The organism is Janibacter hoylei PVAS-1, assembly GCF_000297495.1.
GTDB classification, from domain to species: Bacteria; Actinomycetota; Actinomycetes; order Actinomycetales; family Dermatophilaceae; genus Janibacter; species Janibacter hoylei.
The window spans coordinates 114,086-165,596 of sequence record NZ_ALWX01000014.1 but is presented as its reverse complement, the minus strand read 5'-3'; the positions used below and the strand labels follow the sequence as shown (position 1 = coordinate 165,596).

The window sequence follows — 51,511 nt, the reverse complement described above, 5'->3', positions numbered from 1 at the left end:
CAGCGGCGTCAGTCCTCGGCCCGCACACAGGCCTGTGGAGTGAAGACGGTGGGACAACGGGCGGGTAGCACTGGGGGCGCATGCTGAGCACTCTTGCCTCCCTCGCCGCCCGAGGCCGAGCCACCACACCGAGCTCCCGGTCCCGCCCGTCGTCTACGGTCTCTTCGCGCTCCTGATCTTCGCGATGATGCTGGGCGTCCTCTTCGCCTTCCGCCAGGCGGCGACCAAGATCCCGTCCGCGCACAACACCGTGGCCCACGACGACCACGAGACGGCCGCCGGGGAGCACCACTGAGCAAGCGGCTCGGCGTGATGGGTGGGACCTTCGACCCCATCCACCACGGTCACCTCGTCGCTGCGAGCGAGGCCGCCTCCCGCTTCGGTCTCGACGAGGTCGTCTTCGTGCCGACCGGCGAGCCGTGGCAGAAGGCGGACACGCAGGTCAGCCCCGCCGAGCACCGCTACCTCATGACGGTCGTCGCGACCGCGTCCAACCCGAGCTTCACCGTGAGCCGGGTCGACGTCGAGCGCGACGGGCCGACCTACACCATCGACACGCTGCGCGACCTGCACCGGCTGCGCCCCGATGACGAGCTCTTCTTCATCACCGGCGCCGACGCGCTCGCGCAGATCCTGTCGTGGAAGGACGTCGACGAGCTGTGGGACCTCGCCCACTTCATCGGCGTCACGCGCCCCGGGTACACCCTGAGCGAGTCGGGCCTGCCCGAGGACAAGGTGACCCTCCAGGAGGTGCCGGCCATGGCGATCTCCTCCACCGACTGCCGCCAGCGCGTCAGCGACGGCGAACCGGTCTGGTACCTCGTGCCGGACGGCGTCGTGCAGTACATCAACAAGTACGAGCTCTACACCGACGACCGGGAGTGACCCAGACCGTGGCAGCAACCCAGCAGGCCATCGACCTCGCGACCATCGCCGCACGCGCGGCGGCCGACAAGCACGCGAGCACCATCACCGGGCTCGACGTGTCCGGCCAGATGCCCCTCACCGACATCTTCCTCGTCGTCTCCGCGGACAACGAGCGCCAGGTCCAGGCGATGTCCGAGGCGATCGAGGACACCCTGCGCGAGGAGGCCGGCGTCAAGACGCTGCGCCGCGAGGGCCACGGCCCCGGCCGCTGGGTCCTGCTCGACTTCGGTGACATCGTCGTGCACGCGCAGCACGACGAGGAAAAGGACTTCTACGACCTCGAGCGCCTGTGGCGCGACTGCCCGCACCTCGACCTCGGGGTCGTGGGCTCGCGCCAGGACGAGTCCGGGGCGTGACCGAGACGACCCGACGGCTGTCCGCCGAGGCCGACGCCGGGTCGAAGGGGGAGCCCCGTCGCCTCATCGTGCTCCGGCACGGCCAGACCGGATCCAACCTCAAGGGCATCTGGCAGGGGCAGCTCGACCACGAGCTCACCGACCTCGGGCGGGAGCAGGCGCGGGCCGCGGCGGCGGCCATCGCCTCCCTCCGGCCCACCCGGGTCGTCTCGTCCGACCTCGTGCGGGCCCGGGACACGGCGGAGGAGGTCGCCGCGGCGAGCGGTGGCCTCTCCGTGGCGCTCGACGAGCGTTGGCGCGAGATCCACGCGGGCGGCTGGCAGGGCCTCACAGCCGCGCAGGTGTACTCGCAGTACCCGCAGGACGCCGACAAGCTGATCAGCGGCGAGGACTTCAAGCGCGGCGGCCACGGCGAGTCCCTGGCGGACGTCGCCCGACGCACCCGGAGCGCTCTCGACGAGCTCGTCGCCTCGATGGACCCGGGGGAGTGCGTCGTCATCGCCACCCACGGCGTCACCGGCCGCTCGCTCGTCGCCGAGCTCGTCGGCCTCGACCAGACGACGGCCTGGCGGGTCCTCGGCGGCTTCGGCAACTGCCACTGGGCGAGCCTCGAGGAGGGGCGCGCAGGGTGGCGGATCACCCAGTGGAATGCCTCCGCGGAAGGCCTATGAGCGTAGTGCCGTCGCCGATTTGGTGATGGAGGGGGGCATGTGGGTATGCTTCCGCAGTCCCCTTCACGGGGAACCCACTCGGGGCTGTAGCGCAGTTGGTAGCGCACCTCCATGGCATGGAGGGGGTCAGGGGTTCGAATCCCCTCAGCTCCACCAGTGGTCGACGAAGGCCCGGACCAGTAGGTCCGGGCCTTCGTCGCACCGTCTAGCGTGTGCGCATGCCGCAGGAGAGCAGCCGCCCGGTCGCGGCCGGAGTCGTCACGGCCCTCGTCGGCTTCACCAGCGCCTTCGTCGTCGTCCTGCAGGGCCTGACCGCCGTCGGTGCCACCCCCGCCCAGGCCGCCAGCGGGTTGCTGGCCGTCACGATCCTCATGGGGCTGGGCTCGATCGTGCTGTCCGTGACGACCCGCATGCCGATCACCGTCGCCTGGTCCACACCGGGCGCCGCGCTGCTCGCCTCGAGCGGCGCCGTCGACGGCGGGTGGCCGGCCGCCGTGGGTGCTTTCGTCGTCACCGGCGCGCTCGTCGTCGCCACCGGGCTCGTCCCCGCCCTCGGCGCGCTCATCACCCGGATCCCGGCCTCTGTGGCGCAGGCGATGCTCGCCGGCATCGTGCTGCAGCTGTGCCTCGGTCCGGTGACCGGCATGGCCGCCAACCCGTGGGCGGTCGGGCCCGTCGTGCTCGTGTGGGTCCTCGCGCTGCGCTTCCTGCCCCGGTGGGCCTCACCCCTCGCCTTCGTCGCTGCAGCCGTCGTCATCGTCGTCCACCTCACGTCGATGGGAACGCCCATGGACGCCGCGGCCCTCGTGCCGCGACTGGAGCTGACCGCGCCCGCCTTCACCATCGGGGGACTGGTGGGCATCGCCCTCCCGCTCTACCTCGTGACGATGGCCTCGCAGAATGTCCCGGGCATGGCGGTGATGCGCGGCTTCGGCTACGAGGTGCCGTGGCAGCGCTCGATGCTCGTCACCGGTGTCGGCACGATCGTCGGCGCACCGGCAGGCGGTCACGGCATCAACCTCGCGGCGATCAGTGCTGCTCTCGCGGCCGGTCCGGAGGCCGGGGAGGACACCTCGCGTCGCTGGATCGCCAGCGTGACCTCTGGCGTGCTCCTCGTCCCGATCGGCATCGCCTCCGCGGCCTTCGCCACCCTTGTCTCCCTGGCCCCCGAGGGTGTCGTCCCGGCCGTCGCCGGGCTGGCTCTCGTGGGGACGCTCGCGGTCTCGCTCAGGGCAGCCCTCGCCGAGCCCGCGGACCACGTCCCGGCTGTCACCACCTTCGTCATGGCCGCCTCGGGGATTGCCATCGCCGGCATCAGCGCCGCCTTCTGGGCCATCGTCGCGGGCCTGGTCGTCAGGGGTGTCTTGCGCTCGCACCGCGCGCGTGCATGATGAGGGGGTGAGCACCGTCCACACGATCGGTCACTCGACCCGCCCCATCGACGAGTTCATCGCGCGGCTGCGCGGGCTCGGCATCACGCGTGTCGTGGACATCCGCACCGTGCCCAAGTCGCGGCACAACCCGCAGTACTGGCACGACGCGCTCGAGGCGTCCCTGGCGCAGGCGGGTCTCGGCTACACGTACGTCAAGGAGCTGGGCGGACTGCGCAAGCGCCGACCGGACTCGGTCAACACGCAGTGGCGCAACGCATCCTTCCAGGGCTACGCCGACCACATGGGCACCGAGGAGTTCGAGCGGGGTCTGACCCGGCTGCTGGAGATCGCCGAGGAGGAGTCGCCGGTCATCATGTGTGCCGAGGCAGTGCCGTGGCGCTGCCACCGCTCGCTCGTCGGTGACGCGCTGCTCGTGCGGGGCGTCACCGTCCTGGACATCATCGGGGACGGCGCGCCCAAGGAGCACACGCTGACCTCCTTCGCCGTCGTCGACGGCACCCGTCTGACCTACCCGGGCACCGCCGACGAAGGAGTGAGCCTCGACGAGGAGTGAGGCTCAGCGGGCCTGCGAGTGGTACTCGTGGTTGGGGACCATGCCCAGAGCGCTCGAGACGCGGTTGGTCATGTTGAACATCCCGATCACCTGGACCGCCTCGAGGATCTCGTGGTCGTCCAGACAGGCCTCGCGCATCGGCTCCAGGTCGGCGGCCTCGGGGACACGGAGGAAGGAGATCGCACGCTGTTGTTGACCCATGACGGCAACGTACCGGCTCCGTGAGGGTGCACGATGGGAGGGCACATCCCCCGTCGAAGGAGTCGTCGTGGAATCGCTGTCGTTGACCGAGCTGGCGCAGGAGCACCTGGGCAAGGCGCGAGAGGGGTCCGCGGGGCGCAGCGCCGTGACGGTCCACGGGCACCATGACTTCGTGCTGCGCCAGACGCTCATCGCCCTGCTGCAGGACAAGGCCCTCGCCGAGCACGACAGTCCGCGGGAGGCGACGCTGCAGGTCCTGCAGGGTCGGGTGCGGCTGACCGCCGGGGAGGAGACCTGGGAGGGCGGCGCGGGCGAGCTGCTCATCATCCCGCCAGCCCGTCACGACCTGCTGGCACTGGAGGACGCCGTCGTGCTGCTGAGCGTCGGCACCGGGGCGTGACTCCTGCTCGCACGCTCGTCGCCCTCGGCGCGCTGGGTGTCGTCCTCGGTGGACTCGTCGCGGCCGTCACCGGGCCGATGGACTGGGCGAAGGGGAGCTGGGCTGCGGCCTATCTCGTACTCGTCGTCGGTGTGGCCCAGTACGTCATGGGTCGGTTGCGAGCGGTCGACGCCACGAGTGACCGGGTCGGTTGGGTGCAGGTGGCCGGGTGGAACCTCGGCAGCCTCCTGGTCATCGGCGGCACCCTCGTCACGACTCCGCTGCTCGTCGACCTCGGGTCGGTGCTGCTCGTCGTCGCCCTGGTCCTCGCACTGCGAGCACGAGTCGCACGAGTGCCGGCAGCGGCCGCGCTGGCCTACCGCGCGATGCTGCTGGTGCTCGCTGTGAGCATCCCCGTCGGCATCGTGCTGTCCCACCTGCGCAGCTGAGCGACGCGCGGCAGACCGTCAGCGGATCCCGAAGAGCCGAGCAGCATTGTCGTGCAACGCCTTGCGCTCCCAGTCCTCGCCCAGGCCAAGCCGGCGGACCGCGTCCACCGCGTGCTCGTAAGGGTAGGGGATGTTGGGGAAGTCGCTGCCGAAGAGCACCCGGTCGCCGAGCGCGACGAGGTCGTCCATGCGCTCGCGGGGGAAGGGTGACGTGGCCTGGGTGAAGTCCGTGAAGGCCATCGTCGTGTCGAGGTGCACATCGGGGTGCTCGGCGCAGATGTCGAGGAAGTCGCCGTAGTCGGGCATGCCCATGTGGGCGATGACGAGCACGAGACCCGGGTGGCGCTGCAGCAGGTCCCGGACGGACTCCGGCCCCGTGAAGCGGCCGGGTGCCGGGCCGTTGCCCGCGTGCATGACGATCGGGGTGCGGCTGCGCTCCAGCACCGGCCACACGTCGTCCAGGAGCGGGTCGGCCAGCGAGTAGTCACCGACCTGCACGTGCGCCTTGAAGATCCGCGCACCCGCCTCGATCGCGGCCGCCGTGTAGTCCGCGGCACCGGGCTCGGGGTAGAAGGTCGCGGAGTGCAGGACGTCGTCGTGCTTGGCTGCGAACTCGCTCGACCAGTCGTTGAGCCACTGCGCCATCGCGGGGCGGTGGGCGTAGTTCAGCGAGGTGAAGGCGCGCACACCCAGCGCCCGCAGGGCAGCCAGGCGGCCCCCTTCGTCCTCGCGGTAGGTGATCGGCCACGGCCGCCCGATGAGGGGCCCGGCCGAGTCGAAGTAGGCCCACACCTTGTCCAGCACCCGCTGGGGCATGAAGTGGGTGTGGATGTCGATGATCTCCGGGAGATCGGGCGCGCTCATGGCCACACCCTAGGCACTAGGTTGCGGGCATGGAGCTGAGGGGACGACGCGGGTGGTGGGCCCTGGGGGCGTCGTGGCGCTCGCCGTTATCGCGGTCGGGGCACCCAACGTCTGGGTCGCGCGCAGCGCGTCGGGGCAGGTCCACGGGCTCGCCGACGCACCCGACCGCTCGGTGGCGATAGTCCTCGGTGCCGGGCTGACCGAGGAGGGCCGGCCCACCCCCTTCCTCGAGGATCGGCTGGACATCGCTCGTCGGTTGTACGAGCAGGGCAGCGTCGACGCGATCCTCGTCAGCGGCGACAACCGGACGCACTCCTATGACGAGCCGACCGCCATGCGCGACCACCTCGTCGAGGCGGGTGTCCCGACCGACCGGGTCGTCATGGACTTCGCCGGGCGCGACACCTACGACACCTGCGTGCGGGCCAAGCGGATCTTCGAGGTCCCCGACGCGATCATCGTCTCGCAGAGCTACCACGTGCCCCGCGCGGTCGCGGTCTGCAACGCCATCGGCCTGGACACGGTCGGGGTGGGGGACGACCGCGCGCGCCGCTTCGCCGGCCCCTACCGCGCGGGCGAGCAGCGCGAGTACCTCGCCAACGTCAAGGCGGCGCTCGACGTGCTCAGCCGTCGCGACCCCGTCCTCGGGGACGTGGAGCCCGGCATCACCGATGCGCTGGCACAGGCCCGGACGGACGACAAGTAGTCTGAAGCCCGATCGTCAACCCCGGGAGAAGCACCACAGATGAGCGAGACGCCCTACCGCTACACCGCGGAGATGGCCGGCCGGATCGAGACCGGCTGGCAGGACCGCTGGGAGGAGCTCGGCACCTTCCGCGCCCCCAACCCCGCCGGTCCGTGGGCCGAGCCGGAGCGGGTGCAGCAGCACGAGGGCCACCAGCTGATCCTCGACATGTTCCCCTACCCCTCGGGGGCGGGTCTGCACGTCGGTCACCCCTTGGGGTACATCGCCACCGACGTCTACGCGCGCTACCAGCGGATGCTCGGCAAGAACGTGCTGCACTGCCTCGGCTACGACGCCTTCGGCCTGCCCGCCGAGCAGTTCGCCGTCCAGACCGGTCAGCACCCGCGGGTGACCACCGAGGCCAACATGGACACGATGCGCCGCCAGCTGCGTCGCCTCGGCCTGGGGCACGACGACCGGCGCGCCTTCGCGACGATCGACCCGGACTACTACCGCTGGACGCAGTGGATCTTCCTGCAGATCTTCAACGCCTGGTACGACGAGGACGCCGTGCGGCCCGACGGGGGCCGTGGCCGGGCCCGGCCCATCGCGGAGCTCGTCGAGGCCTTCGCCTCCGGTGAGCGGCCCCTGCCGGAGGGGGAGACCCGCACCTGGGCGGACCTGTCGCCCAAGGAGCGGTCCGACGTCCTCGACGGCTACCGCCTGGCCTACTCGGCGGAGGCCCCGGTCAACTGGGCCCCGGGCCTGGGCTCGGTCGTGGCCAACGAGGAGGTCACCTCCGACGGCCGGTCCGAGCGGGGCAACTTCCCCGTCTTCCGCACCAACCTGCGCCAGTGGATGATGCGGATCACCGCCTACGCCGACCGCCTCGCCGACGACCTCGACCGGGTCGAGTGGCCGGACAAGGTCAAGGCGATGCAGCGCAACTGGATCGGCCGCAGCGAGGGCGCCCAGGTGATCTTCACCGCGACCGGCACCGACGGCGCCGAGCACCCCATCGAGGTCTTCACGACCCGCCCGGACACCCTCTTCGGCGCGACCTTCATGGTGCTCGCCCCGGAGCACCCCCTCGTCGACGCGCTCGTGCCGGAGGGCGGCTGGCCCGAGGGCACGCTGGACGCGTGGACGGGTGGGGCGGACACCCCCTTCGCCGCGGTGTCGGCCTACCGCGAGGAGGCCCGGCGCAAGAGCGACGTCGAGCGGCAGATCGAGACCAAGGACAAGACGGGCGTCTTCACCGGCGGGTGGGCGACCAACCCGGTGAGCGGTGCCCGCATCCCCGTCTTCGTCGCCGACTACGTCCTCATGGGGTACGGCACCGGCGCGATCATGGCCGTGCCGTCGGGTGACCAGCGCGACTTCGACTACGCGACCGCCTTCGGTCTCGACATCATCCCGACCGTGGCCGCTCCCGAGGGGCACGAGGGTGCCTGGAGCGGCGACGGCGAGATCATCAACTCCGTGAGCGACTCCATCTCGCTCGATGGTCTGACCGTCGCCGAGGGCAAGGCCGCGATCACCACCTGGCTCGAGGAGCACGGAGTCGGTCGCGGCACCGTCAACTACAAGCTGCGCGACTGGCTCTTCTCCCGTCAGCGCTACTGGGGCGAGCCCTTCCCGATCGTCTTCGACGACGACGGCGTCGCGCACGCCGTCCCCGAGTCGATGCTGCCCGTCGAGCTGCCCGAGGTCGACGACTACAGCCCGCGGACCTTCGACCCGGACGACGCGAGCAGCCAGCCCGAGCCGCCCCTGGGTCGGGCCACGGAGTGGGTGGAGGTCGAGCTCGACCTCGGCGACGGCCCGCGTCGCTACCGCCGTGAGACCAACACGATGCCCAACTGGGCCGGCTCCTGCTGGTACTACCTGCGCTACCTCGACCCGGCCAACGACGAGGCGCTCGTCGACCCGGCCAACGAGGCCTACTGGGTCGGGCCGCGCGAGACGCCGGTGCCCGGCGCGCCAGCCGGCACCCGCGACCCGGGTGGCGTCGACCTGTACATCGGCGGGGTCGAGCACGCGGTGCTGCACCTGCTCTACGCCCGCTTCTGGCACAAGATCCTCTTCGACCTCGGTCACGTGAGCAGCGAGGAGCCCTTCCGCCGGTACTTCTCGCAGGGCTACATTCAGGCGCACGCCTACCGCGACGACCGCGGGCAGCCGGTGCCGGCGGCCGAGGTCGTCGAGGACGCGAGCGCGCCGACGGGATTCACTTGGCAGGGCCAGCCGGTCACCCAGGAGTACGGCAAGATCGGCAAGTCGCTGAAAAACGCGGTGAGTCCGGACGAGATGTACGAGCAGTATGGTGCCGACACCTTCCGCGTCTACGAGATGTCGCTCGGCCCGCTCGAGCAGTCCAAGCCGTGGGAGACCCGGGCCGTCGTCGGCAGCCAGCGCTTCCTGCAGCGGCTGTGGCGCAATGTCGTCGACGAGGAGACCGGCGAGGTCCGCGTCACCGACGGTGCGCTCGACGCGCAGACCGAGCGACTGCTCCACCAGACGATCGCAGCGGTCGGCGCCGACTACGCGTCGCTGGGCTTCAACACCGCCATCGCGCGGCTCATCGAGCTCAACAACGCGCTGACCAAGCTGGGGGAGGTGCCGCGTGCCGCCGTCGAGCCGCTCGTGCTCATGGTGGCGCCCATCGCGCCGCACCTCGCCGAGGAGCTGTGGTCGCGGCTGGGTCACGAGCACTCGCTGAGCGCGGAGCCCTTCCCCGTCGCCGACGAGAGCAAGATGGTCGAGGCGAGCGTCACCTGCGTCATCCAGATCAAGGGCAAGGTCCGCGACCGCGTCGAGGTGCCGAGCGACATCGGTGAGGACGAGCTGCGCGAGCTGGCCCTGGACCGCGACAAGATCAAGGCGGCGACCGAGGGCGGCATCCGCACGGTCATCGTCCGGGCGCCCAAGCTCGTCAACGTCGTCCCGGCCTGAGGGTTCGCGCAGGTGAGCGACGCTACCCTCGGCGGGTGAGCACCGCCGTCGTCACCGACTCGACCACCTCGCTGAGCCCGCAGCTGCGCAGCGAGCACGGGATCACCGCCGTGCCCCTGCGCGTGGTCGTCAACGGCCGCGACCGCGCCGAGGACGATGCCGACATCGACTGGGTCGTCGACGGGCTGCGGCGCAAGGCCGACATCAGCACCTCACGTCCCTCGCCCCTCACCTTCCTGCGGGCCTACGAGCAGGCGGCGAAGGGGGGGAGCTGACGCGATCGTCTCGGTGCACCTGAGCTCCTCCCTGTCGGGGACCGTCGACTCGGCCCGCTCGGCGGCGCTGGAGTCCCCGGTGCCGGTCCACGTCGTCGACTCGCGCACCATCGGCATGGCGGTCGGGCTGGCCGCGATCTCGGCGAGCCGCGATGCGGCCGCTGGCCGTGACGTGGCGGAGATCGTCGAGCGGCTGGAGCGACGGGTCGGCGCCTCGTCGGTGCGCCTGCTCGTGCACAGCCTCGACCGGCTGCGTCGTGGTGGCCGGATCGGGGGCGCCCAGGCGCTGCTCGGGTCGGCGCTGGCGGTCAAGCCGGTGCTCCACGTCGTCGACGGGCAGGTCGAGCCCCTCGAGCGGGTGCGCACCGCCGGTCGTGCGATCGCCCGGCTGCAGGCGCTGACCGAGGAGGCCTGCCGCGACCTGCCGGACTGGGCCGACGGGGTCGAGGTCGCGGTCCAGCACATCGACGGCGACGAGCGGGCCGCCGCACTGGGGAGTGCGCTGGCAGCCACCGTTGACGGTCACGTCGAGACGACGACGCTCAGCGCCGTCGTGGCCGCCCACGTGGGTCTGGGGACCATCGGCGTCGCCGTCGTGCCCCGCTGCCGCGACTGAGCCGACTGAGCCGACTGAGCAGAGCGGGGCGGGCCCGCTGGTGCACAGGTCCGGGCTGGGTCGGGCGCTCGTCCACACCGTCGCACTGACCCGGGTCGGCACGGCCCGACCTGCCTAGCGTCGCAGGCATGAGTCGTGCCAGTGAACCCTCCGCCCGGGTGGCCGAGATCCTCGAGGAGGACCGGCCACGTCGACCGCTCGAGCTGCCACCAACCCTCGCGACGGGGCGCTACGTCGTGGGGCGTCAGGCGGTGCTCGGGGTGGCCCTCGTCGTCGCGCTCGCCGTGGCGATGCTCGGCGGTCGATATCTGCTGGCGCGGGGCGACGCACAGCCGCAGGCCGTGGCTCCGCAGCCGGCGGCGACGTCGGGGACCGGGGACGTCGGAGCGGAGGGCGAGGACGTCGGGGGCCTCGGCCGGCGGCTCTCCCTTCGCCTCGGGTGGCGCCACCTCCCCAGGTGCCGTGTCAGGGGTGGGGAGCCCGTCGAGCGCGGAGGTCACCGTGCACGTCGTCGGGCAGGTGGAGCGACCGGGTGTGGTGACGCTGCCGGCGGGCTCGCGTGTGGGCGCAGCGCTCGACGAGGCCGGTGGCACCACCTCGCGCGCCGACCTCACGGGGGTCAACCTCGCGCGACCGCTCGTCGACGGCGAGCAGGTCGTCGTGCCCCGCCCGGGGGAGACCGTGACGGCGGCCCCGGGAGCACCCGACGCGTCGGGGGCTCCAGCGGGCGCACCCGGGGCAGGTGGTGGCGCAGCCCCGGGCACGGGCGGCCTCGTTGACCTCAACACCGCCGACCTGGCGACGCTCGAGACCCTGCCGGGCGTGGGACCGGTGCTCGCCCAGCGGATCCTCGACTGGCGCACCGAGCACGGACGCTTCACGGCGGTCGAGGAGCTCGGTGAGGTGAGCGGCATCGGCGACAAGATCTACGCGCAGCTCTCGCCCAAGGTCACGGTGTGAGTGGGGCGGCAGGGCAGCCCGAGACCGCGCAGCGGCCCCCGCCGGCCCTCGACCTGCGCCTGCTCGTGCCCTGCCTGAGTGCCTGGGCGCTCGGAGCCTGGGCGCTCTCGTGGCCGGGCTCGACCCGGGTCGTGGGGGCGGGTCTGGCCGCCGGGCTCGTCGGCCTGCTGTGGCTCGGGGGAGTGCGCTACCGGGGGCGGCACGCGGCACCCTCCTGGCGCCGGGACGGGCCGGCCGTGCTCGGACTGACCTGTGTCGCCAGCGTGCTCGTGCTCGGTGCCTCCGCGGCGCACGAGGCCACCCGCCACGTCGGCCCGATCGACGACCTCATCGCGGAGCGGGCGATGGTCCGGGCCCAGGGGGTCGTGCTCACCGAGCCGATCGTGCGGGCCGGGCTGCCCTCCGGTGACGAAGGGAGCGCCGCCGCGCCCCGCGTGCTGCTGCGGGTGCGGCTGGAGTCGGTCACCGCGCGAGGAGTGACGACCCGGGTCCGCGCACCGGTCTTCGTCAGGGCGCAGCAGCCGTGGGACGAGGTCGGGTGGCACGATCGCATCGAGCTCACCGGGCGGTTGGCGCCGGCGGAGCCGCAGGACCCCGAGGTGGCCCTGCTCAGCCCGCGTGGGCCGCCGCAGCCGGTGGGGGAACGCTCGCCGGTGCGGGCCGCGGCGGAGCACCTGAGGACGGGGATGCGCGAGGCGATGGAGCCGCTGCCCGCCGACGCCCGAGGCCTGCTGCCGGCTCTCGTCATCGGGGACACCTCCATGACCCCGCAGGACCTCACCGACGACATGCTGCTCGTCGGCATGAGCCACCTCTCCGCGGTGAGCGGGTCCAACGTGGCCGTCGTCCTCGCCGCTCTCATCGGCGCCGCCCGGGTGAGTGGGCTGCCGCGACGGTGGCGGCCCTGGCTCGCGGCGGCGGGCCTGGCCTTCTTCGTCGTCCTCGCCCGACCCGAGCCGAGTGTCATCCGCGCCGCGACGATGGGGGCGATCGGCCTCCTCGGCATGAGCATCACTCGGCGCGGAGCCGGCACACCTGCCCTGTGCACCGCCGTCCTGGCGCTCCTCGCCTACGACCCCTGGCTGGCGCGCTCCTACGGCTTCGTGCTCTCCTCGCTCGCCACGCTCGGGCTGCTGCTGCTCGTGCGGCCGTGGTCGGATGCGATCAACGCGCGTCTGCCCAGACGCCTGCACCTGATCGGCCCTGCCGTCGCCATCCCGGTCGCCGCGCAGCTCGTGTGCGGGCCGGTCGTCGTCCTCCTGCAGGGCGACGTCAGCCTCATCGCCGTCGTCGCCAACCTGGCAGCGGCTCCCTTCGTCGCCCCGGCCACGGTCCTCGGCGTCAGCGCCGCCCTCGTCGCCGTCGTGAGCACCTCCCTGGCGAGCCTCGTCGGGTGGTGCGGCGCGCCCTTCGCCCTGGCGATCGCGTGGACGGCCCGGCTGGCCGCCGACGTACCCGGGGGAGCGCTGCCGTGGCCCGACGGGCCACCGGGCGCGGTGCTGCTCACCGTCGTCACCGCCGTGCTCGTGCTGAGTGCGCCCTGGCTGGTGCAGCGGGCCCGGGGGAGTCCGCTCGTCGCGATCGCCCTCGCCGTCGTGCTCGCGATCGGTGCCCTGCCGACGCGGGTGTGGACGTGGCCGCCCGACGGGTGGCGGCTCGTCGCCTGCGACGTCGGGCAGGGTGACGGCCTCGTCCTCGCCTCCGGGCCCGGACGGGCCGTCCTCGTCGACGTCGGGCCGCAGGACGGTGGCATCGACGGGTGCCTGCGACGCCTGCAGGTGCGCACGCTGGACGCCGTGGTGCTCACGCACTTCCACGACGATCACGTCGGGGACCTCGAGGCCGCGATCGGTGACCGGCCGGTCGGGCGGGTGCTCGTCACCCCCGTCGAGGACCCCGCGTGGGCTGTGCGGCAGGTGCGACGGATCGCGACCGAGCACGGTGCGCCCGTCCAGCCGCTCGTCGCCGGCGACCGTCTCGTCATCGGTGACGTCACCGCGTCGGTGTGGTGGCCGGCGCGGGTCGTGCCCGGGGGCTCGGCAGCCAACAACGCGAGCATCGTGCTGCACGTGCGCGTTGGCGAGACCGACGGGGCGGGCGACACCGAAGGGTCGGGTGGCCTGAGCGCTCTCCTCCTCGGTGACATCGAGCGCGAGGCGGGCCACGCGATCCTCCTCGCGCTACGACGCGACCCGGCGCTGGCCGCGGCGGCCGACGACCTCGACGTCGTCAAGATGCCGCACCACGGGTCGAGCAACCTCGACGAGGACCTCATGGACGCCGTCGTCGCGCCGACCGCTGTCATCAGCGTCGGCGCGGACAACACCTACGGGCACCCGACCCCCACCGCGCTGCAGTGGGCTGCGCGCCACGGCACCCGCGTCGTGCGCACCGACGAGCACGGCGACATCGCGGTCCTCGACGCTGGGGCTGTCGTGACGAGCCGTCGATGACGGCGGGCGCACGCGTCCGTCCGCGGGATGGCCCTCGGTCAGCTGACGACGGAGACGTCGACCGCCTGGGCCGAGACCGTGAGGGCCTCGAGCGTCGCGGCGACGGCGGGCACCTTGAGCAGGTCGTCGGTCGTCACGACGTGGATGCGGCGGCGGCTCTGCGGGTCGAGCGGGCGGATGCTCACGTCGGGGTTGGACGTCGCTGCCCGGATGAGGTCGGGGATGAGGGCCACCCCGAGACCGGCGGCGACGAAGCCCTGGACCGCGACGTAGTCCTCGGTCTCGAAGGCGACCTTGGGGGCGAAGCCGGCATCGTGGGCGATCGTCAGCAGGTGGCCGCGGCAGCGGGCGCACCCGGCGATCCACTCCTCGTCCGTCAGGTCGGTCATCGAGACCGTCTCCTTGGCGGCGAGCGGGTGGTCGCGGGGGAGCGCGACGCGCACCTCCTCGTCGAGGAGCGGATGGACGACGAAGCCCTCGAGGTCCTCCCCGCGACCCAGGTCGCTGCCGTCGTAGCTGAAGGCCACCGCGAGATCGACGTCGCCGGCACGCAGGGCGGCAAGCGACTCGGGCGGCTCGGCCTCGGTGAACTGCACGGACAGGTCCGGGTGGGCGGCCCGCACGGCGGCGAGGGCCCGGGGCACGAGGGTCACGGACGAGGACGGGAAGGCCATGAGGCGCACCCGTCCGGAGCGCAGACCGGCGATCGCGGCGACCTCTTCCTCGGCGGCGTCGAGCGCGGCGAGCACCGGCGCGGCGTGGCGGGCGAGGACGGCGCCGGCCTCGGTGAGCCGCACGGAGCGGCCGACCTTTTCGACGAGGACGGTCCCGGTGCGTTGCTCCAGACGCTTGACCATCTGGGAGACGGCGGGCTGGGAGTACCCGAGCGCGAGCGCGGCAGCGGTGAAGCTGCCCTCCTCGGCGATGGCCCGCATCACGCGCAGCCCTGCGGCGTCGATCATGGGGCCCATCGTAGGTCGGCCCGGAGCGGCCGCCCATACTGGTCGGGTGATCGACGCCATCGCGGCGGCTCTGTCCGTCGGCCCCGCCCTCGTGCTGACGGGCGCGGGCATGTCGACGGACTCGGGGATACCCGACTACCGGGGACCGGACGGCACCCGACGAGTGACCCCGATGCACTACGGGGAGTTCGTCGGCAGCAGCCAAGCGCGCCAGCGGTACTGGGCGCGCAGCTACGTCGGGTGGCGCCGATTTCACGCCGCGCGGCCCAACGCGGCGCACCACCTCGTCACGCGGTTGCAGGATCTCGGTGCGGTCGGCCCGGTCATCACGCAAAACGTCGACGGTCTCCACCAAGCAGCCGGGACGCGAGACGTGGTCGAGCTGCACGGCAGCCTCGTCGAGGTCGTCTGCCTCACCTGCGAGGCGCGCGAGGACCGGCGCACTCTCGATGCGCGGATGTCCCGGGACAACCCCGGCTTCGACGTCGACAGCGACGAGATCAGGCCCGATGGTGACGTGCGCCTGGAGAGCGTCGACGTCGAACGCTTCGTCGCACCGCGCTGCCTTGTGTGCGGGGACGACACGCTGAAGCCGGACGTCGTCTTCTTCGGTGGGTCCGTGGCCAAGCCGCTGGTCCAGCACTGCTACGACCTCGTCGACGCGGCGCCGAGCCTGCTCGTGCTCGGCAGCTCGCTGCAGGTGATGTCGGGCCTGCGCTTCGTGCGTCACGCGGCGAAGCGGGGGATTCCCGTCTTGCTCATCACCCGGGGCCCCACCCGCGGCGACGACCTCGTCGACCACCGGGTGGATGGCGAGCTCGCGCCGTCGCTCCGGCACCTGGTCGGCGCCGTCGAGGACCTCGCGGTCAGAGGCGGCGCAGCACGGCGGTGACCTTGCCGAGGATCGTCGCGTGGTTGCCGTCGATCGGGTCGAAGGCCGGGTTGTGGGGGAGCAGCCAGACGTTGCCGTCGGTCCGCTTGAAGGTCTTGACGGTCGCCTCGTTGTCGAGCATGGCCGCGACGATGTCGCCGTTGTCTGCATTGGGCTGCTGGCGCACGACGACCCAGTCGCCGTCGCAGATGGCCGCGTCGATCATCGAGTCGCCGACGACCTTGAGCAGGAAGAGCGAGCCTTCGCCGACGATCTGCTTGGGCAGCGGGAAGACGTCGTCGACGACCTCCTCCGCGGTGATCGGCACACCGGCGGCGATCTGACCGAGCACGGGCACGTAGCTCGCCTCGGGGCGCTCGTCGCCGGAGCCGGTCGGGTCGACGACCTCGTCGTGGGTGCTCGCGCCGCCGCGCATGCCGTCGGTGAGGTCGGTGACCTCGGCCGTGACCGCGGGGGTGGAGTCGTCGGGGGAGATGACCTCGATGGCGCGGGGCCGGTTGGGGTCGCGACGCAGGTAGCCCTTGCGCTCGAGGGAGGAGAGCTGGTGGGCCACCGAGCTCGGGCTCGTCAGGCCGACGAGCTCGCCGATCTCGCGCAGGCTCGGCGGGTAGCCCCGGCTGGCGACGGCATTGCGGATCACCTCGAGCACCTTGCGCTGCCGGGCGGTCAGCCCGTCGCCGGTGTCCCGCTCGGGCAACTGGTGGATGTTGTCCTTGCCCTTGCCGCTCATGGTCTCGACCCCTTCGTCCGTGTCCGGTCCCGAGCTCGCGGCCTTCCGTTGTCGGTGGTCGCTGGTCAACTTCTCGGTGAGATCGACCCTAGGCCGATCGAACAAGCATTTCAAACACGTGTTCGAGCGTGTTGTTGATTTTCTTCGAACACCCGTGCTAGACATCGTACAGACGTTCTATCGAACACCGGTTCGACGGAATCGCCACGAGGAGGACCGCATGACTGCTCTCACTGCCACCCCGATTTGCATCGACGCGCCGGCACGCACGCGCCACCTCATCTCCGTGCCGACCGGTGACGCCGTCGTCGAGCGCCCGGCCTCGCGCACCCGCCTGACCCGTCGCGGCCGCCTGGTGATCACCCTGACGACGGTCGCCGTGGCGAGCGTCGCGGGCGCGAGCCTCGCCTTCGGTGGCACGCCAGCGGCGACGCAGGAGGTCACCGTCGAGCCGGGGCAGACGCTCAGCGAGATCGCCACGACCGAGCTCGCCGGTCTCCCCACCGCGGAGGCGGTGACTCGCATCCAGGTCGCCAACAACCTCTCGACCACGCACGTCCACGCCGGGCAGACCCTGACGATCCCGGGGCACTGACCCCCTTCGTCACCACCATCCCCCGAGCCACTCGACCCGGCCCGGGTAGGCCATCGGCCGTCTCCACGCACCGTGGGGGCGGCCGATGTGCCGTTCATCGACTGTTTTTCCGGGGGACTTGCGTCACGTCCGCCGGAGGCGTCTAATGGTCACTACATCTAGTGGTTACACGGTTGTCATTCGTCCACATATAGTGCACAGGCGGAGACCGTTTCTCCACAGGCGAGCGGGGTTCGTCCCCAGTTTCGTCCACCGCACCATCCACAAGCAGCACCACATCGCACGTCCAGCGAAGGGAGATCACCGTGCACTGCCCGTTCTGCCGGCACACCGACTCCCGGGTCATCGACAGCCGGACGACCGATGACGGCAGCGCCATCCGGCGTCGTCGCCAGTGCCCGGAGTGCAGCCGCCGCTTCACGACCCTCGAGAGCGCCAGCCTCACGGTGACGAAGCGGTCCGGTGCCGCCGAGCCCTTCAGCCGGGCCAAGGTGCTCGCCGGCGTCCGCAAGGCCTGCCAGGGCCGACCGGTCACCGAGGACCAGCTCGCCCTCCTGGCCCAGCGGGTCGAGGAGAGCATCCGCTCCCAGGGCAGCGCGGAGATCGACGCCCACGAGGTGGGCATGGCGATCCTGCCGCCGCTGCGTGATCTCGACGAGGTGGCGTACCTGCGCTTCGCCTCCGTCTACCAGTCCTTCGACTCGCTCGAGGACTTCGAGTCGGCGATCGCCACGCTCCGCGAGGAGCACGCCGCCGTCACCACCCCCTAGACCCCCGGGGCCGGCACGCCGTTGGGCTGTCGGTACCCGGTGACACCTTTGAAGAACGACCGCAGCACAGCTGAAGCAGACCGCCACCACACGGACCGAGGAGAGAGCAGCATGACCGAGACCGCCGGCAAGTCCAGCGCCCGTCGCGGGTCCCGCACCAAGGGCCTGACGATCACCCGCATCCACACCACGGAGGGTGTCCACCCCTACGACGAGGTCGTGTGGGAGAAGCGCGACGTCGTCCAGCAGAACTGGAAGACCGGCGAGACGATCTTCGAGCAGCGCGGCGTCGAGTTCCCCGACTTCTGGTCGGTCAACGCCTCCACGATCGTCACGACGAAGTACTTCCGTGGTGCGGTCGGTTCGCCGCAGCGCGAGTCGGGTCTCAAGCAGCTCATCGACCGGGTCGTCCTCACCTACGTCAAGGCGGGCAAGGAGCACGGCTACTTCGCGACGGACGCTGACGCCGAGATCTTCGAGCACGAGCTGACCTACGCGCTGCTGCACCAGATCTTCAGCTTCAACTCGCCCGTGTGGTTCAACGTCGGCACGCTGAGCCCGCAGCAGGTCAGCGCCTGCTTCATCCTCTCGGTCGATGACTCGATGGACTCGATCCTCAACTGGTACAAGGAGGAGGGCTTCATCTTCAAGGGCGGCTCCGGCGCCGGTCTGAACCTCTCCCGCATCCGCTCCTCCAAGGAGCTGCTCTCCTCCGGTGGCACCGCCTCCGGCCCGGTCTCCTTCATGCGCGGTGCCGACGCCTCCGCGGGCACCATCAAGTCCGGTGGCGCGACGCGCCGCGCGGCGAAGATGGTCGTCCTGGACGTCGACCACCCGGACATCGAGGAGTTCGTCGAGACCAAGGCGCGCGAGGAGGACAAGATCCGCGCGCTGCGTGACGCCGGCTTCGACATGGACCTCGGTGGCGCCGACATCACCTCGGTGCAGTACCAGAACGCCAACAACTCCGTGCGCGTGACGGACGAGTTCATGCGCGCGGTCGACGAGGGCACCGACTTCGGCCTGACCTCCCGCAAGGACGGTTCGGTCATCGAGACCGTCGACGCCCGTGAGCTCATGGGCAAGATCGCCAAGGCCGCGTGGGAGTGCGCCGACCCGGGCATCCAGTACGACGGCACGATCAACGACTGGCACACCAACCCCGAGACCGGCCGCATCACCGCCTCCAACCCGTGCAGCGAGTACATGTCCCTGGACAACTCCTCCTGCAACCTGGCCTCGCTCAACCTGCTGAAGTTCCTGGGGGACGACGACACCTTCGACGCCGCGCGCTTCCAGGCGGTCGCCGAGCTGGTCATCACCGCGATGGACATCTCGATCTGCTTCGCGGACTTCCCGACGGAGTCGATCGGCCAGACCACCCGCGACTACCGCCAGCTGGGCATCGGCTACGCCAACCTCGGCGCGCTGCTCATGGCGACCGGTCACGGCTACGACTCCGACGGTGGCCGGGCGCTCGCCGCGGCGATCACCTCGCTGCTCACGGGTGCGTCCTACAAGCGTTCGGCGGAGCTGGCCGGCATCGTCGGCTCGTACAACGGCTACGCCCGCAACGCGGACGCCCACAAGCGCGTCATGCGCAAGCACCAGGCGGCCAACGACCAGATCCGCACGATGCACACGATGGACAAGGACATCCACGCCTACGCCACCAAGGCGTGGGACGCGGTCGTCAAGACCGGTGAGAAGAACGGCTACCGCAACGCCCAGGCGTCGGTGCTCGCCCCCACCGGGACCATCGGCTTCATGATGGACTGCGACACCACCGGCATCGAGCCGGACTTCTCGCTCGTGAAGTTCAAGAAGCTCGTCGGTGGCGGCTCGATGCAGATCGTCAACCTGACGATCCCGCGCGCGCTGAAGAAGCTCGGCTACGCCGAGGAGACCATCGAGGCGATCGTCGAGTACATCGCCGACAAGGGTCACGTCATCGACGCCCCGGGCCTGAAGCCGGAGCACTACGAGATCTTCGACACCGCCATGGGCGCGCGGGCCATCGCCCCGATGGGCCACGTGCGGATGATGGCTGCGGTGCAGCCCTTCCTCTCCGGTGCGATCTCCAAGACGGTCAACCTGCCCGAGAGCGCCACGGTCGAGGAGATCGAGGACGTCTACATGCAGGGCTGGAAGCTCGGCCTCAAGGCGCTCGCGGTCTACCGCGACAACTGCAAGGTCGGCCAGCCGCTGTCCGACGGTGGGTCCACCGCCAAGGACGCCAAGGCTGGTGCCGAGGCCGCTGCTGCCGAGACGGAGAAGGTCGTCGAGTACCGCCCGCTGCGTCGCCGCCTGCCCAAGCGCCGCACCTCGCAGACGACGAGCTTCGCCGTCGGTGGGGCCGAGGGTTACCTGACCGCCGGCACCTACGAGGACGGCGAGCTCGGCGAGATCTTCCTGAAGTTCGGCAAGCAGGGCTCGACCTTGGCCGGTCTGATGGACGCCTTCTCCATCGCGATCTCGATCGCCCTGCAGCACGGTGTGCCGCTGGAGACCTACGTCGAGAAGTTCACCAACCTGCGCTTCGAGCCGGCCGGCATGACGGACGACCCGGACGTGCGGATGGCGCAGTCGATCATGGACTACGTCTTCCGTCGCTTGGCGCTGGACTACCTGGACTTCGACACGCGGTCGTTCATGGGCATCCACACTGCCGAGGAGCGTGCGCGTCAGCTCGAGACCGGCTCGTACGAGGCCACCACCTCGGACGACGACGAGAGCTACGACGACGACAGCTACTCGCAGGGCGTGCCCACCACCGAGGCGAAGGAGGCCAAGGCTTCGCCGGCCAAGGACGAGGAGGCCGACGTCACCGTCCAGTCCGGTGCCGGCGCCGCCTCGGCCCGCGAGGTCGACGCCACGGTCCACTCCTCGGCCGAGCTGCTCGAGAAGTTCCAGGGCAAGACCGCCGACGCCCCGATGTGCATGACCTGCGGCACCAAGATGCGTCCCGCCGGCTCCTGCTACGTCTGCGAGGGCTGCGGCTCGACCAGCGGCTGCAGCTGATCTGCAGTAGTTGACGAAGGGGGGCCAACCGGCGAGTCCGGTTGGCCCCCTTCGGCGTGCCCGAGCTGGCAAGCTCGGACCCATGGGCTGAGACCTGCACTTCGAGCGTGAGTTTCGGTCAGCCGCGATGGGGTGGCTCGACCGTGCGACGTCGGCAGAGCGCGACTGGCTTCGCTCTGAGGCACTGCGGGAGTTCCAGTTCGAGGGAGTCAGAATTCCGTTGCTTGACGCTCAGCGCGGGATCCGGAAGCCGGCCGACGCGCAAGCGGCCCTGTCGATACGCACGGTCTACCGCGCCGAGGGGGCCCATCGGCCCTACGAGGATGCGGTTGGGGCGGACGGTCGCCTCCGTTACAAATGGCGAGGCACAGACGCCCTGCACCCGGAGAACAGGGCGCTACGGGCCGCCATGAATGCCTCGTTGCCTCTGATCTGGTTCTTCGGGGTTGGGCCGGGAGACTACAAGCCCATCTACCCCGTCTACATCGAGGCCGAAGAGCCGGCTCAGCACCAGTTCGTCGTAGCCATCGACGAGAGCCAGCGGGAGTCCTTGTCCGAGGTGGACGAGCACGTACGACGATACATCCGGGCCGAGCGCAACCAGAGGGTTCACCAACGGGTCTTCAGGTCAACGGTGATGCGGGCTTACGAGACCCGGTGCGCGGTGTGCGCACTCAGGCATGGCGACCTGTTGGACGCTGCGCACATCGTCGAGGACGGTCACGAGCTCGGAGTTGCCTCTGTGCGAAACGGGCTCGCGCTGTGCAAGATTCACCATGCCGCCTTCGACTCCGGCATTTTGGGCATCCGCCCAGACCACGTCGTCCAGATCCGGCGTGATTTGCTCGAGGAAATCGACGGACCGATGCTTCAGCACGGACTGAAGGAGCGACACAACGAGCAGCTCATGGTGCTTCCTGCTCGGCGGGCTGAGCACCCCGACCCGTTGCTGCTCGAGATCGCGTATGAGTCCTTCCGTGTCTCCTAGCTGACCTGCTGGCGGAGGGTCTCTATGGTGCTCTCACAGGGCAGGAGGGTGCGTGGCTGAGTCGGGCGACTGGACGGACGAGGAGAACGGAATCCTCGTCAGCGCGTACTTCGACATGCTCCGTTCAGAGCTTCAGGACGAGAGGTTCGTCAAGGCGCAGGTGAACCGCCAGCTCCAAGACGTCATGGATCGCGGTCGAGGATCGATCGAGTACAAGTTCATGAATGTCAGCGCGGTCCTGCGAGAGATGAGCTTCCCCTTCGTCAACGGGTACAAGCCCTACCCCAACATCCAGGCTTCTCTGCGGGATGCAGTCCGGGAGGAGATCTTGCGTCGGCCGGAGCTCACGAACCTCGCCTTCGACAAGATCACCCGCGCCATGCCGGACGTGAGCGGATCGGCTGCCTGGGTCGAAGGGGAGGCTCCCTCCCTCGGCCTGGATGTCTTCAGAGCTGGGCCGGGGCAACACGTGGGTTGATGGGACTTCGTGGAGCTGGAGGCGATGAATCGTGCGTTGGGTGCTGCCGGTGAACGAGCGGTCCTGGAGCGGGAACGGCAGCTGCTCACCCGGATGGGCGAGCACACCCTGGCGGCGCGGGTCGAGCACGTCAGCCAGACCGTCGGTGACGGCCTCGGGTTCGACATCCGGTCCTTCGAGCCCAGCGGGGCTGACAAGCTGATCGAGGTCAAGACGACGACCCAGGGAGTGCATTGGCCGATGGTCATCACCCGCAACGAGGTCGACGTGAGCGTCTCAGAGGCGGAGTCCTACCACCTCTACCGACTCCACGACTTCCGGCCGGAGTCGGTGCGCTTCTACTCCCTTCGTGGGGACCTGCGTGCGAGCTGCGACCTACGACCGGAGTCCTACCGGGCCCTGCCGTCGCGGAACGAGGTCAAGGGGCAAGTGCCGCCCACGGCCTAGCCCGGGGTTGTCGGTGGCCGCTGCGACCATGGACACATGTTCGAAGACGAGCTGGCCAAAGTGGAGGAGTCCTTCCGGGGACTGGGGCAGATCCGTGAGCGCGCGGGGGCGCAGGCGGGCAGGGCCGACGAGCAGACGCTGACGCGGATGCTCCAGGCGACCGAGCGCCTCAGACGGGCAGCCGACGCGCTCGAGCTGACCTTGCTGGGCCACGCATCGCGGTTCGGTGAAGAGGTCGGCGAGGACCACGTCTACCGCCCGGTCCGCCTGCCGGAGGGAGAGGTCGCCGAGTTCGCCGTCGACGCGCTCGGTCTCGCCCTCGGGGCAGGTGCGGGGGAGGCGGGGCGACGGTGCGACCTGTCGGCACGCGCCATCACCGACCTGCGGCGCCTCGCCGACCTGGTGGCGGATGGGCGCATGCGGGAGCGGTCCCTCGAGGTCGTCGCCAAGGAGACCCGCGAGGCGGGCCCCGACGCGGTGGCAGCGGTCGTGGACCACCTGCTCGACCCCCTTCGTGGCCGGCCCGGCAGCACCCGCGCCACGGGCCTCGACGAGCGGGAGCTGCGCAAGGCGACTCGCCGCATCCTCCAGCGGGTCGAGCCGGAGCTCCTCGCCGACCGTGCCCGGCGCAACCGGCGCAATGCACTGTACGTCGCCTTCAGCGAAGGCCCCGTCGGTTGCACCGACCTGCACGCCACCCTCCCTGCCGAGACCGCACTCGCGCTCAAGGAGGCGATCGACGCGGTCGCCAAGCAGCTGCGCCAGGCCGACCCCACCCTCGCCGCCGGTGCGTCCCGGGCCCAGGGCCTGGCCGATCTCGCCCTGCGTGGCGTCGAGGTCACCCCGCACGTTCGCCTCGGGCTGCCGATCATCACCTCGGCCGCGTCGCGGCTCTCGTTCGCCCCCTACGCAGGGGGCGAAGGTCGACCGGCTGCCGGTGACGCCGCCCACGCCCTCCACGGACCGACCGCCGTCGAAGGGCGCTTCGTCACCGGCGAAGGACCTGACGCCGTGGACGTCGTACCGGAGGAGTGGGCCGGCAACGCGATCACCGCGCAGGTGGCCGCCGGTCCCGGCCCCGACGGCCAGCGCACGTGGGTCAGCGGCTGCGACATCCCGGGGGTCGGCTTCATCCCCGCCGACGTCGTCGCCGCGCTCACCACGCACCTCGACACCACCGTCTCCCGGGCGCTCGTCGACGCCCGCACCGGCGTCCTCGTCGAGACCTCCGACCCCCGCTACGTCGTGCCACGCGCGATGCGTGACTTCGTCACCACCCGCGACGGCACCTGTCGCATGTGGGGCTGCACCCGCCGCGTCGCCCGCGGCGCCGAGCAGGCGGCCGACCTCGACCACGCCCTCCCGTACCCGCAGGGGGCCACCAGCCCCGCCAACCTCTCCGGGCTCTGCCGGCACCACCACCGGGTCAAGCACTCACCGCGCTGGACCCACACCCTCCACGAGGACGGCCGGGCCGAGTGGACGAGCCCGGCGGGGGTGCCCGCCAGCACCTTCCCCGCCCACTGGGTGCATTCCCTCGACGAAGGGGAGGTGCACGTCAGCGCATGGGCGGCCGGTGAGCCGACGCTCGGCCCTGATGACGGGGGTCAGCTCGTCGTTGCACCGGCTTTGCCCCCCGTGGAGGGGGCGAAGGGGGGGAGGGGAGGAGCTGGTGGCGCCAGCGGTGGAGTGCGGCCCGGTGCCCTTCTGAGAGAGACGAGATCGGTCACGAGCCCGAGCCAACCCACCTTGACTCGGCACGACGCTACGTTGGCCCCATGCCACGGCTGATCCCCGAAGACCCGCCCTTCACGACGGACTCCGAGCGGCACGTGTGGGAGGGGCTGCGCGACTCCCTTCGTCCCCAGGACGTGCTCCTCGCCAACTACCGCCTCACCGACCTCACCAAGGACCACGAGGCCGACCTCGTCGTCGTCATGCCCGACGTCGGTGTCGTCGTCGTGGAGGTCAAGGGCAACGGGACCCGCATCGACGACGGCCAGTGGACGATCAAGCGCCGCGGCGCACGACAACCCATCGACCCGGTCGGGCAGGTCCGGGACACGAAGTACGCCATCCGCCAGTACGTCGAGACCGACCCCCGCTGGGCCGACTCGTCCCGACGTCGGATCCGCTTCGCCCACGCCGTCGTCACCCCCTTCGTCAGCCTCGGGCTGGACTTCGACCTGCCGGACTGCCCGCGCTGGATGATCCACGACCGTGGCGACATGGCGACCCTCGCCGAGCGCCTCGCCGACATCCCGCTCGGCTTCGAGACCCACACCGCCGTGCCGAGCCTCGACGACTGCGAGGTGATCGTCGACATCCTCACCGCGCGGGGCAGGGGCGTTGCCCCGACGGTCGTCGACGAGGCCGACGAACGCCAGGCGCGGGCCGACCACCTCACCCAGGAGCAGTCCCTCGTCCTCGACGTCACCCGCCTGCTGCGCCGCATCGAGATCCGCGGCGGCGCCGGCAGCGGCAAGACCGTGCTCGCCCTCACCCAGGCCAAGCAGCTGTCCGCAGGTCAGCGAGGCCGCACACCCGAACGGGTCGCCCTCCTGTGCTACTCCATCGGCCTCGCGACGTACTTCAAGCGCGAGGTCGCGACCTGGCCCCGCCGCCAGCGGCCCTCCTTCGTCGGCACCTTCGAAGAGCTCGGCAACCTCTGGGGCGTGCCCTCCGGGACCCGCGACGACCCGAACTACTGGGAGGAGACCTTCCCCCGACTCATGGCCGGCCGGGCCGCCGAGCTGCCGCCGGGGGAGCGGTACGACAGCTTCGTCGTCGACGAGGCGCAGGACTTCGCCGAGTCGTGGTGGCGGCCGATCATCGGTGCGCTCACCGACGAGAGCGACGGCGGGCTCTTCCTCTACTCCGACGAAAACCAGCGCCTCTTCAACCGCTTCGGCCGGCCTCCGGTCCCGCTCGTGCCGCTCGTCCTCGACCACAACCTGCGCAACACCAAGCAGATCGCCGCCGCCTTCCGACCGCTGGCGCCGCTGCGGATGCGCCTCGAGGGCGGTGACGGCCCGCAGGTGGAGCTCGTCCACGCCACGTCGCGGGAGGCCCTGACCCTCGCCGACGACCAGGTCGACGTCCTGCTCGACGAAGGGTGGGACCCCCAGCACGTCGCCCTGCTCACCACCGGCGCACGACACCCCGTGCAGGCGGAGCGGCAGGAGGAGTACGGGCAGCGCGGGTACTGGGACACCTTCTGGGACAACGACGACGTCTTCTACGGGCACGTGCTCGGGGCGAAGGGGATGGAACGTCGCGCCGTCGTGCTGTGCATCAACGAGTCGGGGACCCGCGAGCGTTTTCGCGAGCGCCTCTACGTCGGGCTGTCGCGCGCGACCGACCGACTCGTCGTCGTCGGGGACCTCGATGTGATCCGGCTCGCGGGCGAGGAGGTGGCTCGGGCGCTCGCCGACGCAGGTAGCATCTCCGGCGAGACACAGGGGGCATCATGACCGAACACGCGCCGGGCTGGTACGAGCACGACGGCGAGCGACGCTACTGGGACGGCACCCGGTGGACGCACTCGACGTCTGCGCCGCCGCCGACGTCGACACCGTCGCCCACCTCCGCGTCTGCGTCGCCGACGACCGGTGCCGCGACCCCGGCCAGCCCGCCGCCCCCGCCGAGCAGTCAGGTGGTGCCCTACACCGCACCCACCCACGGGCAGGCACCTCCTCCCGGTGCGGGGCAGGCCCCCTTCGGCCAGCAGTCCTACTCGCAGCAGCCCTACCCCCAGCCGCCGCACGTCGGCCCGGCCGGCGCGATGCCCGCGCCCCGCAAGGACCCGGCGATCTCGCTGATCCTGTCCCTCTTCATCCCCGGCGTCGGGTCGATGGTCAACGGTGACGTCGGCGCAGGCGTGGGGTTCCTCGGCCTCTACATCTTCGGGCTCGTTCTGGTCATCTGCCTCGGCTGGATCCTCATCGGCTTCATCGGGCTGCCGCTCATGGTGGTCGCCTGGGGCTGGGGCATGTACCACGCGTACCAGGGCGCGGTGGAGCTCAATCGCCGCAACGGGTACCAGTCCTGAGTCCGAAGAGCAACAACTGGGGAGTTCTCCCCATGTCCACAGGGTTGAGCGCAGGTACGCTGGGCTCGCACACAGAGATCGCATACGAGAGATACGGAGAGGGCCTGCGATGAGCAACTGGGCTGCCGGTTGGTATCAGGACCCTGACAATCAGGGGCAGATTCGTTACTGGGACGGCAATGGCTGGACCGAGCACCGTCAGGCGACGCCCGACGGCTTCGCTGCCGACCAGCCGGGTCCCGACTCCTCGGGCACGGGGACGCGTCAGGACACCGTCGGGTCCACGAGCGAGGTCGACGAGGCCACGCGTGTGCGTCCCAACGCCGACCGGTCCTCCGAGACCGAGGCGATCTCCACCGACAGCACCAGCTACGGTGCCGCCGCGGGTGCCGCCGGCGGCTACGGTGCCTCCTCCTACGGTCAGGACCAGGGCTACGGCCAGTCCTCCTACGGTCAGGACCAGAGCGGCTACGGCCAGCAGGGCGGGTACGACCAGCCCTCCGCCTATGGCCAGCAGCAGGGCTACGGCCAGCAGGGCGGGTACGACCAGTCCTCCGCCTATGGCCAGCAGCAGGGCTACGGCCAGCAGCAGTACGGCCAGGGCGGTGCGCCGGGCTCCAAGAGCAAGGTGCCGCTGATCGCCGGTCTCGGTGTCCTCGGCCTGATCCTCCTGCTCGTCCTGGGCTTCCTCGGCCTCAAGCTCATCGGTGGTAGCGACGACGAGCCCACCGCGCAGCCGTCGACGACCTCCCAGCCGACCGACTCGACCCCGACGGACTCCTCGTCCACGGACTCGACGCCGACCGACTCCTCGTCGAGCGACTCGTCCACGACCGACTCGAGCCCGACGGACTCGTCCTCGAGCGACTCCGGCCCGGTCTCCAGCGTGACCAAGGGCCGTGCCGCCAAGTGGGGCACCACCTACAAGGGCAGCGGCCACAGCGTCGTCAACGTCCCCGGTGGCGACGGCGCCGGCCTCATGGAGTTCACCTACGACGGTCAGAAGTACGACAGCCTGAGCATCAAGGGCCTGGACTTCAACGACAAGAACTCCGAGTACATCCTCACGTCGAGCGACGCGGCCAAGGGCACGGTGGCGTACAACCTCACCGGCTACAACACGAGCACGACGAAGATCGAGATGGACACCAAGGGCTCGTGGACCGTGAAGTTCACGAAGATCGACAAGGCCCCGACCTTCGGCTCGACCGAGAAGGGTGACGGCTCCAAGGTCTTCAAGTGGGACGGCAAGAAGTCCGACATCGCGGTCAAGTACACGCAGCCGAAGGACTCCTTCATCGGCAACATCAAGGTCGAGGCCGTCGGTGCCTCCGACTACCCGGACCGCCTGATCAGCGAGTACGACAGCTACGACGGCACCACCACGGTCCAGGAGGGCACGAAGTACATCGTCGTCCAGGCCGCGGGTGACTGGGAGATCAAGAAGAAGTAAGGTCCCCCGCCGCACGCACGAAGGCGCCGCTCCCGATGGGGGCGGCGCCTTCGTCGTGTCGAAGGGGGAGGCCTCAGCACTCGATGACGTTGACGGCCAGACCGCCGCGAGCGGTCTCCTTGTACTTGACCTTCATGTCCCGACCGGTCTCGCGCATCGTCTTGACGACCTTGTCGAGCGAGACGACGTGCGAGCCGTCGCCGCGCAGCGCGGTGCGGGCCGCGGTGATCGCCTTGACCGAGGCGACGGCATTGCGCTCGATGCACGGGATCTGCACGAGCCCGCCCACGGGGTCGCAGGTCAGGCCGAGGTTGTGCTCCATGCCGATCTCCGCGGCATTTTCGACCTGGGCGGGGGAGCCGCCAAGCACCGCGGCCATCGCGCCGGCCGCCATCGAGCAGGCCGAGCCGACCTCGCCCTGGCAGCCGACCTCGGCGCCCGAGATCGAGGCATTTTCCTTGTAGATGACGCCGATCGCCGCCGCGGTGAGCAGGAAGCGGCAGATGCCGTCCTCGTCCGCGCCCGGCACGAAGTCGACGTAGTAGCGCAGCACGGCCGGGATGATGCCGGCCGCTCCGTTGGTCGGTGCGGTGACGACCCGGCCGCCAGCGGCATTTTCCTCGTTGACGGCCAGGGCGTAGAGGCACAGCCAGTCCATGCCGCGCAGCGGGTCGCTGCTGCTGCCCTCGGCCCGCAGCCGCTGGTGGAGCTGGGGCGCGCGCCGGCGCACCTTGAGGCCGCCGGGCAGGACCCCTTCGGTGCGGGTGCCGTTGTCGATGCACTCCTGCATGACCGACCAGATGTGCAGCAGCTCCTGGCGCACCTCGTCCTCGGTGCGCCACGACAGCTCGTTGTCGAGCATGACCTGGGCGATCGACAGGCCGGTCTCCCGGCAGATGGCGAGCAGCTGGTCGCCGGTGGTGAAGGGGTGGGCGACGGGCGTCGTGTCGGCGACGATCTTCGTCGAGCCCGAGGCGTCCTCGCCGACGACGAAGCCGCCGCCGACGGAGTAGTAGGTGTGCGCGCTGATCGGCTCCTGCGCGTCGCCCCACGCCGTGAAGGTCATGCCGTTGGGGTGCAGGGGCAGCGCCTTGCGCCGGTGCAGCACGAGGTCGTCGTCCTCATGGAAGTCGATCTCGTGCTCGCCGAGCAGGCTCACCCGGTGCGAGGAGCGGATCTGCTGCAGCCGACCGGCCACCGAGCGGGGGTCGCAGACCTCCGGGCGCTCACCGGACAGGCCGAGCAGGACCGCGGTGTTGGAGCCGTGCCCGTGACCGGTCGCTCCGAGCGAACCGAAGAGCTCGGCCTTGACCCGACGCACCTGCGGCAGGACCCCTTCGTCACGCAGACCCTCGACGAACATCACGGCGGCCCGCATCGGGCCGACGGTGTGGGAGCTCGACGGGCCGATGCCGATCGAAAACAGGTCGAAGACGCTCAGTGCCACGGGTGGCTCTCCTGGGGTGCTCGTGGGTGGGGCACGGACGGCTCGACGCGGGTGGTGGGGCGCCGTGCCGTGGCTCACACTACCCACCGCGTCGACTGCGCCGGGCCGCTGTGGAAAACCTCGCGGCGGGCTGCGCCGACCCGGCCACACTGCAGGGCATGAGCTTCGACGACCTGCCCCGTGACTGGCCCACCCGACCCCTGACCGACCCGACGATCGCCCGCGACGTCGTCGATCTCGTCGTGCGCGAGAGCGACCGCGAGAGTGGCTCGCTGACGATCGTGCTGTGCGACGAGACCTGCCGCATGATCCAGCCGATCACGATCGGCGAGCTCGGCGGTACCGACCTGCCACCGAGCGAGCGGCGCCGCCCCTTCGACCTCGTCGTCGGTGGCCTCGTCGAGCGTCTCGGCGGCCTCGTCGTCGCGATCGGCCGGCCCCACGGCCTCGAGCCCGACGACGAGGCACGGGCCTGGCACGAGGCGGCGATCGCCTCCTGCCGCGAGCTCGACGTGCCACTGCTCGCGACCTACCTGGCGACCGATCGCGCCGTCGTCGAGATGCCGGTGTGGGACGGGCTGGCGATCGCCGGCTGACCGCCCGACCCCCGCCTCACTCGTTCGCGGACCGAGCGAGCAGTTCGTCGACCTGGGCGACCACCTCCGCGCCGATCGCCCGGGCGAAGCCCTCCGGGTCCTCGTGGGCCGCGGGGGACTCCTCGACGATGACGTCGACGAGCCCGTCCTCGCGCATGTGTCGGGCGCCGACCCGCTGGCGGGCGGCGAGCAGAGCGGCGTGCTCGGTGTCCTTGAAGACGATGGCACTCGCCCCCTCCGGCGGCAGCGGCGACAGCCAGGCATTGCCGGCGGCGACGACCCGCTGCGCGGGCAGCAGCGCCAGCGCGCCCCCCGCCGGTGCCCTCGCCGAGGAGCACGGACACGCTCGGTACGTCGAGCGCCGTCATGTCGGCGATGCACCGGGCGATCTCCCCGGCGAGCGCGCCCTCCTCCGCCCGGGGGGAGAGGTCGGCGCCGGGGGTGTCGATGACCGTCACGAGGGGCAGGCCGAGCTCGCGGGCCATCCGCATGCCGCGACGTGCCTCACGCAGCGCGGCCGGTCCCATCGACTCGGCGACCTGGTAGCGGCGGTCCTGGCCGACGAGCACGCACGGCCGCGAGCCGAAGGAGGCCAGGGCGAGCATGACCCCCTTGTCCGACTCGCCGTAGCCCGTGCCGTTGAGCGGGATGACGTCGTCGGCGGCGTGCCGCAGCAGCTCCCGCACACCGGGGCGGTCCCCCCCTTCGGGTCGTCTCGATGGCCCCCCCAGACCGCGGCGACCTCCTCCTCGTCCGGCTCCGGCCGCGAGACGAAGGGAGCGATCCGCCACGCCGGGTGCTCGGTCGGGTCGGCGTGCCGATGGGTCGTCGCCGACAGCATCGTCAGGGCGCGCGCCGCGATGCCGGCCAGCTCCTCGAGCGGGACGACGGCGTCGACGATGCCCTTGTCGACGAGGTTTTCGGCGACTTGGACGCCCTCCGGGAAGGGGACGCCGTTGACCGTCTCGTAGACGACCGGGCCGAGGAAGCCGATGAGCGCCCCGGGCTCGGCGATCGTCATGTGCGCCAGCGACCCCCACGAGGCGAAGACGCCGCCGGTCGTCGGGTGCCGCAGGTAGGCGAGGTAGGGCAGGCCGGCCGCCTTGTGCGCCACGACCGCGGCCGAGATGTCGACCATCGTCATGAAGGCCGGGGTGCCCTCCTGCATCCGCGTACCACCGCTGGCGGTCGCCGCGATGAGCGGCAGCCGCTCGGTCGTCGCACGCCGGACCGCCGAGACGATCCGGCCCGCGGCCGCCCGTCCGATCGACCCGCCGAGGAAGCGGAACTCGCCGACGATGAGGGCGACGTCGTGACCCTGGATCCGGGCCCGTCCGGTGAGGATCGACTCGTCGGTGCCGGCGCGCTCGGCCGCGGCCGCCATCGCCGACCGGTAGGTGTCGTCGAGGCCGGAGGTGTCGATCGGCTCGTCCCACGTGACGAAGCTGTCCGGGTCGACGACCGCGTCGATGAGCTGCTGGGCACCAGGGCGCTGGGGACTCATGGCAGTGATGGTGCCACCCACGAGGGTGGGTAACCTTGCCCGGTGCTTGTGCCCCTGACCACTGCCGTGATGGTCGCCGTCGCCGCCCTCGGGCTCGTGGCCCTGATCTACCTCGCGCTCGACCGCCCCGTCGACGACGGGCTCCTGCTCGTCGCGGCGCTCGTCGAGCTGGGTCTGCTCGTGCTCGCCGTGACGACGGCGGTCGTCCACGGCCGCGTCACCGGGACGGGGGAGGGCGCGACGATGCTCGCCTACGCCCTGACCCTCCCGATCATCCCGCCGGTCGTCGTCTTCATCGCCCTCAAGGAAAAGACCCGCTGGGCCATGGGCGTCGTCATCGCCGGTGCCTTCACCGTCGGGGTCATGACCTACCGCATCCTCCAGATCTGGCAGACCAGTGGCCCCGCCTGAGGTCAGCACCGGCACCGGGCCCGGCCGGGTCGTCGTCGCCGTCTACGGAGTGCTCGCGCTCGCCGCGACCGGGCGCTCGATCCTGCAGATCACCCAGTACTTCGACCGGGCCCCGCTCGCCTACGTGCTGTCGGCGTGCGCCGCCCTCATCTACGTCGTCGCGACCATCGCCCTGGCGAAGGGGGGACCCTCCGGTGCCCGCGTGGCCACCGGCGCGATCCTCGTCGAAGCCGTCGGCGTCGTCACCGTCGGGACCCTGTCCTTCGTGCGGCCCGAGCTCTTCCCCGACAAGACCGTCTGGTCCCACTACGGGTCCGGCTACGGCTACCTGCCGCTCGTCCTCCCCTTCGTCGGGCTGTGGTGGCTCCACCGGGTGCGCGCCCGCTAGGTGAGACGGAGGCTGGTGCGCGCCAGCCCTTTTCCTATCATCGCAGCAGGTCTTGAGCGCCAGCGCGAAGCCCCGGCTCGCTGGCCGGCAACCCTCCTCCGCGGTGGGGTGCCCCGGGAGACGACCTGGTCCGCGACGTCCGTCGCGGTCAAGCGCGCACTCAAGGAGCAGACATGTCCGACCCCTCCATCTGGAGCTTCGAGACCCAGCAGATCCACGCCGGCCAGGCGCCCGACCCGACGACTGGTTCGCGGGCGCTGCCGATCCACGCGACGACCTCCTACGCCTTCAAGGACACCGAGCAGGCGGCGAACCTCTTCGCGCTCAAGGAATTCGGCAACATCTACACGCGCATCATGAACCCCACCCAGGACGCGGTGGAGCAGAAGATCGCCGCCCTCGAGGGTGGCGTCGGCGCGCTGCTCACGGCGTCGGGCATGTCCGCGACGCACCTCGCCCTGGTCAACATCGCCGAGGCGGGTGACCACATCGTCGCCAGCGCCGCGCTCTACGGCGGCACGATCAACCTGCTGAAGTTCACCCTGCCGAAGTTCGGCATCGAGGTCTCCTTCGTCGAGGACCCGAGCGACCTCGAGCAGTGGCGCGCGGCGGTCAAGCCCAACACCAAGGCCTTCTTCGGCGAGACGATCGGCAACCCCAAGCCGGTCGTGCTCGACATCGCCGGCATCGCCGAGGTCGCCCACGAGGCCGGGGTGCCGCTCGTCGTCGACAACACGATCGCCACGCCTTACGTGCTGCGCCCCCTCGAGCACGGTGCGGACGTCGTCGTCCACTCGGCGACGAAGTACCTCGGCGGCCACGGCACCGCGATCGCCGGCGTCATCGTCGACGGCGGGGCCTTCGACTACGCGGCCGACCCGGAGAAGTTCCCCAACTACAACCAGCCCGACCCGAGCTACCACGGGCTGCGCTTCGGCCCCGACCTCGGCGTCAACGGCGCGCTCGGGGCCAACCTGTCCTTCATCCTCAAGGCACGCGTGCAGCTGCTGCGCGACATCGGCCCGGCGATCTCGCCCTTCAACGCCTTCCTCATCGGGCAGGGCATCGAGACGCTCAGCCTGCGCATCGAGCGGCACCTCGACAACACCCGCAAGGTCGTCGACTTCCTCTCCGGCCACGCGCAGGTCGAGGCGGTCAACTGGGCGTCCATCGAGGGCTCGGCGAGCTTCGAGCAGGCGCAGCGCTACACGCCGAAGGGGGCCGGTGCCGTCATCTCCTTCGAGATCGCCGGCGGCCTCGAGGCAGGCAAGAAGTTTGTCGAGGGGCTCACCCTGCACAGCCACCTGGCCAACATCGGTGACGTGCGCTCGCTCGTCATCCACCCGGCCTCGACGACCCACTCGCAGGGTCCGGAGGAGGACCGGCTCGCCGCCGGCGTCACCCCCGGCCTCGTCCGTCTGGCGGTCGGTCTCGAGAGCATCGAGGACATCGTCGCCGACCTCGAGCAGGGCTTCGCCGCCGCGAAGTGATCTTCGGTCCCTGAGGAGGCGAGGAACCTCGGTCCCTGAGGAGGCGAGGAACCTCGGTCCCTGAGGAGGCGAGGAACCTCGGTCCCTGAGGAGGTGAGGAACGAGCCGTCTCGAAGGGCCATCTCGAAGGGCGCACCGAGGGGCCTGTGGAGAACTCCACGGGCCCCTCGGCGTTTTTTCCTAGCGTGTGGGGCATGGGCGGACAACGCATCTCCATCGACAGCGAGGGCATCGCGGGGCTGGGTCGACAACTGACGGCGATCGCCGACTACCTCGAAGAGAAGGCGGCCAAGGCCAACAACGAGGCGGTCGAGACCTTCGGCTTCCCGAGCTGGACCGGCACCCAGGCCTACGAGGCGGCCATCGGTGACTACGAGCGCCGGCGCAAGCAGGCCTGCACGCAGCTGCGTGCGCTCGCGCGCCTCGCCCAGGACGCCGGGTCCTGGTACGTCGAGACCGAGGACCTCGTCGACGAGCGCAACCGGGGGGGTCCTCTGATGGCGCTCGAGGACCCGGGGACGATCGAGGAGGGCGACCCCGCCGTCATCCGCGCCGAGGCCGACGAGCTCAAGACCGTAGCGGCCAACATCCACACCGTCGTCAACCTGCTGCGCACCGTCTCGACGAAGGGGGTGTGGGACTCGTGCTCGGGGACGATGTTCGAGCGGGAGGTCGGCACGACGCCGAGCGACCTCGTCGCCACCGCCAACCGGCTGAGCGGTGCCGAGCGGATCATCCGCCCCTACGCCGACCGGCTCGAGGAGAGCCAGGCGACCCTCAAGCGGCTCCGGGGGCGCTACGACACCAACACCGCCACCGCGCAGGCCCGCAAGGAGCGCCTGGCGACGATGACGCCGGAGGACCCGGAGTACGTGACGGTCGAGCGGGAGTACCGGGCCGCCGCCAACTCGCGGGAGATGAACCGGCGCGGCTTCGCCCGTGAGGCCGACGCCGCGGCGGCCGACGAGCACGCCGTTGCCGCGAGCCTGGCCGTCGTGGGGTCGGACCTGTCGGACGAGCGGCTCTACAACACCTTCGAGCAGTCGAGCCGGGTCGGGACGAGCTCGCTCGCCACCAACCCGGTCTCAGGCTTCGTCAAGCCCATGGGCGTCCTGGCCGCGGGCGATCCGATCGGCAGGTTCGGCCGCCGGGCCGTGTACGGCGAGGGCAGCTACTCCGACGTCGGCAAGAGCACCTATCTCGCGGCCGTCGACACGATGATCCCGCTGAGCCGGCAGATCAAGACCGGGCGGCGCATCAAGGCCGCCGACCGGGCGGCGGAGCTGCGCAGCATCCGGGCCGCCGACAAGTCGACCAACCCCATCGCCCACCGGCGTATCGGAGCGGATGCCAAGAGCTGGGCGAAGCACAAGGCGGCCACGTCGAAGGTGCGGGGGAGGCACAAGGCGACCGACTGGGCCAGGGAGACCTCCGGCATCAACTTGGCCGACGACTTCGCGACCGACTGGGCAGCCGTCGCCGGGTCGGGCCACGTCCGCAAGGGCGGCGTCATCGTCACCTACGGCGTCCGCAAGACCAACCACACCGTCTCCCGGGTCGAGTCGGGGATCTCCACCGGGCAGTCCATCGACGCCGCGGCCGACAAGGTGACCGAGTCCCCGTCGGAGCGGCAGGAACGTGAGGCGGCCGCCGAGCGAAGGGAGGAGGCGCAGAGGTCGCGACGGGCGGGGGCGATCGACGACCTCACCGGGTCGCACCTGGTCTCACCGGTGCCGTAGGGGAGGATCAAAAAAGGCGTTGCCGCGCCCTTCGCCCCGGTGCGAGCGTGACCTCATGACGAGCGACATCGCGATCACCCGCATCGACCCTGCCGACGAGAGCCAGGTCGAGGCCCTGCTCGAGCTCGACACCCTCGTCTGGGCCGACAGCGCGCGCCGACCGCGCGAGGCACAGCTGCGCGACACCCCGCAGCGAGCGGGCTTCGTCGCCACCCGCGGGGGGAGAGCCTGCGGGCACCGCCGGGTCCTGGGACGTCGAGGTCTCCGTGCCGGCTGCGGGAGGCGAGGGGGCCTCCCTTCGTCCCGCGGAGGGGCTGACGTGGATCGGGGTGCACCCCGACCACCGGCGGCGCGGGGTGCTCACCGCCGTCATGGGCCACCACCTGCGGTGGACCCGCGACGAGCAGGGACGCTCGCTGTCCGTGCTCAAGGCGTCGGAGCACATGATCTACGGTCGCTTCGGCTACGGGGTGGCGAGCACGGTGCTGCGCTCGAGCTTCGGGCGGGGCACGAACTTCGCCGCGCCGCCGCAGGTGAGGGAGCTCGCCGACGCGACGACCCTGCAGACCACGACGGCGGGCCCCGACCAGGCGGACCGGTGGCACGACCTCGCCCGAGCGGCCGCCACCACCGGTGCTGGGCAGGTCGTGCGCAGCCGCGAGGACTGCGCCCGCCTGCTCTACGACAGTCCCGAGAGCCGCGGCGACCGCGAGCCCGCGCGCCTGCTGTGGGCGACCCGCGACGGTCGCGACGTCGGCGCCGCGTACTTCCACCGCACGCCGCGCTGGTCCGACGGACGACCCGAGGGGGAGGTCGGCGTCTTCTTCCTCCTCTCCACCGACGTCGGAGCCCGGCTGGCGCTCGCCGACCGGCTCGTCGACCTCGACCTCATGGGCAGCACCGTCTACTGGGTGACCCTCGACGACCCGCTCGTCACGTGGCTGCCCTCGCCGCGTGCCCTCGGCGGAGGCGGACCGAGCGACTGCCTCTGGCTGCGCATCGTCGACCTGCCGACCGCCGTCACCGAGCGCGGCCACGCCGCCGACCTCGACGTCGTCGTCGAGGTCGGCGACCCGACCCTGCCCGAGCAGGCCGGTCGTTGGCGCTGGACGGCCACGCGCGGTGGCGTCGGGGCGCTCGAGCGCACGGAGGCAGCCGCCGACGTCACGCTCGACATCGGTGACCTCGGGGCCGTGTGGCTCGGCGGTCAGACCATCGCGGCCCGCGCCGCCGCCGGCTACGTCACGGGTGACCCGGCCGCGGTCGCCGCGCTCGACGCCGCGCTGCGCACGCCGGTCGGGCCGGTGACGACGATCGACTTCTGACCTTCGGGATGGCGCCCTTCGAGACGGTCGCCGGGCGACCGCCCACGCGGGGCGTGGGACCCACTCAGGGGCCGTGGATATCCTGACTGTCATGCCTGACTCCGCCCTGCGTGCACCCGTCGCGGCGGAGGACCTGCACTACAACGAGGAACTGCCGGTCGTCGCGCGCAAGGACGACATCGCCGAGGCGATGCGCGAGCACCAGGTCGTCATCGTCGCGGGGGAGACGGGGTCGGGCAAGACGACCCAGCTGCCCAAGATCGCCCTCGAGATCGGGCGCGGTCGTGCCGGCCAGATCGGCCACACCCAGCCGCGTCGGATCGCCGCGCGCTCGGTCGCCGAGCGGATCGCGCAGGAGATGCAGGTCGAGCTCGGCGGGCTCGTCGGCTACCAGGTCCGCTTCGCCGACCACAGCAGCGACGGCACGGCGGTCAAGGTGATGACCGACGGCATCCTGCTCAACGAGATGCAGCGCGACCGTGACCTGCGCCGCTACGACACGATCATCATCGACGAGGCCCACGAGCGCTCGCTCAACATCGACTTCATCCTCGGCTACCTCAAGCAGCTGCTGCCGCGTCGCCCCGACCTCAAGGTCGTCATCACCTCGGCGACGATCGACCCGGAGCGCTTCGCGGAGCACTTCAGCGACGAGATGGGCGAGCCCGCACCGATCATCGAGGTCTCCGGCCGCACCTACCCCGTGGAGGTGCGCTACCGGCCCCTCGGCGAGGACGACGACGATGACGGCGACCAGGTGACCGGCATCTGCCGGGCCGTCGAGGAGCTGTGGACCGAGCCCGAGTCCGGCGGCCCGCGCGATGCCCTCGTCTTCCTCTCCGGCGAGCGCGAGATCCGCGACGCCCAGGAGGCCCTGTCGGGGATGCAGCTGCCCGACACCGAGATCATCCCGCTCTACGCACGCCTGTCCGCCGCCGAGCAGCACCGGGTCTTCGCGCCCCACTCCGGGCGACGGATCGTGCTGTCGACCAACGTCGCCGAGACCTCGCTGACCGTGCCCGGCATCCGCTACGTCATCGACACCGGCACCGCGCGCATCTCCCGGTACAGCCAGCGGACCAAGGTGCAGCGCCTGCCGATCGAGCGCATCTCGCAGGCCTCGGCCAACCAGCGCGCCGGTCGCTGCGGACGCGTCGCCGAGGGCGTGTGCATCCGCCTCTACAGCGAGGAGGACTTCGCGGCACGAGCGGAGTTCACCGATCCCGAGATCCTGCGCACCAACCTCGCCAGCGTCATCCTCCAGATGACCTCCCTCGGTCTGGGCGACATCGCGCGCTTCCCCTTCATCGAGCCGCCGGACTCCCGTCAGATCACCGACGGTGTCCGTCTGCTGCAGGAGCTGCAGGCCTTCGACACGGAGACCCGGGCGAAGGGGGCCCGTCGCCTCACCCCGACCGGCAAGACCCTCGCCCGCCTGCCCGTCGACCCACGTCTCGGGCGCATGCTCATCGAGGCCGACCGGCTCGGCTGCACCACCGAGGTCCTCGTCATCGTCGCCGCCATGTCGATCCAGGACCCCCGCGAGCGGCCCACCGAGCAGCGCGCGCAGGCCGACCAGCAGCACGCCCGATTTCGCCAGGAGGGGTCCGACTTCGCGAGCTGGTGGAACCTGTGGGTCTACCTCAAGGACCAGCAGAAGGCCTTGTCCGGCAGCGCATTCCGCCGCATGTGCAAGCGGGAGTACATCCACTTCCTGCGCACCCGCGAGTGGCAGGACCTGCACAGCCAGCTCGTCCGCGCCGCCAAGCAGCACAAGATCGACACCCGGCAGCGCACGTCCGCGCCCGACGCCGAGCCGGACTGGGACCGGGTCCACCAGGCCCTGCTCACCGGGCTGCTCAGCCACATCGGCCTGCGCGACGAGGACAAGCGCGACTACCTCGGTGCCCGGGGTGCCCGCTTCTCGATCCAGCCGGGCACGACGAACTTCAAGCGGCAACCCCCCTTCGTCATGGCGGGGGAGCTCGTCGAGACCAGTCGGCTCTGGGCCCGCTCGTCGGCCCGCATCGACCCCGTGTGGGCCGAGCGCGCCGGCGCCCACCTCGTCAAGCGGACCTACTCGGAGCCGCGCTGGAGCAAGAAGGCCGCCTCCGTCATGGCGACCGAGCGGGTCACCCTCTTCGGCGTGCCGCTCGTCGTCGGGCGCCCCGTCTCCTACGGCAAGATCGACCCCGTCGCCAGCCGTGAGCTCTTCATCCGGCACGCCCTCGTCGAGGGGGAGTGGGACGCTCACCACGACTTCCTCGCTGCCAACCGCAAGCTCGTCCGGCGCCTCGAGCAGCTCGAGGAGCGGGCCCGGCGACGTGACCTGCTCGTCGACGACGAGGACGTCGTCGCCTTCTACGACGAGCGGATCCCTGCCGAGGTCGTCTCCGGCGCCCACTTCGACAGCTGGTGGAAGTCCGCCCGTCGTGAGCAGCCCGACCTGCTCACGCTGACCGAGGACCTGCTCACCCGCGACGACGCCGAGGCGGTGAGCGGTCGCGACTACCCGCGCCGCTGGCGCACCGACGGGCTCGAGCTCGCCGTGACCTACCAGTTCGAGCCCGGCTCCGAGGACGACGGCGTCACCGTCCACGTGCCCGTGCAGGTGCTCAACCGGCTGACCGCCGACGGCTTCGACTGGCAGGTCCCCGGGCTGCGGGCCGACCTCGTCACCGCGCTCATCAAGTCACTGCCCAAGGCGACCCGCCGCCACCTCGTCCCCGCCCCCGACCACGCGCGGGCCGCGCTCGCCGAGCTCGACCCCGATGCCGGCACGTCGATCACCGCACAGCTGTCGACCGTGCTCGGCCGCCGCGGCGGCATCCGCATCGACGAGGGGGAGTGGGACTGGACCAAGGTCCCCGACCACCTGCGCATCACCTTCGCCGTCGAGGACTCCCGGCGTCGCCGCCTCGGCCGCGGCAAGGACCTCGAGGCCCTGCGTGAGGAGCTCGCCGGCCACGTCCAGCACGGCATGTCCCGGGCCGGGGCCTCCATCGAGCGCACCGGCCTGACGACCTGGGACCTCGACGACCTGCCCGAGACCTTCACGACGAAGTCCGGCAAGCACACCGTCGTCGGGTACCCCGCCCTCGTCGACGAAGGGAGCAGCGTCGCCGTCCGCGTCCTGCCCGACGAGCAGCAGGCGCTCGGTGCCCACCGCGCCGGCGTGCGCCGGCTCCTCCTGCTCGGGACGGCCCCGCCGTGGAAGCGGGTGCTCGCCCGCCTGACGAATGCGCAGAAGCTGGCGCTCGCCGACAACCCGCACGGCTCCGTCCCCGCCCTGCTCGACGACGCCCTCGCTGCCGCCGTCGACGACATCGTCAGCCAGCACGTCACCGGCCCGGTCCGCTCGCGGGCAGCCTTCGACGAGGCGCTCGCCGCCACCCGCACCCACGTCGCCCAGCGGGTGCTCACGGTGGTTGCCGAGGTCGAGCCGGTGCTCGCGCAGCGCACCGAGGTCCTCGCCCTCCTCGACCGGATGACCGCGCCCGCGGTCGCGGTGACCGTCGCCGACGTGCGCGCCCAGCTCGACGGCCTCCTGCGACCGGGCTTCGTCGCCGACACCGGTCTGGCCCGCCTGCCCGACCTGCGGCGCTACCTGCGCGGGATCTCCCTTCGTCTGGAGCGGGCCGCGGACAACCCGCGCCGCGACGCCGGCCACCAGGAGAGCATCGACGCCGTCGAAGGCGCCTACGCCGACCTGCTCGACGCGCTGCCACCGCTGCGCCGCAGGTCCCCGGACGTCGTCGCCATCGGGTGGATGATCGAGGAGCTGCGCATCTCGCTCTTCGCGCAGTCGATCGGCACCGCGCAGTCGGTCTCCGCCAAGCGGGTGCGGGCGGCCATCGCGGCCGTGCCGACCTGAGGGGGGAATGGCCACGGCGGAAGCGTCGTTGCGACAATGAGTGCTTCACCGACCAGGAGGACCTGACGTGACCGAGCGCCTCTACCGCTACGAGGTCGACACCGACCCCGCCATGCTCCTGCCGGGGCCGTTGGTCGTCGCCTTCGACGGCTTCTTCGACGCCGGCATGGCCCAGCGACTCCTCGTCGAGCAGCTGCTCGAGGCGGGCGACGCGACCGTCGTCGCCTCCTTCGACGTCGACTCGCTCATCGACTACCGCAGCCGCCGCCCGGTCATCACCTTCGACGCCAACCGGTACGTCGACTACGACGACCCGGCTCTCCTGCTCTACCACCTGCTCGACCGCGACGGGCAGACCTACTACGTCCTCACGGGTCCGGAGCCGGACTACCGGTGGGAGGCGGTCATCGAGGCCATCACCGCGATCATGGACGACCTCGGCATCACCCTGGTCGCACACGCCCACGGCATCCCCATGGCCGTGCCGCACTCCCGACCGGTCGGCATGACGGTCCACGGCACCGACGAGCGTCTCATCGGTGAGCACAAGCCGGTCTTCGGCACCGTCCAGGTGCCCGCCTCCCTCGCCGCGCTGCTCGAGATGCGCCTCGGGGAGTCCTCGCGCGACGCCGTGGGCTTCAGCATCCACGTGCCGCACTACCTCGCGCAGTCGACCTTCCACGACGCCGCCCTCACCGCGCTCAACGCGATCGTCGACGTCACCGGGCTCAACCTGCCCAACGACGCCCTCGTCGAGGCCGCCCGGGAGGGGCGCATCCAGATCGAGCGCGAGGTCGAGGACAACGACGAGGTCCGCGAGGCCGTCCAGGCGCTCGAGCGCCAGTACGACGTGCACCTGCGTGGGCTGGAGCGCCCGAGCCTGCTCGCCGGCGAAGGGGAGGACCTGCCCTCCGCGGACGAGATCGGCGCCGACTTCGAGGACTTCCTGCGCACGGTCGACGAGACCGACAACCCCTGAGGCGCTACTTCGCCTCCGACCACCGCCGCACGACGGAGGTGTCGGCGACGAAGTGGACCTGGTCGCCACCGAGCCAGCGACGAGCGGCGTCGGTGAGCGAGCGGTCGACGAGGGCCGCGGCCTCCTCCGCGTGCTGCTGCGGCACGTGCACGAGCAGCTCGTCGTGCAGGCACAGCACGATCCGGCCGCCCAACGGCCGCACGGCCACCCGGACCGTCGCCGCCCACGCCTTGAAGAGCTCGGCGGCCGAGCCCTGGATCACCGCATTGCGGGCGAAACGACCACGGGCGGCCGCCACCCCCTCCCGACCGGCGTCGTCGAGGCCGTCGGCGCCGAAGTCGGTGCGCACCAACCGCCCGCCGTACGTCCGGACCGGCTCACCGCGTCGCCCGCGCTCCTGCGCGCGCTGCAGGTGTGCCATCGCCACGGGGTACTCGCGCTCCAGGCCGGCGAGAGCCTCGGCCGCCGGGCCGGAGCGCTGCCCGTACATGGCCGCGAGGACCGCGATCTTGGCGACCGGTCGCTCCACCCCGAGACGCTGGGCGACCGGGGCGTAGAGGTCGTCGGCGCGCGTGGCCGCGGCGAAGGCCGGGTCGCGCGAGACCGCGGCGAGCACCCGCGGCTCGACCTGGCCCAAGTCCGCCCGCACGAGGACGTGGCCCTCGTGGGCAGCCACCGCGGGGCGCAGCTCCGCCGGTAGGTTGTGCAGCCCCGCCTGCGCGGTCATCCGGCCGGCCGCCCCGTCGCACGCCGCCCACGCGCCGCGCAGCCGGTCGTCGGGCCCGACGTGCTCGCGCAGCCACCGCCAGCCGTAGGTCGTCGCGATCCGCTCGCGCTTGCGCCACTCCAGCAGGGCCGGGACGACCGGGTGGGCGCTCGCGTGCGCCTCGAGGACCCACTTGCGCGTCGAGGGGACGTCGATGCCGGCCCGAGCGAGCAGCGCCTTGACCTGGGCCGGGTTGCGCAGGTCGACGTGGCCGGTGCCGGGGACCGCGGCGAGCACCGGCGCGTCGCGGGCCGCGCGAGCCGCGAGCTCCTCGTCGAAGGTGCTCGGCTCGGGGCCGGCTGCGTCGGTGACGAGCCGGCGGATCGTCTCGCGGTCGATCGGCAGCCCGGTGCGGGCCAGCTCGACGCACAGCACCGCCGTCGCGGACTCGGCGTGCGCGGCGGCGATCGCACGAGGACCGCGGGCGGTCATCCCTTCGTGCTGGCGGGCGGCGACCTGCCGGGCCGCCTCCGCAAAGGCGGCGCACCGCTGCGGCGTCGTCAGCCAGGCACCCGTCACGGCGTCGGCGCGCAGGTGACCGTCGTCGCGCACCAGTTGCTCGGGGGGCACCTCGTCGGCCAACAGGTCGAAGAGGTCACCCGTCGGGGCCGTCGGGGCGGTCGTCGGGTCGAGCCCGTGGGCGGCAGCCCAGGCCAGCTCGGGCCCGGCCGGCCAGCCGCCGTGCGCGAGTCGGTGCACCTCCGCGACGTCCCACGTCCGGTCGAGGGTCGCGCCGGCCGCGACGAGCGGTGCGACGGAGGCCGCCGACCAGGTCACCCAGCGCACGCCGGGGGAGAGGACGGCGACGAGCGAAGGGAGGTCCCTCCCCAGCACCGCCGGCCCGTCCGGAGGCAGCACCGCGCCGACGCCGTCGACCCCGACGACGACGGCTCCCGGCTGCTGTCCACCCACGCTGCGTGAGGCTACCCGGGCCCTCCGACCACGCCGCCGAGCACGCACGTCGTGAGCATGCGGGGCAGGCGGACTGCGTGGCAGGATGCCGACATGGGATTCATCTCCGACCGACTCGGCTTCGGCCGCAAGCAGCAGGTGCAGGACACCCGGACCGCGCTCGAGCAGGCGCGTGAGCCCGAGCGGCAGGGCGCCCTGGCGAGCTCCTCGATCAAGCTCGTCGAAAACCTCCTCGACACCGGCATCGACGGCCGTGGTCCCTTCGACTCGGCGGCCACGATGGCCGACAAGGCCCTGGCCAAGCACGGCGGCAACGCCGACAAGGCGATCGACGAGATCATCGCCGACACCCTCAAGCTCGCCGGCGCCTCCGGCTTCGTCACCAACCTCGGTGGCTTCGCGACCATGGTCGTCGCGCTGCCGGCCAACGTCCTCGGCTTCTACGTCCTCGCCACCCGCATGGCGGCCTCCGTCGCGCGGGTCCGCGGCTACGACCTGAGCCAGCCCGAGATCCGCTCGGCGGTCCTGCTCAGCCTCGTCGGCGCCGACGCCCAGGATCTCCTCGCCAAGGCCGGCGTGGTCGCGCCCACCGGCCGGCTCGCCAGCATGGCCGCGCAGCGTCTCCCCCGCCCCCGCGCCTCATGGTCGTCAACAAGGCGGTCGGCTTCCGCATCCTCTCGTCCGCGGGCAAGGGCGTCTTCGCCCGCTTCGGCAAGGCGGTGCCCGTCGTCGGTGGCGCCGTGGGCGCCGGCATGGACCTGTGGCTGATGAAGCAGCTCGCCGACCACGTGCGCAAGGAGTTCCCGCCCGCCTCCTGATCGTCGCGACGCGCCGGTGCCACCCCGTCGGGTGGCACCGGCGTCGTGGCGCTGGTAACTTCCGCCGGGCCCACGCCCGCTCAACGGAGAGTTGCCCATGTCCTTCGCCGAACTCGTGGAAGGCGCCAACGGCGTCGTCTGGTCCATCCCGCTCGTTGGGCTCTGCCTGCTCGCCGGCCTCTACTTCACGGTCCGCACCCGTCTCGTCCAGGTCTTCGGGATCCCGGACATGATCAAGCAGTTGCGCGAGGGGGAGTCCTCCGTCGACGGCACCTCCTCCTTCCAGTCCCTGATGATGTCGCTGGCCAACCGCGTCGGCATGGGCAACATCGGTGGTGTGGCCACGGCTATCGCCTTCGGTGGCCCCGGCGCCGTCTTCTGGATGTGGACTGTCGCCTTCCTCGGTGCGGCGACCTCCTTCATCGAGTGCACGCTGGGCCAGATCTACAAGGAAAAGGACCCGGACACCGGTGAGTACCGCGGTGGCCCGGCGTACTACTTCGAAAAGGCCTACGCCCACAAGGCGCGCACCCTTTCGCTCGCCTACGCCGTGACCTTCGCGATCTTCACCGTCTTCGCGATGAGCTTCTTCCTGCCGGGTGTCCAGGCCAACGGCATGTCCTCGGCCCTGAACTCCGCGTGGGGCATCCCGACCTGGGCCACGGCCATCGGCATCGTCATCGCGCTCGCCTTCATCGTCATCGGTGGCGTCAAGCGGATCGCGACCTTCGCCGCCTTCGTCGTGCCGCCGATGGCGATCCTCTACATCCTCGTCGCGCTCGTCGTCTTCTTCGTCAACGTCGACCAGATCGGGCACGTCTTCAGCGAGATCTTCTCCGGCGCCTTCGGTGCCCACGCGGTCTACGGCGCGATCATCGGCCAGGCCGTCAAGTGGGGTGTCCAGCGCGGCATCTACTCCAACGAGGCCGGTCAGGGCACGGGCCCGCACCACGCCGCGGCCGCCGAGGTCTCGCACCCGGCGAAGCAGGGCTTCGTCCAGGCCTTCGCCGTCTACATCGACACCCTCTTCGTCTGCACCGCGACGGCCTTCATCATCATCTCGACGGACATGTACTCCGTCTTCGAGGGCGAGACCTACCCGGGCCCGACCTTGTACGAGGGTTCGGTCGGCACCGACGTCGAGCCCGGGCCGGGCTTCGTCCAGGCCGGCCTCGACAGCTTCGTCCCCGGTGCCGGGTCGGGCTTCGTCGCCCTGGCTCTCGTCTTCTTCGCCTTTACGACGATGGTCGCCTACTACTACATGGCCGAGGTCAACCTCGCCTACCTCACCCGCAAGATCCGCAACGGCGTCGTGCGTCGCGGTCTCATCCGGGCCCTGCAGGCGCTGATCCTCGTCTCCGTGGCGTACGGCGCCACGACGACGGCCGGGTCCGCCTGGGGCTTGGGCGACATCGGCGTCGGCACGATGGCCTGGCTCAACATCCTGGGCATCCTCCTGCTGCAGATCCCGGCGCTCAAGGCGCTCAAGGACTACCGCGCGCAGAAGAAGCAAGGTCTGGACCCGCAGTTCGACCCGCGGGAGCTCGGGATCGAGGGCGCGGACTTCTGGGTCGAGCGGGCCGAGGGGCGCGTCGCGCAGGGCACCCCGGCCGGGGCCGAGCGCGACTGACTCGGCCTGGCGCCGCCATGGCGCTGCTCACCTGACGGAATCCCGGCCGGGCGCGCTACGTTGGATCCAGCGGAGCGTGCCCGGACCGGGGACGCCCGAGCAGAGGAGACCGCCATGGCCACCCACCGCGTCCGCAACGCCGCCCACCTTGCCTCCGCCGTCCGCAGCGCGACCCGTCCCGGCGGGCCGACCCTGTGGCAGCGACTGCGCGCCGTGCCGCGGATGATCCGCGCCGTGCGCTCGGGCCAGTACACCGGACTGAGCTCGACCCGGCTGCTCATGATGCTCGCCGGCGTCGGCTACGTCGTCTCGCCCGTCGACATCGTCCCCGAGGGCCTGCTGCTCGCCTTCGGCCTCGTCGACGACGTGCTCGTCATCGGGTGGCTGGCGACGACCCTCGTGCGTGAGACCGAGGACTTCATCGCGTGGGAGCAGGGCGCCACCGCGGCCCCGGCCGGTGCGCACCACGGCGCCCCGCAGTGGGAGCAGCCGATCCCGTCGTACGTCGTCCCCGACTGATCCACAGGTCCGGAGGCGTCCGAGCGGCCCTCCACAGCCACGACTGGCCCCTGCCGGCGCGCGTCGGCAGGGGCCAGATTCGGTGTATGACACAGATCGTGAGACCCCGCGACGCCGCCGAGCTCGCCGTCCTGATGCCCTACCAGCTCGGGTTCCACCCCGGGCCCTCCGTCTGCCTGACGCTCATGCGCGAGCGGCGCCTCGGTCTGCTCCAGCGGCACGACCTCGTCGCCGAGCCGGACGTGGCTCGGCGTGTGGCCGCGGAGGCCGTCGCCATCGCGCTCCGGGAGGGGGCGAGCAGCGTGCTGCTCATGGCCTTCGAGGACGACGAAGGGCAGTCCCTTGCCCTGCGAGCGGCGATGACCGCGGCGGCTCTCGAGGCCGGGCTGCCGGTGCACCAGCACCTCGTCGTCCGCGACGGCCACTGCCACACCGTCGACGGCCCGGGGGCGGGCCGTGCCCTGCGTCTCCCACGACCCGAGGACGTGCCGGCGGTCGCTCCCTTCGTCGAGGCGGGGGTCTGCCCGGTACCCAGTCGGGATCACCTCGTGCGGGGGGTCCTCGCGGAGCGGGACGAGACGAGGGCGGCCGCCGTGGCCGTGGCGGCCAGCCCGCTGGGCGTGCGTCCCCGGGTCCCGGAGATCGCCACGGCCTGGACCCGGCTGCTCGACCCCGACGCCGGGGCCCGGCCCGTAGGCGACCTGGCCGACCGCGACCTGCTGGTGATCGCGAGGTCACTGCAGCTCGTCCCGTGGCGCGATGCCCTCCTCGCCGTGCTCTGTCCCGGGACCATGCCCCTGACGGGGGTCGACGAGCACTGGATCTCGCTCGCGCTCGAGGTCACGAGGTGGTGCCCGTGGGTCCTCGGGGACGACGAGCTCGTGCCGGAGGTGGGGGAGCACCGCGACGGGGTGCTCGCCGTCCGCACCCGGCTGCTCGAGCTGGCGCGTCTCGTCCCGGCCGAGCTCACCCCACCCCTGCTGACCAGCGCGGCGCACCTCGCGTGGTGGACGGGCGACGGCACGGTCACGGGGGTGTGCCTCGAGCGGGCTCTGCAGGTCGACCCCGACTACCGGCTCGCGGGGCTCATGCTCGAGCTGCTCTCCCACGGGGTCCGGCTGTGGGAGACGCCCAGAGTCGCCTGACCGGAGCAGGCCTCGTCCGCGCTGCGGACCCGGCTCGATCCGGCCGCCCGAGTGAGGTTAGAGTTGGCGCCAGGTCATGAGTGTCAGCGTCAAGCCCCGGCTAGCTGGCCGGCAACCCTCCTCGCGACGGGGTGCCCCGGGTGATGACCCGGCCGCATCGGAGTGATGTGGCAAGGCGAGACCCGGGAGCCCTCTCATGAGCGTATCCACCACACGGCCCACCACCTCTGCCCTCTGGCGTGACGACCACCCGTCCGGCGACCGCCTCTTCCAGCCCATCGGTGACCTCGTCGTCGAGTCGGGCGAGGTGCTGCCCGACGTCGTCCTGGCCTACGAGACGTGGGGACGGCTCTCGCCCTCCCGCGACAACGCGGTGCTCGTCGAGCACGCGCTCACCGGTGACAGCCATGTGGTCGGTCCTGCGGGCGAAGGTCACCCGACACCGGGATGGTGGCCCGGGCTCGTCGGGCCCGGCGCCCTCCTCGACACCGACGACTTCTTCGTCATCGCGATCAACGTGCTCGGTGGGTGCCAGGGCAGCACCGGCCCCGCGTCCCCCGGACCAGACGGCCGTCCGTGGGGCAGTCGCTTCCCGCGGCTGACCATCCGCGACCAGGTGACGGCCGAGGCGCGCCTTGCCGACGCCCTCGACATCCCGAGCTGGCACACCGTCATCGGTGGCTCGATGGGCGGCATGCGCACGCTCGAGTGGGTCGCCTCCTACCCGGACCGGGTCGGTACCGCGGTGGGCCTCGCATCGACCGCCTACGCCACGGCCGAGCAGATCGGCTGGAGCCAGACGCAGATCCACGCCATCCGCAACGACCCGTGGTTCGCCGGCGGCGACTACTACGGGCACCCGCAGGGCCCGGAGGTCGGCCTGGGCATCGCGCGGCGGATCGCACACATCACCTACCGCAGCGAGATGGAGCTGCACGACCGCTTCGGTCGTGATGTCCAGGACGAGGCGCCGGGGGAGAGCGGCCGGCCGCGCTACGCGGTCGAGAGCTACCTCGACCATCACGGGGGCAAGCTGGCGGCGCGCTTCGACGCCAACTCGTACATCGTGCTGTCCGAGGCGATGAACTCCCACGACATCGGACGCGACCGGGGTGGCATGGCGGCGGCGCTGGCCCCCTTCACCGGCCGGCTCGTCGTCGTCCCGGTGGACTCCGACCGGCTCTACCCGCCCCGGCTCTCGGACGAGATCGCGCGGGCCCGACCGGGCACGGAGCAGGCGATGATCCGCTCCGTCGTCGGCCACGACGGCTTCCTCACCGAGGTCGACCAGGTGGCCGCGCTCCTGGGCCAGGTCGTCGCAGGACGGCCCCTCGTCGACACGAGGAGCCGGAGTGAGACAGGTCACGGCGGTGCGGTGTAGCGTCTGGCCAAGACCCGTCCAGCAGCACTAGCCAGTCGAGGAGCAACGATGACCATCGTCGTGGGGTACGTGTCCACCAAGGAGGGCGAAGCCGCCCTGGAGCGAGCCTTCGAGGAGTGCCGTCTGCGCAAGGACAAGCTCGTCGTCATCCACTCCGACCGCGGTGGCGCCGGACTGAGCGGCGACAGCGCCCGCAAGAACGAAGAGGACCTCAAGCAGGTCCGCAGCCGCCTCGACGAGGCCGGTGTCGAGGGCGAGGTGCGGGGGCTCGTCCGCGGCAAGGAGCCGGCCGAGGACCTCATCGTCGTCGCCGAGGAGACCGGCGCCAGCCTGATCATCATCGGACTGCGCAAGCGCACGCCGGTCGGCAAGCTCATCCTCGGCTCCAACGCGCAGCGAGTGCTGCTCGACGCGCCCTGCGACGTGCTCGCCGTCAAGGCGCGCTGAGACACGGACACCGATCAGCGGGCACCCCGACGGGGTGCCCGCTGACGCGTTGACGCAGACCTCGTTTTATAATGGTGATGAGCCCAGCGCACAGCGACCGGGCGAGTCGGGTCGACGGGGTCACACGCCACCCCCCTTCGATGCCGGCGGAATCCCCCGTGACGAAAGGTTGTTGGTGACTGCTGTGTCCCCACGGTCGGACGAGGCGCAGGACTCCCTCCCCAAGGAGTTTTCGCACCCATCGCTCCAGGAACTGGTCCGTGTGGGCCACACGACCGGATCCATCACCAGCGACCAGCTCCAGGCCGCTTTCACCGACGCGAAGGTCAGCCCGAGCCGGGGCAGGGTCGTGCTGCGCGCGCTCGGTGACCAAGGAATCGAGGTTCAGGTGCCACCGTCCACCCCCGCCAAGAAGACTGCGGCGAAGAAGACCACCGCGAAGAAGGCCGCGACCAAGAAGGCCGCCGCCCCCGCGAAGAAGGCTGCCGCCACCAAGACCGCCGCTGCCACGAAGAAGGCTGCGGCGCCGGCGAAGAAGACCGCCGCCAAGAAGGCGACCGCCACCAAGGCTGCTGCCGCTGCTGCGGCCGAGCCGGTCAAGAAGGCTGCGCCGGCCAAGACGGCCGCCGCGAAGAAGGCCGCCGCCAAGAAGGCCGCGGCCAACCCGACGACGACGACCGCCGAAGAGCCGGAGCCCGGTGAGGACGACGTCCTCCACGAGGACCCCAAGGCGGCGAAGAAGCCCGAGCAGGAGCCGGACGAGAAGTCTGGCTTCACGATCAGCAACGACGACGAGGACGACGCGCCCGCCCAGCAGGTCGTGACGGCCGGCGCCACCGCCGATCCGGTCAAGGACTACCTCAAGCAGATCGGCAAGGTCGCACTCCTCAACGCCGAGCAGGAGGTCGAGCTCGCCAAGCGCATCGAGGCCGGCCTCTTCGCCGAGGAAAAGCTCGCCTCGGGCGAGAAGATCGAGATGAAGTTCAAGCGTGAGCTGTGGTGGATCGCCCAGGACGGCAAGAACGCCAAGAACCACCTGCTCGAGGCCAACCTGCGCCTCGTCGTCTCGCTCGCCAAGCGCTACACCGGTCGCGGCATGCTCTTCCTCGACCTCATCCAGGAGGGCAACCTCGGCCTGATCCGTGCGGTCGAGAAGTTTGACTACACCAAGGGCTACAAGTTCTCGACCTACGCAACGTGGTGGATCCGCCAGGCGATCACCCGTGCCATGGCCGACCAGGCCCGCACCATCCGCATCCCGGTGCACATGGTCGAGGTCATCAACAAGCTCGCTCGTGTGCAGCGGCAGATGCTCCAGGACCTGGGCCGCGAGCCCACGCCGGAGGAGCTGGCCAAGGAGCTGGACATGACGCCCGAAAAGGTCGTCGAGGTCCAGAAGTACGGTCGCGAGCCGATCTCCCTGCACACCCCGCTCGGCGAGGACGGCGACTCCGAGTTCGGTGACCTCATCGAGGACTCCGAGGCGGTCGTGCCGGCGGACGCCGTGAGCTTCACGCTCCTGCAGGAGCAGCTGCACTCCGTGCTCGACACGCTCAGCGAGCGCGAGGCGGGCGTGGTCTCGATGCGCTTCGGCCTGACCGACGGCCAGCCGAAGACGCTCGACGAGATCGGCAAGGTGTACGGCGTGACGCGCGAGCGCATCCGTCAGATCGAGTCCAAGACGATGAGCAAGCTGCGTCACCCGAGCCGCTCGCAGGTCCTGCGCGACTACCTCGACTGAGATTCACAGTCAGTCGGTGGCTGAGGCCCGGTTTCATGGGCTTTTCGTGCCTGACGGGAGACACGCTAGCACCGCACAGCGCATGTAGTCGAGATATCGACCTAGAATGGCTGCATGAGCGTGTCCCCGTCGGTCATCGAGCTGCAGGCCCTGGCGCAATCTTGGGCCCTGTCGCTGCGCGCTGACCGTAAGAGCCCGCAGACCCTCAAGGCGTACGGCGACGGCGTGCGGTTCTACCTCGCGTGGTGCCTCGAACAGGACGCCGAGCCGCTGC

The 51,511-nt window shown here is 71.1% G+C and carries 47 protein-coding genes, 1 tRNA gene, 2 pseudogenes and 2 riboswitches (1 of these 52 only partly in view); of the genes and pseudogenes, 41 read left to right on the top strand and 9 right to left on the bottom strand.

The genetic code is table 11. The features are described from left to right. Positions 1 to 309: 309 nt before the first annotated feature. The 6 genes from nadD to B277_RS03970 all read left to right on the top strand — a co-directional run bounded on the left by nadD (position 310) and on the right by B277_RS03970 (position 3,901). Positions 310 to 885, top strand: a complete 576-nt coding sequence (gene nadD, locus B277_RS03995) for a nicotinate-nucleotide adenylyltransferase (RefSeq protein ID WP_259909008.1) — start codon at positions 310 to 312, stop codon at positions 883 to 885. Then, positions 882 to 1,283: a ribosome silencing factor gene (gene rsfS, locus B277_RS03990; RefSeq protein ID WP_007925417.1), complete on the top strand. Its 402-nt coding sequence runs from the start codon at positions 882 to 884 to the stop codon at positions 1,281 to 1,283. Before nadD ends, rsfS begins: the two co-directional genes overlap by 4 nt. Then, a complete protein-coding gene (locus B277_RS03985) occupies positions 1,280 to 1,954 on the top strand; it encodes a histidine phosphatase family protein (protein WP_007925416.1) in 675 nt (224 codons plus the stop codon). The genes rsfS and B277_RS03985 overlap by 4 nt, the downstream gene beginning before the upstream one ends. An 80-nt stretch (positions 1,955 to 2,034) precedes the next feature. Continuing rightward, positions 2,035 to 2,110: transfer RNA gene (locus B277_RS03980), tRNA-Ala, on the top strand. Positions 2,111 to 2,172: 62 nt separating this feature from the next. Beyond that, entirely contained in the window at positions 2,173 to 3,345 is a 1,173-nt protein-coding gene (locus tag B277_RS03975; RefSeq protein ID WP_040880759.1) for a benzoate/H(+) symporter BenE family transporter, read from the top strand. Positions 3,346 to 3,352: 7 nt separating this feature from the next. Continuing rightward, positions 3,353 to 3,901 (top strand): DUF488 domain-containing protein, encoded by a 549-nt coding sequence (locus tag B277_RS03970; RefSeq protein WP_007925414.1) that lies wholly within the window; start codon positions 3,353 to 3,355, stop codon positions 3,899 to 3,901. A gap of 3 nt (positions 3,902 to 3,904) precedes the next feature. On the opposite strand, the gene B277_RS18115 is transcribed toward B277_RS03970, so the two are convergent. After that, positions 3,905 to 4,102, bottom strand: coding sequence for a carboxymuconolactone decarboxylase family protein (locus tag B277_RS18115; RefSeq protein WP_007925413.1), 198 nt, complete (start codon positions 4,100 to 4,102; stop codon positions 3,905 to 3,907). A 67-nt stretch (positions 4,103 to 4,169) separates the two neighbouring features. Between B277_RS18115 and B277_RS03960 the strand changes: the two genes are divergently transcribed. Together B277_RS03960 and B277_RS03955 are read left to right on the top strand one after the other, a co-directional pair. Next, the gene (locus B277_RS03960; RefSeq protein ID WP_040880718.1) at positions 4,170 to 4,502 is read left to right on the top strand and encodes a cupin domain-containing protein; all 333 of its coding nucleotides are present in this window, start codon (positions 4,170 to 4,172) and stop codon (positions 4,500 to 4,502) included. Continuing rightward, positions 4,499 to 4,930 (top strand): hypothetical protein, encoded by a 432-nt coding sequence (locus tag B277_RS03955; protein WP_007925411.1) that lies wholly within the window; start codon positions 4,499 to 4,501, stop codon positions 4,928 to 4,930. The genes B277_RS03960 and B277_RS03955 overlap by 4 nt, the downstream gene beginning before the upstream one ends. Before the next feature lie 18 nt (positions 4,931 to 4,948). On the opposite strand, the gene B277_RS03950 is transcribed toward B277_RS03955, so the two are convergent. Beyond that, positions 4,949 to 5,794 (bottom strand): amidohydrolase family protein, encoded by an 846-nt coding sequence (locus tag B277_RS03950; protein ID WP_007925410.1) that lies wholly within the window; start codon positions 5,792 to 5,794, stop codon positions 4,949 to 4,951. A 73-nt stretch (positions 5,795 to 5,867) separates the two neighbouring features. Between B277_RS03950 and B277_RS03945 the strand changes: the two genes are divergently transcribed. The 6 genes from B277_RS03945 (at position 5,868) to B277_RS03925 (ending at position 13,738) form a co-directional block, all read left to right on the top strand. Further along, entirely contained in the window at positions 5,868 to 6,500 is a 633-nt protein-coding gene (locus B277_RS03945; RefSeq protein ID WP_128276835.1) for a SanA/YdcF family protein, read from the top strand. Positions 6,501 to 6,539: 39 nt separating this feature from the next. Then, on the top strand, positions 6,540 to 9,434 hold the full coding sequence (gene leuS, locus B277_RS03940; protein WP_007925408.1) for a leucine--tRNA ligase: 2,895 nt from the start codon (positions 6,540 to 6,542) through the stop codon (positions 9,432 to 9,434). A 35-nt stretch (positions 9,435 to 9,469) separates the two neighbouring features. Beyond that, entirely contained in the window at positions 9,470 to 9,709 is a 240-nt protein-coding gene (locus B277_RS15760; protein WP_051987843.1) for a DegV family protein, read from the top strand. A gap of 13 nt (positions 9,710 to 9,722) precedes the next feature. Next, positions 9,723 to 10,325 carry a DegV family protein gene (locus tag B277_RS03935; RefSeq protein WP_051987841.1) on the top strand — a complete coding sequence of 201 codons (603 nt, stop codon included), beginning with the start codon at positions 9,723 to 9,725 and terminating at the stop codon, positions 10,323 to 10,325. Between the two features lie 471 nt (positions 10,326 to 10,796). Continuing rightward, positions 10,797 to 11,285 carry a ComEA family DNA-binding protein gene (locus B277_RS18290; RefSeq protein ID WP_007925406.1) on the top strand — a complete coding sequence of 163 codons (489 nt, stop codon included), beginning with the start codon at positions 10,797 to 10,799 and terminating at the stop codon, positions 11,283 to 11,285. Beyond that, on the top strand, positions 11,282 to 13,738 hold the full coding sequence (locus tag B277_RS03925; protein WP_007925404.1) for a ComEC/Rec2 family competence protein: 2,457 nt from the start codon (positions 11,282 to 11,284) through the stop codon (positions 13,736 to 13,738). The genes B277_RS18290 and B277_RS03925 overlap by 4 nt, the downstream gene beginning before the upstream one ends. 38 nt (positions 13,739 to 13,776) lie before the next feature. Here the strand turns inward: B277_RS03925 and B277_RS03920 are convergent, their stop codons facing one another. After that, positions 13,777 to 14,700 carry a LysR family transcriptional regulator gene (locus tag B277_RS03920; protein ID WP_007925402.1) on the bottom strand — a complete coding sequence of 308 codons (924 nt, stop codon included), beginning with the start codon at positions 14,698 to 14,700 and terminating at the stop codon, positions 13,777 to 13,779. Between the two features lie 46 nt (positions 14,701 to 14,746). Between B277_RS03920 and B277_RS03915 the strand changes: the two genes are divergently transcribed. Continuing rightward, positions 14,747 to 15,592, top strand: coding sequence for an NAD-dependent protein deacetylase (locus tag B277_RS03915; RefSeq protein ID WP_007925401.1), 846 nt, complete (start codon positions 14,747 to 14,749; stop codon positions 15,590 to 15,592). Here the strand turns inward: B277_RS03915 and lexA are convergent. Then, the gene (gene lexA, locus B277_RS03910) at positions 15,567 to 16,322 is read right to left on the bottom strand and encodes a transcriptional repressor LexA (RefSeq protein ID WP_007925400.1); all 756 of its coding nucleotides are present in this window, start codon (positions 16,320 to 16,322) and stop codon (positions 15,567 to 15,569) included. The two genes, B277_RS03915 and lexA, sit on opposite strands and share 26 nt — an antisense overlap. A gap of 220 nt (positions 16,323 to 16,542) precedes the next feature. Between lexA and B277_RS03905 the strand changes: the two genes are divergently transcribed. From B277_RS03905 to B277_RS15740, 10 genes are all read left to right on the top strand, one after another. Beyond that, a complete protein-coding gene (locus B277_RS03905) occupies positions 16,543 to 16,917 on the top strand; it encodes a LysM peptidoglycan-binding domain-containing protein (RefSeq protein WP_007925399.1) in 375 nt (124 codons plus the stop codon). 305 nt (positions 16,918 to 17,222) lie between these two features. Beyond that, the gene (gene nrdR / locus B277_RS03900) at positions 17,223 to 17,687 is read left to right on the top strand and encodes a transcriptional regulator NrdR (RefSeq protein WP_007925398.1); all 465 of its coding nucleotides are present in this window, start codon (positions 17,223 to 17,225) and stop codon (positions 17,685 to 17,687) included. Positions 17,688 to 17,798: 111 nt separating this feature from the next. Then, positions 17,799 to 20,708: a vitamin B12-dependent ribonucleotide reductase gene (locus B277_RS03895; protein ID WP_007925395.1), complete on the top strand. Its 2,910-nt coding sequence runs from the start codon at positions 17,799 to 17,801 to the stop codon at positions 20,706 to 20,708. Positions 20,709 to 20,835: 127 nt separating this feature from the next. Beyond that, positions 20,836 to 21,696, top strand: coding sequence for an HNH endonuclease (locus B277_RS03890; protein ID WP_007925394.1), 861 nt, complete (start codon positions 20,836 to 20,838; stop codon positions 21,694 to 21,696). A 52-nt stretch (positions 21,697 to 21,748) separates the two neighbouring features. Then, on the top strand, positions 21,749 to 22,174 hold the full coding sequence (locus tag B277_RS15755) for a hypothetical protein (protein WP_007925393.1): 426 nt from the start codon (positions 21,749 to 21,751) through the stop codon (positions 22,172 to 22,174). 24 nt (positions 22,175 to 22,198) lie between these two features. Continuing rightward, entirely contained in the window at positions 22,199 to 22,621 is a 423-nt protein-coding gene (locus B277_RS15750; RefSeq protein WP_128276839.1) for a protein NO VEIN domain-containing protein, read from the top strand. Between the two features lie 36 nt (positions 22,622 to 22,657). Then, positions 22,658 to 24,412 (top strand): HNH endonuclease signature motif containing protein, encoded by a 1,755-nt coding sequence (locus B277_RS03880; protein WP_007925391.1) that lies wholly within the window; start codon positions 22,658 to 22,660, stop codon positions 24,410 to 24,412. After that, complete coding sequence (locus tag B277_RS03875) at positions 24,400 to 26,094, top strand: NERD domain-containing protein (protein ID WP_007925390.1); 1,695 nt, start codon at positions 24,400 to 24,402, stop codon at positions 26,092 to 26,094. The genes B277_RS03880 and B277_RS03875 overlap by 13 nt, the downstream gene beginning before the upstream one ends. Beyond that, a complete protein-coding gene (locus tag B277_RS15745) occupies positions 26,091 to 26,672 on the top strand; it encodes a DUF2510 domain-containing protein (protein WP_007925388.1) in 582 nt (193 codons plus the stop codon). Before B277_RS03875 ends, B277_RS15745 begins: the two co-directional genes overlap by 4 nt. A 109-nt stretch (positions 26,673 to 26,781) precedes the next feature. After that, positions 26,782 to 28,125, top strand: a complete 1,344-nt coding sequence (locus B277_RS15740) for a DUF2510 domain-containing protein (RefSeq protein WP_007925380.1) — start codon at positions 26,782 to 26,784, stop codon at positions 28,123 to 28,125. A gap of 73 nt (positions 28,126 to 28,198) precedes the next feature. Here B277_RS15740 and B277_RS03860 read toward each other — a convergent pair whose 3' ends face one another. Then, complete coding sequence (locus B277_RS03860; protein WP_007925378.1) at positions 28,199 to 29,572, bottom strand: L-serine ammonia-lyase; 1,374 nt, start codon at positions 29,570 to 29,572, stop codon at positions 28,199 to 28,201. A gap of 158 nt (positions 29,573 to 29,730) precedes the next feature. Here B277_RS03860 and B277_RS03855 point away from each other — a divergent pair, with 158 nt between their 5' ends. Further along, positions 29,731 to 30,168, top strand: a complete 438-nt coding sequence (locus tag B277_RS03855) for a hypothetical protein (RefSeq protein ID WP_128276841.1) — start codon at positions 29,731 to 29,733, stop codon at positions 30,166 to 30,168. A gap of 16 nt (positions 30,169 to 30,184) precedes the next feature. Here the strand turns inward: B277_RS03855 and B277_RS20195 are convergent, their stop codons facing one another. From B277_RS20195 to B277_RS20185, 3 genes and pseudogenes are all read right to left on the bottom strand, one after another. Continuing rightward, positions 30,185 to 30,472, bottom strand: a complete 288-nt coding sequence (locus tag B277_RS20195; protein WP_420795262.1) for a hypothetical protein — start codon at positions 30,470 to 30,472, stop codon at positions 30,185 to 30,187. Between the two features lie 34 nt (positions 30,473 to 30,506). Then, positions 30,507 to 30,854, bottom strand: a pseudogene (locus tag B277_RS20190) (carboxyl transferase domain-containing protein); the annotation flags it as partial. A 275-nt stretch (positions 30,855 to 31,129) separates the two neighbouring features. After that, positions 31,130 to 31,672 (bottom strand): annotated as a pseudogene (locus B277_RS20185) (carboxyl transferase domain-containing protein); the annotation flags it as partial. A gap of 42 nt (positions 31,673 to 31,714) precedes the next feature. On the opposite strand from B277_RS20185, the gene B277_RS03845 reads away from it, so the two are divergent. The 7 genes from B277_RS03845 to B277_RS03815 all read left to right on the top strand — a co-directional run bounded on the left by B277_RS03845 (position 31,715) and on the right by B277_RS03815 (position 41,878). Then, on the top strand, positions 31,715 to 32,083 hold the full coding sequence (locus B277_RS03845) for a hypothetical protein (protein WP_040880715.1): 369 nt from the start codon (positions 31,715 to 31,717) through the stop codon (positions 32,081 to 32,083). Further along, the gene (locus B277_RS03840; RefSeq protein ID WP_007925370.1) at positions 32,070 to 32,471 is read left to right on the top strand and encodes a hypothetical protein; all 402 of its coding nucleotides are present in this window, start codon (positions 32,070 to 32,072) and stop codon (positions 32,469 to 32,471) included. Before B277_RS03845 ends, B277_RS03840 begins: the two co-directional genes overlap by 14 nt. 48 nt (positions 32,472 to 32,519) lie before the next feature. Then, positions 32,520 to 32,632: riboswitch (SAM riboswitch) on the top strand. Between the two features lie 12 nt (positions 32,633 to 32,644). Next, positions 32,645 to 33,961, top strand: coding sequence for a bifunctional o-acetylhomoserine/o-acetylserine sulfhydrylase (locus B277_RS03835; RefSeq protein WP_007925360.1), 1,317 nt, complete (start codon positions 32,645 to 32,647; stop codon positions 33,959 to 33,961). Between the two features lie 194 nt (positions 33,962 to 34,155). Further along, positions 34,156 to 35,700, top strand: a complete 1,545-nt coding sequence (locus B277_RS03830) for a hypothetical protein (protein ID WP_007925359.1) — start codon at positions 34,156 to 34,158, stop codon at positions 35,698 to 35,700. Between the two features lie 89 nt (positions 35,701 to 35,789). Then, complete coding sequence (locus B277_RS03825) at positions 35,790 to 37,025, top strand: GNAT family N-acetyltransferase (protein ID WP_476625114.1); 1,236 nt, start codon at positions 35,790 to 35,792, stop codon at positions 37,023 to 37,025. 91 nt (positions 37,026 to 37,116) lie between these two features. Continuing rightward, the gene (gene hrpA, locus B277_RS03820) at positions 37,117 to 40,899 is read left to right on the top strand and encodes an ATP-dependent RNA helicase HrpA (protein WP_007925355.1); all 3,783 of its coding nucleotides are present in this window, start codon (positions 37,117 to 37,119) and stop codon (positions 40,897 to 40,899) included. 67 nt (positions 40,900 to 40,966) lie between these two features. Further along, positions 40,967 to 41,878, top strand: coding sequence for a proteasome assembly chaperone family protein (locus B277_RS03815; protein WP_007925347.1), 912 nt, complete (start codon positions 40,967 to 40,969; stop codon positions 41,876 to 41,878). Between the two features lie 4 nt (positions 41,879 to 41,882). Here B277_RS03815 and B277_RS03810 read toward each other — a convergent pair whose 3' ends face one another. After that, positions 41,883 to 43,556, bottom strand: a complete 1,674-nt coding sequence (locus B277_RS03810) for a DNA polymerase (protein WP_007925346.1) — start codon at positions 43,554 to 43,556, stop codon at positions 41,883 to 41,885. Positions 43,557 to 43,649: 93 nt separating this feature from the next. Here B277_RS03810 and B277_RS03805 point away from each other — a divergent pair, with 93 nt between their 5' ends. From B277_RS03805 to B277_RS03765, 8 genes are all read left to right on the top strand, one after another. Then, positions 43,650 to 44,324, top strand: coding sequence for a hypothetical protein (locus tag B277_RS03805; RefSeq protein ID WP_007925345.1), 675 nt, complete (start codon positions 43,650 to 43,652; stop codon positions 44,322 to 44,324). A 147-nt stretch (positions 44,325 to 44,471) separates the two neighbouring features. Continuing rightward, complete coding sequence (locus tag B277_RS03800) at positions 44,472 to 46,004, top strand: alanine/glycine:cation symporter family protein (RefSeq protein ID WP_007925344.1); 1,533 nt, start codon at positions 44,472 to 44,474, stop codon at positions 46,002 to 46,004. A gap of 114 nt (positions 46,005 to 46,118) precedes the next feature. Next, on the top strand, positions 46,119 to 46,523 hold the full coding sequence (locus B277_RS03795) for a YkvA family protein (protein ID WP_007925343.1): 405 nt from the start codon (positions 46,119 to 46,121) through the stop codon (positions 46,521 to 46,523). 98 nt (positions 46,524 to 46,621) lie between these two features. Further along, positions 46,622 to 47,668 carry a DUF4192 domain-containing protein gene (locus B277_RS15735; protein WP_051987837.1) on the top strand — a complete coding sequence of 349 codons (1,047 nt, stop codon included), beginning with the start codon at positions 46,622 to 46,624 and terminating at the stop codon, positions 47,666 to 47,668. Between the two features lie 72 nt (positions 47,669 to 47,740). Beyond that, a riboswitch (SAM riboswitch) is annotated at positions 47,741 to 47,851 on the top strand. 13 nt (positions 47,852 to 47,864) lie between these two features. Further along, the gene (metX, locus tag B277_RS03780; protein WP_007925341.1) at positions 47,865 to 49,049 is read left to right on the top strand and encodes a homoserine O-acetyltransferase MetX; all 1,185 of its coding nucleotides are present in this window, start codon (positions 47,865 to 47,867) and stop codon (positions 49,047 to 49,049) included. A 48-nt stretch (positions 49,050 to 49,097) separates the two neighbouring features. Next, entirely contained in the window at positions 49,098 to 49,496 is a 399-nt protein-coding gene (locus B277_RS03775; RefSeq protein WP_007925340.1) for a universal stress protein, read from the top strand. 175 nt (positions 49,497 to 49,671) lie between these two features. Next, a complete protein-coding gene (locus B277_RS03770) occupies positions 49,672 to 51,237 on the top strand; it encodes an RNA polymerase sigma factor (protein WP_083853624.1) in 1,566 nt (521 codons plus the stop codon). Positions 51,238 to 51,351: 114 nt separating this feature from the next. Then, positions 51,352 to 51,511, top strand: partial view of a tyrosine-type recombinase/integrase gene (locus B277_RS03765; RefSeq protein WP_007925338.1) — the beginning only. It continues 764 nt past the right edge of the window; only the first 160 of its 924 coding nucleotides appear in the window; its start codon is at positions 51,352 to 51,354; its stop codon lies off the right edge, out of view.

What these genes read in the sequence shown, in the direction of transcription:
- B277_RS03975 (WP_040880759.1), top strand. Translation starts at nt 2,173, where the DNA reads ATGCCGCAGGAGAGCAGCCGCCCGGTCGCGGCCGGAGTCGTCACGGCC.
- B277_RS18115 (WP_007925413.1), bottom strand. Translation starts at nt 4,102, where the DNA reads ATGGGTCAACAACAGCGTGCGATCTCCTTCCTCCGTGTCCCCGAGGCC.
- B277_RS03950 (WP_007925410.1), bottom strand. Translation starts at nt 5,794, where the DNA reads ATGAGCGCGCCCGATCTCCCGGAGATCATCGACATCCACACCCACTTC.
- leuS (WP_007925408.1), top strand. Translation starts at nt 6,540, where the DNA reads ATGAGCGAGACGCCCTACCGCTACACCGCGGAGATGGCCGGCCGGATC.
- B277_RS03920 (WP_007925402.1), bottom strand. Translation starts at nt 14,700, where the DNA reads ATGATCGACGCCGCAGGGCTGCGCGTGATGCGGGCCATCGCCGAGGAG.
- lexA (WP_007925400.1), bottom strand. Translation starts at nt 16,322, where the DNA reads ATGAGCGGCAAGGGCAAGGACAACATCCACCAGTTGCCCGAGCGGGAC.
- B277_RS03905 (WP_007925399.1), top strand. Translation starts at nt 16,543, where the DNA reads ATGACTGCTCTCACTGCCACCCCGATTTGCATCGACGCGCCGGCACGC.
- B277_RS03895 (WP_007925395.1), top strand. Translation starts at nt 17,799, where the DNA reads ATGACCGAGACCGCCGGCAAGTCCAGCGCCCGTCGCGGGTCCCGCACC.
- B277_RS03890 (WP_007925394.1), top strand. Translation starts at nt 20,836, where the DNA reads ATGGGGTGGCTCGACCGTGCGACGTCGGCAGAGCGCGACTGGCTTCGC.
- B277_RS15750 (WP_128276839.1), top strand. Translation starts at nt 22,199, where the DNA reads ATGAATCGTGCGTTGGGTGCTGCCGGTGAACGAGCGGTCCTGGAGCGG.
- B277_RS03880 (WP_007925391.1), top strand. Translation starts at nt 22,658, where the DNA reads ATGTTCGAAGACGAGCTGGCCAAAGTGGAGGAGTCCTTCCGGGGACTG.
- B277_RS03875 (WP_007925390.1), top strand. Translation starts at nt 24,400, where the DNA reads ATGCCACGGCTGATCCCCGAAGACCCGCCCTTCACGACGGACTCCGAG.
- B277_RS15745 (WP_007925388.1), top strand. Translation starts at nt 26,091, where the DNA reads ATGACCGAACACGCGCCGGGCTGGTACGAGCACGACGGCGAGCGACGC.
- B277_RS15740 (WP_007925380.1), top strand. Translation starts at nt 26,782, where the DNA reads ATGAGCAACTGGGCTGCCGGTTGGTATCAGGACCCTGACAATCAGGGG.
- B277_RS03855 (WP_128276841.1), top strand. Translation starts at nt 29,731, where the DNA reads ATGAGCTTCGACGACCTGCCCCGTGACTGGCCCACCCGACCCCTGACC.
- B277_RS03835 (WP_007925360.1), top strand. Translation starts at nt 32,645, where the DNA reads ATGTCCGACCCCTCCATCTGGAGCTTCGAGACCCAGCAGATCCACGCC.
- B277_RS03830 (WP_007925359.1), top strand. Translation starts at nt 34,156, where the DNA reads ATGGGCGGACAACGCATCTCCATCGACAGCGAGGGCATCGCGGGGCTG.
- hrpA (WP_007925355.1), top strand. Translation starts at nt 37,117, where the DNA reads ATGCCTGACTCCGCCCTGCGTGCACCCGTCGCGGCGGAGGACCTGCAC.
- B277_RS03805 (WP_007925345.1), top strand. Translation starts at nt 43,650, where the DNA reads ATGGGATTCATCTCCGACCGACTCGGCTTCGGCCGCAAGCAGCAGGTG.
- B277_RS03800 (WP_007925344.1), top strand. Translation starts at nt 44,472, where the DNA reads ATGTCCTTCGCCGAACTCGTGGAAGGCGCCAACGGCGTCGTCTGGTCC.
- B277_RS03795 (WP_007925343.1), top strand. Translation starts at nt 46,119, where the DNA reads ATGGCCACCCACCGCGTCCGCAACGCCGCCCACCTTGCCTCCGCCGTC.
- metX (WP_007925341.1), top strand. Translation starts at nt 47,865, where the DNA reads ATGAGCGTATCCACCACACGGCCCACCACCTCTGCCCTCTGGCGTGAC.
- B277_RS03775 (WP_007925340.1), top strand. Translation starts at nt 49,098, where the DNA reads ATGACCATCGTCGTGGGGTACGTGTCCACCAAGGAGGGCGAAGCCGCC.